This window comes from Enterobacter sp. NFIX59 (assembly GCF_900113755.1).
Classification (GTDB): Bacteria; Pseudomonadota; Gammaproteobacteria; order Enterobacterales; family Enterobacteriaceae; genus Enterobacter; species Enterobacter pseudoroggenkampii.
In genome coordinates this window covers 115,344-173,014 of the sequence record NZ_FOQN01000004.1, presented here as the reverse complement: position 1 = coordinate 173,014, position 57,671 = coordinate 115,344, and the positions used below count along the sequence as shown (strand labels likewise).

At 51.9% G+C, this 57,671-nt stretch carries 46 protein-coding genes (2 of these 46 cut by a window edge); 7 read left to right on the top strand and 39 right to left on the bottom strand.

What is annotated here, in order from left to right:
- On the top strand, nt 1-453 hold the 3' portion of the coding sequence (locus BM007_RS15235; RefSeq protein ID WP_061714810.1) for a GNAT family N-acetyltransferase. It extends 102 nt beyond the left edge of the window; the window shows 453 of its 555 coding nt (coding positions 103-555); its start codon lies beyond the left edge, outside the window; its stop codon occupies nt 451-453.
- Nucleotides 454-531: 78 nt separating this feature from the next.
- On the opposite strand, the gene ugd is transcribed toward BM007_RS15235, so the two are convergent.
- The 35 genes from ugd to BM007_RS15060 all read right to left on the bottom strand — a co-directional run bounded on the left by ugd (nt 532) and on the right by BM007_RS15060 (nt 39,480).
- Nucleotides 532-1,698: a UDP-glucose 6-dehydrogenase gene (ugd, locus tag BM007_RS15230; RefSeq protein ID WP_090419635.1), complete on the bottom strand. Its 1,167-nt coding sequence runs from the start codon at nt 1,696-1,698 to the stop codon at nt 532-534.
- Nucleotides 1,699-1,924: 226 nt separating this feature from the next.
- Entirely contained in the window at nt 1,925-3,331 is a 1,407-nt protein-coding gene (gene gndA / locus BM007_RS15225) for an NADP-dependent phosphogluconate dehydrogenase (protein ID WP_024908082.1), read from the bottom strand.
- A 109-nt stretch (nt 3,332-3,440) separates the two neighbouring features.
- Nucleotides 3,441-4,529 (bottom strand): acyltransferase family protein, encoded by a 1,089-nt coding sequence (locus BM007_RS15220; protein WP_061714808.1) that lies wholly within the window; start codon nt 4,527-4,529, stop codon nt 3,441-3,443.
- Nucleotides 4,530-4,550: 21 nt separating this feature from the next.
- Nucleotides 4,551-5,363, bottom strand: coding sequence for a glycosyltransferase (locus BM007_RS15215; protein ID WP_061714807.1), 813 nt, complete (start codon nt 5,361-5,363; stop codon nt 4,551-4,553).
- The gene (locus BM007_RS15210; protein WP_175557806.1) at nt 5,360-6,439 is read right to left on the bottom strand and encodes a glycosyltransferase family 4 protein; all 1,080 of its coding nucleotides are present in this window, start codon (nt 6,437-6,439) and stop codon (nt 5,360-5,362) included. The genes BM007_RS15215 and BM007_RS15210 overlap by 4 nt, the downstream gene beginning before the upstream one ends.
- Nucleotides 6,440-6,447: 8 nt before the next feature.
- Nucleotides 6,448-7,605: an EpsG family protein gene (locus BM007_RS15205; protein ID WP_073961499.1), complete on the bottom strand. Its 1,158-nt coding sequence runs from the start codon at nt 7,603-7,605 to the stop codon at nt 6,448-6,450.
- Complete coding sequence (locus tag BM007_RS15200; protein WP_073961498.1) at nt 7,605-8,474, bottom strand: glycosyltransferase; 870 nt, start codon at nt 8,472-8,474, stop codon at nt 7,605-7,607. Before BM007_RS15200 ends, BM007_RS15205 begins: the two co-directional genes overlap by 1 nt.
- Entirely contained in the window at nt 8,461-9,468 is a 1,008-nt protein-coding gene (locus BM007_RS15195; protein ID WP_090419629.1) for a glycosyltransferase family A protein, read from the bottom strand. Before BM007_RS15195 ends, BM007_RS15200 begins: the two co-directional genes overlap by 14 nt.
- Nucleotides 9,465-10,745 carry an O-antigen translocase gene (locus BM007_RS15190; protein ID WP_073961496.1) on the bottom strand — a complete coding sequence of 427 codons (1,281 nt, stop codon included), beginning with the start codon at nt 10,743-10,745 and terminating at the stop codon, nt 9,465-9,467. The genes BM007_RS15195 and BM007_RS15190 overlap by 4 nt, the downstream gene beginning before the upstream one ends.
- The gene (locus BM007_RS15185) at nt 10,733-11,839 is read right to left on the bottom strand and encodes a DegT/DnrJ/EryC1/StrS family aminotransferase (protein WP_090419626.1); all 1,107 of its coding nucleotides are present in this window, start codon (nt 11,837-11,839) and stop codon (nt 10,733-10,735) included. The genes BM007_RS15190 and BM007_RS15185 overlap by 13 nt, the downstream gene beginning before the upstream one ends.
- 81 nt (nt 11,840-11,920) lie before the next feature.
- On the bottom strand, nt 11,921-12,319 hold the full coding sequence (locus tag BM007_RS15180) for a sugar 3,4-ketoisomerase (protein ID WP_061714802.1): 399 nt from the start codon (nt 12,317-12,319) through the stop codon (nt 11,921-11,923).
- 6 nt (nt 12,320-12,325) lie between these two features.
- A complete protein-coding gene (gene rfbA, locus BM007_RS15175) occupies nt 12,326-13,195 on the bottom strand; it encodes a glucose-1-phosphate thymidylyltransferase RfbA (RefSeq protein ID WP_061714801.1) in 870 nt (289 codons plus the stop codon).
- Complete coding sequence (rfbB, locus tag BM007_RS15170; protein WP_061714800.1) at nt 13,192-14,277, bottom strand: dTDP-glucose 4,6-dehydratase; 1,086 nt, start codon at nt 14,275-14,277, stop codon at nt 13,192-13,194. The genes rfbA and rfbB overlap by 4 nt, the downstream gene beginning before the upstream one ends.
- Before the next feature lie 353 nt (nt 14,278-14,630).
- Entirely contained in the window at nt 14,631-15,530 is a 900-nt protein-coding gene (gene galF, locus BM007_RS15165; protein ID WP_046092891.1) for a GalU regulator GalF, read from the bottom strand.
- 215 nt (nt 15,531-15,745) lie between these two features.
- Nucleotides 15,746-16,741, bottom strand: a complete 996-nt coding sequence (locus BM007_RS15160; RefSeq protein ID WP_061714799.1) for an NAD-dependent epimerase/dehydratase family protein — start codon at nt 16,739-16,741, stop codon at nt 15,746-15,748.
- 179 nt (nt 16,742-16,920) lie between these two features.
- Entirely contained in the window at nt 16,921-18,318 is a 1,398-nt protein-coding gene (wcaM, locus tag BM007_RS15155) for a colanic acid biosynthesis protein WcaM (protein ID WP_090419624.1), read from the bottom strand.
- Nucleotides 18,319-18,330: 12 nt separating this feature from the next.
- Entirely contained in the window at nt 18,331-19,551 is a 1,221-nt protein-coding gene (wcaL, locus tag BM007_RS15150; RefSeq protein WP_032646470.1) for a colanic acid biosynthesis glycosyltransferase WcaL, read from the bottom strand.
- A complete protein-coding gene (gene wcaK, locus BM007_RS15145) occupies nt 19,548-20,828 on the bottom strand; it encodes a colanic acid biosynthesis pyruvyl transferase WcaK (protein ID WP_032658813.1) in 1,281 nt (426 codons plus the stop codon). Before wcaK ends, wcaL begins: the two co-directional genes overlap by 4 nt.
- A gap of 17 nt (nt 20,829-20,845) precedes the next feature.
- A complete protein-coding gene (wzxC, locus tag BM007_RS15140; protein WP_024908096.1) occupies nt 20,846-22,324 on the bottom strand; it encodes a colanic acid undecaprenyl disphosphate flippase WzxC in 1,479 nt (492 codons plus the stop codon).
- 1 nt (nt 22,325) lies between these two features.
- On the bottom strand, nt 22,326-23,720 hold the full coding sequence (gene wcaJ / locus BM007_RS15135) for an undecaprenyl-phosphate glucose phosphotransferase (RefSeq protein ID WP_032646472.1): 1,395 nt from the start codon (nt 23,718-23,720) through the stop codon (nt 22,326-22,328).
- A gap of 46 nt (nt 23,721-23,766) precedes the next feature.
- Entirely contained in the window at nt 23,767-25,137 is a 1,371-nt protein-coding gene (gene cpsG / locus BM007_RS15130) for a colanic acid biosynthesis phosphomannomutase CpsG (protein ID WP_061714795.1), read from the bottom strand.
- Nucleotides 25,138-25,248: 111 nt separating this feature from the next.
- Nucleotides 25,249-26,685: a mannose-1-phosphate guanyltransferase gene (gene cpsB / locus BM007_RS15125; protein WP_024908099.1), complete on the bottom strand. Its 1,437-nt coding sequence runs from the start codon at nt 26,683-26,685 to the stop codon at nt 25,249-25,251.
- A 3-nt stretch (nt 26,686-26,688) separates the two neighbouring features.
- Nucleotides 26,689-27,912, bottom strand: coding sequence for a colanic acid biosynthesis fucosyltransferase WcaI (gene wcaI / locus BM007_RS15120; RefSeq protein WP_024908100.1), 1,224 nt, complete (start codon nt 27,910-27,912; stop codon nt 26,689-26,691).
- Complete coding sequence (locus tag BM007_RS15115) at nt 27,909-28,388, bottom strand: GDP-mannose mannosyl hydrolase (RefSeq protein ID WP_024908101.1); 480 nt, start codon at nt 28,386-28,388, stop codon at nt 27,909-27,911. Before BM007_RS15115 ends, wcaI begins: the two co-directional genes overlap by 4 nt.
- A gap of 2 nt (nt 28,389-28,390) precedes the next feature.
- Nucleotides 28,391-29,356 carry a GDP-L-fucose synthase gene (locus BM007_RS15110; protein WP_024908102.1) on the bottom strand — a complete coding sequence of 322 codons (966 nt, stop codon included), beginning with the start codon at nt 29,354-29,356 and terminating at the stop codon, nt 28,391-28,393.
- Nucleotides 29,357-29,358: 2 nt separating this feature from the next.
- Nucleotides 29,359-30,480: a GDP-mannose 4,6-dehydratase gene (gene gmd / locus BM007_RS15105; RefSeq protein WP_014884502.1), complete on the bottom strand. Its 1,122-nt coding sequence runs from the start codon at nt 30,478-30,480 to the stop codon at nt 29,359-29,361.
- Between the two features lie 24 nt (nt 30,481-30,504).
- Nucleotides 30,505-31,053, bottom strand: coding sequence for a colanic acid biosynthesis acetyltransferase WcaF (gene wcaF / locus BM007_RS15100; RefSeq protein WP_048224018.1), 549 nt, complete (start codon nt 31,051-31,053; stop codon nt 30,505-30,507).
- A 15-nt stretch (nt 31,054-31,068) separates the two neighbouring features.
- A complete protein-coding gene (gene wcaE / locus BM007_RS15095; RefSeq protein ID WP_024908104.1) occupies nt 31,069-31,815 on the bottom strand; it encodes a colanic acid biosynthesis glycosyltransferase WcaE in 747 nt (248 codons plus the stop codon).
- 16 nt (nt 31,816-31,831) lie between these two features.
- Nucleotides 31,832-33,052 (bottom strand): colanic acid polymerase WcaD, encoded by a 1,221-nt coding sequence (wcaD, locus tag BM007_RS15090; protein WP_024908105.1) that lies wholly within the window; start codon nt 33,050-33,052, stop codon nt 31,832-31,834.
- On the bottom strand, nt 33,027-34,244 hold the full coding sequence (gene wcaC, locus BM007_RS15085; protein WP_090419621.1) for a colanic acid biosynthesis glycosyltransferase WcaC: 1,218 nt from the start codon (nt 34,242-34,244) through the stop codon (nt 33,027-33,029). Before wcaC ends, wcaD begins: the two co-directional genes overlap by 26 nt.
- Complete coding sequence (wcaB, locus tag BM007_RS15080) at nt 34,241-34,732, bottom strand: colanic acid biosynthesis acetyltransferase WcaB (RefSeq protein ID WP_023312402.1); 492 nt, start codon at nt 34,730-34,732, stop codon at nt 34,241-34,243. The genes wcaC and wcaB overlap by 4 nt, the downstream gene beginning before the upstream one ends.
- Nucleotides 34,732-35,574 (bottom strand): colanic acid biosynthesis glycosyltransferase WcaA, encoded by an 843-nt coding sequence (gene wcaA / locus BM007_RS15075; protein WP_023312403.1) that lies wholly within the window; start codon nt 35,572-35,574, stop codon nt 34,732-34,734. The genes wcaB and wcaA overlap by 1 nt, the downstream gene beginning before the upstream one ends.
- Before the next feature lie 151 nt (nt 35,575-35,725).
- Complete coding sequence (gene wzc, locus BM007_RS15070) at nt 35,726-37,888, bottom strand: tyrosine-protein kinase Wzc (protein WP_024908108.1); 2,163 nt, start codon at nt 37,886-37,888, stop codon at nt 35,726-35,728.
- 2 nt (nt 37,889-37,890) lie between these two features.
- The gene (wzb, locus tag BM007_RS15065) at nt 37,891-38,334 is read right to left on the bottom strand and encodes a low molecular weight protein-tyrosine-phosphatase Wzb (RefSeq protein WP_023312405.1); all 444 of its coding nucleotides are present in this window, start codon (nt 38,332-38,334) and stop codon (nt 37,891-37,893) included.
- A gap of 6 nt (nt 38,335-38,340) precedes the next feature.
- Nucleotides 38,341-39,480 carry a polysaccharide export protein gene (locus tag BM007_RS15060; RefSeq protein WP_014170829.1) on the bottom strand — a complete coding sequence of 380 codons (1,140 nt, stop codon included), beginning with the start codon at nt 39,478-39,480 and terminating at the stop codon, nt 38,341-38,343.
- Between the two features lie 692 nt (nt 39,481-40,172).
- On the opposite strand from BM007_RS15060, the gene BM007_RS15055 reads away from it, so the two are divergent.
- Entirely contained in the window at nt 40,173-41,756 is a 1,584-nt protein-coding gene (locus BM007_RS15055) for a TerC family protein (RefSeq protein ID WP_061714793.1), read from the top strand.
- Between the two features lie 90 nt (nt 41,757-41,846).
- Here the strand turns inward: BM007_RS15055 and asmA are convergent, their stop codons facing one another.
- The 3 genes from asmA to udk form a co-directional block, all read right to left on the bottom strand.
- Nucleotides 41,847-43,697, bottom strand: a complete 1,851-nt coding sequence (gene asmA / locus BM007_RS15050) for an outer membrane assembly protein AsmA (RefSeq protein ID WP_090419617.1) — start codon at nt 43,695-43,697, stop codon at nt 41,847-41,849.
- Between the two features lie 22 nt (nt 43,698-43,719).
- Nucleotides 43,720-44,301 carry a dCTP deaminase gene (gene dcd / locus BM007_RS15045; RefSeq protein ID WP_023312408.1) on the bottom strand — a complete coding sequence of 194 codons (582 nt, stop codon included), beginning with the start codon at nt 44,299-44,301 and terminating at the stop codon, nt 43,720-43,722.
- 91 nt (nt 44,302-44,392) lie between these two features.
- Nucleotides 44,393-45,034, bottom strand: a complete 642-nt coding sequence (udk, locus tag BM007_RS15040; RefSeq protein ID WP_008500855.1) for a uridine kinase — start codon at nt 45,032-45,034, stop codon at nt 44,393-44,395.
- 343 nt (nt 45,035-45,377) lie between these two features.
- Between udk and BM007_RS15035 the strand changes: the two genes are divergently transcribed.
- Complete coding sequence (locus BM007_RS15035) at nt 45,378-48,707, top strand: diguanylate cyclase (protein ID WP_090419614.1); 3,330 nt, start codon at nt 45,378-45,380, stop codon at nt 48,705-48,707.
- On the opposite strand, the gene alkA is transcribed toward BM007_RS15035, so the two are convergent.
- A complete protein-coding gene (gene alkA / locus BM007_RS15030; protein ID WP_090419612.1) occupies nt 48,672-49,544 on the bottom strand; it encodes a DNA-3-methyladenine glycosylase 2 in 873 nt (290 codons plus the stop codon). The two genes, BM007_RS15035 and alkA, sit on opposite strands and share 36 nt — an antisense overlap.
- A 130-nt stretch (nt 49,545-49,674) precedes the next feature.
- Here alkA and yegD point away from each other — a divergent pair, with 130 nt between their 5' ends.
- From yegD to mdtC, 4 genes are all read left to right on the top strand, one after another.
- Nucleotides 49,675-51,027 (top strand): molecular chaperone, encoded by a 1,353-nt coding sequence (gene yegD / locus BM007_RS15025; protein WP_090419609.1) that lies wholly within the window; start codon nt 49,675-49,677, stop codon nt 51,025-51,027.
- Nucleotides 51,028-51,239: 212 nt separating this feature from the next.
- Nucleotides 51,240-52,442 carry an MdtA/MuxA family multidrug efflux RND transporter periplasmic adaptor subunit gene (locus BM007_RS15020; RefSeq protein ID WP_090419606.1) on the top strand — a complete coding sequence of 401 codons (1,203 nt, stop codon included), beginning with the start codon at nt 51,240-51,242 and terminating at the stop codon, nt 52,440-52,442.
- Entirely contained in the window at nt 52,442-55,564 is a 3,123-nt protein-coding gene (locus BM007_RS15015) for an MdtB/MuxB family multidrug efflux RND transporter permease subunit (protein WP_090419602.1), read from the top strand. The genes BM007_RS15020 and BM007_RS15015 overlap by 1 nt, the downstream gene beginning before the upstream one ends.
- Nucleotides 55,565-57,671: the 5' portion of a multidrug efflux RND transporter permease subunit MdtC gene (gene mdtC / locus BM007_RS15010; protein ID WP_090419599.1), read on the top strand. Its footprint extends 971 nt past the window's final position; 2,107 of the gene's 3,078 nt are visible here — the first part of the coding sequence; the start codon lies at nt 55,565-55,567; the stop codon falls past the right edge of the window.

The window sequence follows — 57,671 nt, the reverse complement described above, 5'->3', positions numbered from 1 at the left end:
ACGAATGAGAAAAAGGGTCGATTTATAAGCACGACCTCTGATGATACTAAGGCACAAGAAAAATGGATCGAAGGTTATCTGAAAAGTGAGGGTCAAGCCTACTTTATCATTACCGATCTCGAAGATATACCTTTTGGTACGGTAAGAATTTATGATCAGCAACAAGATTCTTTCTGCTGGGGATCATGGGTCATTCATGAGGATGCACCTTCACATTTCGCAATTGAGTCGGCGCTTTTAGTCTACTACTACGCGTTGAAATTAGGTTTTACCCGCGCCCACTTCGATGTCCGTAAAGGTAATCTTTCTGTCATTAGGTTCCACGAGCGTTTCGGTGCTGTTCGTCAAAAAGAAACAGAAGATGATATTCTTTTCACTATTTCGAAAGACAGTATTCAGGACTCAATGAATAAATTTAAGAAATACCTTCCTCAGCATATTTTAATTAAATAAAAGACATTTTCCTCAATTAACATCAAATATAAAAAAGGACAGACCATTACTGTCTGTCCTTTTAAAGAACATTTTTTATTAATCACTACCAAACAGATCGCGGGTATACACTTTATCCGCCACGTCAGCCAACTCTTCCGCCATGCGGTTTGAAATGATGACATCGGCTTCTTTCTTAAATGCGTCCAGATCGCGGATCACCCGTGAATTGAAGAACTGATCCTCCGGCATGGCTGGCTCATAGATAACAACCTCAACCCCTTTCGCCTTAATGCGCTTCATGATCCCCTGAATAGAAGAAGCGCGGAAGTTATCGGAGCCACTCTTCATGATCAGACGGTATACGCCGACGACTTTCGGTTGACGCGCAAGGATGGAATCGGAGATAAAATCTTTACGTGTACGGTTAGCATCAACAATCGCCGATATCAGGTTGTTTGGCACAGCCTGGTAGTTTGCCAGCAGTTGCTTGGTGTCTTTTGGCAGACAGTAGCCACCGTAGCCAAATGAAGGGTTGTTGTAGTGATTACCAATGCGCGGATCGAGACACACCCCTTCAATAATCTGACGGGTGTTCAGTCCAAGACTCTCTGCGTAACTGTCGAGCTCATTGAAATAAGCCACTCGCATTGCCAGATAGGTATTCGCGAAGAGCTTAATCGCCTCAGCTTCAGTGGAGTCGGTAAACAACACCTGAATATCTTTCTTAAGCGCCCCTTCCTGAAGCAGCACGGCAAAGCGCTCAGCACGCTCAGAGCGTTCGCCAATAACAATACGCGAAGGATGCAGGTTATCGTAAAGTGCTCTCCCCTCGCGCAGGAACTCCGGCGAGAAGAAGATGTTATCAATCCCAAACTTCTCTTTGATGGATTTAGTGAAACCAACAGGAATCGTTGACTTAATGACCATCACCGCACGAGGGTTGATCGCGATAACGTCTTTGATCACCGCTTCGACGGTTGAGGTGTTGAAGTAGTTGGTTTTGGGATCGTAGTCAGTAGGCGTCGCAATGATGACGTAATCCGCATCGCGATATGCATCTTCTTTGTCAGTCGTGGCGCGGAAATTCAGCGGCTTATTGCTGAGATAGTCCTGGATTTCTTTATCGACAATCGGCGATTTTTTCTGATTGAGCATGTCCACTTTGGCCTGCACGATATCCAGTGCAACCACTTCGTGGTTTTGAGCAATCAGAATGCCGTTAGAGAGACCGACATACCCTGTTCCGGAAATTGTTATTTTCATTCGCTAATGACTTCTATGAGTTAATTGTACTGATGGTCACCTGACCATCGCGATAAACATAACTGTTGGGCTTTGTACCTCCTGGCAAACAGAACTGTCAAGGCAAACCAGGAGTAATCACTTCGAGTGGGATGAGATTCAGACTACTTCGAATATAAGGCAGCAGTTTTTGCATAAAAAAACCCGGAGACGAGCTCCGGGTTGCGATGACAGCGAGTGCGTTAACTCATTCCATCCACTCGGTATGGAATACGCCTTCTTTATCAGTGCGCTTGTAGGTATGCGCGCCAAAGTAGTCACGCTGCGCCTGAATCAGGTTAGCAGGCAGAACGGCCGCACGGTAGCTGTCGTAGTAGGCTACTGCAGCAGAGAAGGTTGGAACCGGAATACCGTTCTGAACAGCGTAGGCAACCACGTCACGCAGCGCCTGCTGGTATTCGTCCGCAATCTTCTTGAAGTACGGTGCCAGAAGCAGGTTGGCGATACCGGCATTTTCAGCATAGGCATCGGTGATTTTCTGCAGGAACTGGGCACGAATGATACAGCCCGCACGGAAGATCTTCGCAATCTCACCGTAATTCAGGTCCCAGTTGTTCTCGTCTGATGCCGCACGCAGCTGAGAGAAGCCCTGCGCGTAAGAAACGATTTTACCCAGGTAAAGTGCACGACGCACTTTTTCAACGAATTCTGCTTTATCGCCTGCTGGTTTAGCCTGTGGGCCAGACAGCACTTTAGACGCCGCGACGCGCTGCTCTTTCAGGGAAGAAATGTAACGCGCGAAGACAGATTCGGTGATCAGAGACAGCGGTTCGCCCAGATCCAGAGAGCTCTGGCTGGTCCATTTACCGGTACCTTTGTTCGCTGCTTCATCCAGAATCACATCAACCAGGTATTTACCCTCTTCATCTTTTTTCGTGAAGATATCTTTGGTGATGTCAATCAGGTAGCTGTTAAGCTCGCCTTTGTTCCACTCGGTAAAGGTTTCAGCCAGCTCTTCGTTAGAGAGGTTCAGACCGCCTTTCAGCAGGGAATAAGCTTCAGCGATCAGCTGCATGTCGCCGTATTCGATACCGTTGTGCACCATTTTCACATAGTGACCTGCACCGTCCGCACCGATATAGGTTACGCAAGGCTCACCATCTTCAGCCACGGCTGCGATTTTGGTCAGGATAGGTGCAACCAGTTCGTATGCGTCTTTCTGGCCGCCAGGCATGATGGATGGGCCTTTCAGCGCGCCCTCTTCACCACCGGAAACACCGGTACCGATGAAGTTGAAGCCTTCTGCGGACAGTTCACGGTTACGACGAATGGTGTCCTGGAAGAAGGTGTTACCGCCATCAATGATGATGTCACCTTTTTCGAGGTAAGGCTTCAGGGAGTCAATCGCTGCATCGGTACCTGCGCCCGCTTTCACCATTAACAGGATACGACGAGGCGTTTCCAGAGACTCAACGAACTCTTTCACCGTATAGAAAGGAACCAGTTTCTTGCCTGGATTCTCGGCAATCACTTCTTCGGTCTTATCACGGGAGCGGTTGAAAACGGAGACGGTATAACCACGGCTTTCGATGTTGAGCGCCAGGTTGCGCCCCATCACTGCCATACCGACAACGCCGATCTGTTGCTTGGACATTACATACTCCTGTCAGGTGTGAATAGTTGTAATTTCTAAATATGAGATATGGTGATTATACAGTTAAGATGTGAGTTTGGGAACAAAGTATAGCGATGACACTAAACCCTTATTTTTTGTATCTGAATTTTAACCATCGATTTCGCAGTGCTTTATTAACAGGAACCTCGAATAATTTAAATATAATAACAGATCCTAAAACAGACAAAATAAATGCAGTTAAAGCCGTCAACATTATAGCTAAGATATCATCAGCATGATTGTCATTTGTTATTTTAAAAATAACCCTTATGACAATTAAATGAATCATATAAAAAGAGAATGATGCCTCTCCTAAAAGAACAAAACAACGATGCGATAATAATTTAGAAATGACCCCGCCGTCATAAGAAAAAACAAACACCATAAATGCCATTGCGGGTATAAATAGCAAATCATAGCGTAAATTCATATCAGAAATAAAATTAGTAGAAAGATACAACGTCAACCCTAACAAAATAACTGATAATATCTCCATGAAACTAAACATACTTTCAGACAATACAGGCATTTTTGAAACATGCATGCGACATAAAAGCATACCAATAATGAATCCATTAATTCTAAAGAAAGGGTTTATGTAGAACAGCCAGTGATCAGATACTAGGTCTTGTGGGTGAATCAAGAAATAAAATTGAAGCACTAGTATCATTGCTAACAAAATTAGTAAAAAACGAGTTTTTAACACTACTAAAAACACAAAGCTACAATAAAAGAAAAGTTCGCAAGAAAGACTCCAACTCACTGGATTAAATGAAAAATAAACATCTTCCAATGGAATAAATGCATGCAGCAAAAAAAAGTTAAAAATAAGAGCAATGATGTGCAAAAAGTCAAAATTAGAGAAATGGCTAAAAACAAAAAAAGAAAACAACAATGTTAACCAATGGACAGGAAATATCCTAACGACTCTAAAGAAAATAAAATCCTTAGAATCAAAATACCCATCCGCTTTATGTTTCCTGAAGCTATACGATATTATAAAACCGGACAATATGTAAAAAAAAGTAACTCCAGCATAGCCAGAAAAAAAATATCTTGCGAAAGATTTTATTATTGGATTGTCAACTGAATTAAGAACGCCTAGATGATGCAGAAATACGCCAACTGCTGCAAAAAAACGTAGTGATGTTAAACTAAAGATATGTTTATTTAACATTAAAAAATAACCTATGAATTTTCATTGCTTCCGCATGACTGAATATATTTTTCTAAATAGGGTTATTGGCAACAATCTTGGAAGAGAGCGCAACAACAAGATGCACGAAGCGGATAAAAAATTTTGAAAACCAAGTTTATGTTTAAGTCTCGCCAGTATTAACTCGCTGTGGATATAAGACAAACCACGACGACGGTTTAACATAGCATTTCCAGTTCTTGCGTAGACTAATATATCAGCTATATTACCTACAGTTTTCCCTTTTGATAAAACTCTTAGCCATAAATTATAGTCCTCCATAAAATGGTGATGCATATAACCACCAACGCTCATAATTTCATCTTTTTTGAACATAACCGTCATATGATTAAAGGGGTTTTTTAAAACTGCATATTTCAAAATATCCACATGCGTTTCAGGTACTTTTCGAACGCCGGTAGAAATATTAATGTCGTTTTCAAATTCGCTGATTGCCCCTCCTAAAATACAAAGTTCAGGGGATTCACTAAACTTTCTTATCTGAAGCTCAAAGCGATTTGGCACACAAATATCATCGGTATCCATTCTCGCAATTAGAGCATGATTACAACTCTTCATTCCAATATTAAGCGCATTGCCTAAACCAACATTATTTGGTAGTGGAACAATATGTAGTGGTAAAATCTCCGCCCACTTATTTATGACGGAGTGTAATTGTTCGTTTATCGGCCCATCCAGCACTACAATAATTTCGTTAGCTTGATAGGTTTGATTAAAAAGACTTTCAAAGCATTGCTCCAAATTACCAGGGGTCTCTTTAGTATATAAGGACATTAGAACACTAAAATCGATCATTTCTTTATTAAATCCCTATAGCAAGCACGGTATTTTGATGCAACGACTGACATGTCATAATTTTGACTAACCATATTATATAAAGACGAAATCAATTCTTCATTGCAAGTATCCATGGAGTTAACTACTTTAACGAAATCTGAAACAGTACCATCAAAGAAACAGATATTGTCATTTTCCAGGAGTTCTCTATAAACTGGCAAATCACGACATATAATTGGAAGCTTAGCAATTATGGCTTCAAATAAACTTAGCCCAAAGGATTCACTTGAACTTGGCATTGCATAAATATCAAATGTCTTAAGATAAGGGAGTGGGTTTGCTCTAAACCCAGTAAATATGCAACGATCATAAACCTTCAAACTAATGGCTAGATCTATTAACTCTTTTTCCCTGGCACCACCGCCGACAAAAATAGCGGCATGATTCGGTAAAAAAGGTAGGGCATGGACGATGGTATCCAGATGCTTCCCTGATGTAATAATAGAAGTTGAACCAATAATTTTCAGATTTCGTTTTACTAAAGAGGCGGCGGCTTCAATATATTCATCTTCAAGAACTGAGCTTTCCTCAATTTTACTTTCAACTGCTAACACATCGATTCCACTGCTAACAATATAAACATCTCCATTTGAAAAAGAACTGTAATAATTTTTCGCTATCGATGTGAATACAAATTTATTAGGGATAAATGAGAGAACAAGCTTCCATAAAAAGACAGATATTCTTGCTTTCATTGGTTTATATCTTGAAAATATATCCTCTTTAAGAAAGTTATGCATTGTTGTTACAAATGCTGCTCTCATTCCAGAGCAGCGCAGCAATACAAGTAATAAATCAGGGAAAAAACCATGGCTGTGAACAATATCGAACCCACGAAATTTATTAATGGTACCTAAAGAAAAATCCACCCTATTTTTCTTTATCCCAACAAAATTGAGTTTGTTCTTTGTGTTTTCACGCAAATAAAATATTTCTACATAACAACCCTGTGCTGTAAGCAGCTTGCACAAAGCTTCCACTTGAATCCCAGGACCACTTTTTGCAAGGCTAGGTAATATCATTGCTATTTTCATAGGTATCATTACTTATCCGATATGAGCTCGCTTGTCACCAGAGCATTTTTGAAATAGGTTTCATATACTAATGAATCATAGTTGACATCATTTAATACAAACGGGATGAAATTAAATGTTAAGTTATCAAAGGAAATAGGAGCTATATCGTTTTTGAAATATGAAGCCATACTAAATAAGCTATAAAACAAAACCAACACAAACTTCAACACAACTTTCCTACCTATCTGAAAATATTTAAAGTAGTTATTAATCGCGACATCATAAAATAAAAATATAATAAAAAAAGTCGACATTCGTGACATGAAAGGTATAAAAATACCGACCAAGAAGACCAAGCCTCCAAAGAAAAGCTGTCTTTTTAAGAATACAACTGAATAATCTCCAGTATATTTTAGCTCTCCAATGTTTTTAAATTGATATAATAAGTAAATAATTGAGAAAATAAGAGAAGGCCCAACATGTAATGTTAAATCTGTGATTTCACGATAAACTTTAATCTTGAGAAAAATAACAGGCAGTAACTGCACACCTATATTCACCAGAGAGTCACTGGTCAGCAACAGCAAAAGAAAGGAGGCTATAGAGAGAGAAATAAATATAAAAGCTTTAGAATTCTTTATGCTCGCCAAAAGAAATGCACATCCGACAATAACTGCTGATGCATGAAATGCTATTGCAAGCAAAAGATAGAAATTAGACTTTTTTTTGTTTAAATTTAATCTAGTAGTTAATGCACATAGTGCTAATATTGCGGAAACAAACTGTCTTAACTGCTCTAAAATTAATGTATTACCAAAACAAATAATAAGCAATAGTAAAAAAAATGGTAAATTACAGTCTTTATTATCAAGGACAAACTTAGTAAGTATAGCAAATGACAACAGGAAAAACAGGAGCGTTGTGATGCCAAAGTTATAATGAGACAAGAATGACAAGCATGAATACAATAAATAAAATCCAGGCTCAAACCATGCAGTTCCTTCACGAGTGAAAAAGTTTACATAATAATTTACCCAATCTTCTCCATTAAGGTAAAAAGCGGTGTAAGCCACGCCCAATAAAAAAACCAAAGAATAAGCGACTATTCTTTTTAAAGAAGCCTTAAAGTTTGGCCAAAGTAATGACAAGAACAGAAGCGGCATACATTGCGATAAAATAAACATTATTTACATAACCTATTATATAAAGATATATACCATTGAAAAAGATCAATATATTTCAAGAACCTCAATCTTTTATTGGAATTAGCTATGATCTGAATTAAGTTATGAACATAAGGAGCTTTGTATCTTTTTCTTACTGAAACATTAAACTTTAATAAATCTTTTTTTAATAACTCGCTGATGCCCGAAGACGTTACCTGGTTTTGATGAATACGATACTTTACAGTTATTACTGAACAATATGAAATACATTCATTATTCGAAAATAATTTATACCAAAGAGGTAAATCTTCTAGCAAGTAATAACTTTCATCATACCCATGATACTTGTCAAATGTTTCTCTGGATATCATTACCCCTGGAGCAACATTTGAAAAACCAAGTAAGAAGAGCCAGTCTGAGTATTTAGAATTTTGTTCCGACTTATTCTTTATTAAATTCCATGTAAAGGAATATGGGAAAACTTCAGTTGAAACATTTTCTCCAAATGTTTCAAATCGGGAAAACACAATACCGGTATTACTTTTTCTTGAAGCCATTAGATCTTCAATTGCTGTAGCTTCTAACAGATCATCTGCACCTAAAAACTTAATCCAGCTACCAGATGAAGCCATCGCACCTCTATTACAATTAGCAGGTATCCCAGCTCGTAGTTCACTAGTGATCACTTTAAATTTAACTTGTGAATTATTTTTTTCATTCCATTGTTTACAACAATTGACAGTATTATCTGCCGAGTTATCATCAGAAACTATAATTTCAATGTTAGAATAAGTCTGTTTTAAACAACTATCTAGCGTTTCTTCAATAAAATCAGCAGAATTATATGTCACTATTACGATAGACACCATTTCTTCATGGTTTAACATTTCGAAATCCATATATAGCCTTAAGTACCATAAACTTGAAGAGAGACCAAGTTAGTAATTTTTTATTATGCTTAGTAATTTCTATTATATTTTTAAGCTTAACTTTCTGAATTAAACTGGAAACCGCCAGGTCCCATTCACTTTTATTATTTATTTTTTTTCGCCAGAGGGACCTTTTTATTGTTAAATTAGTAGCAACTCTGATCATATACAAATGAACGGCAGGAATTAACAAGCTTAATGATGGAGTATCGGTGATGATGTCTGCTAATCGTTGAGCTGTAAATGCCATTTTAAACAAATTTCTATTAACTCTTCTGGTTGTTGAAAGTGTGTTTTCTGCATAATAATACTTCCCTTCAGATAGAGTAATTTTTCGGGCATTTAACATAGCCATCCGAGCTATTAACTCATCATCATTGACATTATTAGCTAAACCTCCAGCAATATTTTTGATTGCATTATAGCCAGCCAGAATCGTCTCTTTCCGATATATACCAAACGCATGAATACCCCATAACGAAATTGTATTCTCGAATGCAGTATATCCAGAAATCGGCCAATTTTGAATTGTGTAGTTAAAACGTGTGGGCTCCTTTTGAGTAGAACACACATAATAATCAAATAAAGCCAGATCAATTTCTTTATTGTTCTCAAATTCGGCCAATGCTTTTTTTATAGAAAATTGATCAAGTTTGTCATCGCAATCACAAAAAACAATAAAATTACTTTCGGAGTTATTAATCCCTACAAGGCGCGCCTCTGCAGCACCTCCATTTTTTTTGCTAATAACCCTGATATTTTTATTATTACGTATAAAAGAGTCATTAGAGATGATCTCAAATGTTTTATCAGTAGAACCATCATCAATGAGTACGAACTGTATTTGAGGGTCATATATTTCACACAGCATGTTTAGAAAAGCATTAATATTTCGCTCTTCATTATATACTGGTGTTATGACTGAACATTTATATGGATATTCTTGACTCATGCTATATCACTAACCTTTTGTAGCCTCTTAATATGAGCAATATATATAAGTATAGAAACTATTAAATAACCTAAATAGGTTATACAGTATGCAATGCTTACCCCAGTAAATGAGAAATACTTTGTTAACCCCCACGTTAATAAGGGAAATAAGATTGAAAATGTGATCTCCAGTATAGCATTAATCTTAAAATATCCCTTAGCTAATAACACTGTTGCAAATAACCAGCTTGTTATTCTGAAAACATCACCCAAATTCTGAAATAAGAACAATTGTTTTGCTGCAATAAATTCCGAACTGAATAATATCTTCAATATATATTCTTTACCCCAAAATATACTCATAGCAAACATGCAGGCAAAGGGAATAACAATGAGACTGCCTGTTTTTAAAACAGAAATATGTTCTTTAACTGTCTTGGCGGCTGCTGTTTTGGGGAAATAATATACAGTTAGTGCGGTTGTCAGGACTGCCAGGTAAGCTTCAGATAACTTCGATACAGACTGCCAATAGCCAGCATATTCTGCTGAAAAATCTTTGGTTAAAATAGTCCTCACTAGAATGAGAGATACAGGGCCGGTCAGTGCGCCAATTATGCCCATGAAAAAATAATTTCTCATTTCAGATATATGAGACGAGGTGGTTTTACCAACCCAGAAATGATATTTGAACCAATCGCATTTCATGACTACAAATACAAGCCATAGGCCTGCAATTGCATTATTCAATGCCGCAGCAATCAATGCTCCCTTTAACCCAAAAAGATATACCAATAACATCATAGAGATGGCAGAAAAAACAACAGCACATCCATTAGCAACAAAAAACCTATAATGGTCTCCAAGACCATTGAGCACACCCAAGAATATATTATTTATAACATTTAGCGGTACAACAATCAAAGCAAGTATGACTATCCAATAATAAGCTTTCGTTGAAAATAAAAGCATTGATATATTACTTGATAGAATGCACCCCAGGCAAATGATAAACAGGCATGCTACTACAGAGAGCTTTAAGGCAGCTCTCCAGTAGTATTTTGCACTTTCATAATCATTTTTATTTTCTGCGGAATATCTGTTTATCCCCTGAGAAACCTGAGAGGATACAAAACCATTTATGAACGTCACCAGATTTTGTAATTGCCCTAATCCCGCAATCCCCACTGGACCTGTATATATTGCAACAACTTTTGATATCGCGAAACCGCATAATAGTCGCAGAAGTGTCAATATTCCGCTAAAAATAGTTACTTTTGCAAAATTCAAATTTGCCATCCATTTATTTTTTGAATGACAAAGTCGACCTCATCATCGGTCATAACTGGCGAAATTGGCAAAGAGAGTACGGAATTATGCAACATTTCTGAGACAGGTAAGGATAAATGTGAAATTTCTGAGTAAGCCTTTTGATGATGAGGAGGTATCGGATAGTGTACAAGGGTTTGTATTCCCTGATCATTCAAATAGTTAACAAGACTATCCCTATTTACTGTTTTAATAACATATAAATGCCATACGTGTGAAACATCATTGTCAGGATGAACTGGAAGAGTAATATTTTTGTTAGTAATATTCTCTTGATATTTCTTAGCTATATCTCTTCTGCGTTTATTTTCATTATCTAAATTTGGTAATTTGACGCTTAAAAGCGCTGCCTGTAATTCATCCAGTCGACTATTTACCCCTTTATAGAGATTTTGATATTTTACATGTGAGCCATAATTACGAAGAGCTTTTAGTGTATCTGCTAAGCCATCATCATTCGTTGTGATCGCACCAGCATCACCCAGAGCACCTAAATTTTTCCCCGGGTAGAAACTAAACGCACCTGCATCCCCCCAACTGCCTGCCTTGATTTTAAACTGCTCAGCTCCTTGTGATTGCGCACAATCCTCAAGAACTAATATATTGTTTGCAGCAGCATATTCCTGTATTTCTTTCATCGGTGAAATCTGACCGTAAAGATGAACAGGAAGGATCACTTTTGTTTTTGTCGTAACAGCTGCTTTTATATTTTCTAGAGATAAGTTAAAAGTATTTACATCAGGTTCTACAAGTATTGGAGTTAAATTATTTTCAGATATTGCAAGAATAGAAGCAATATATGTATTAGATGGTACGATAACCTCGTCACCTTCTTGCAATTTACCCATTTCTTTCCAGGCGCGTAAAACCAACACCAGGGCTTCTAAGCCGTTCGCTACACCAATACAGTGTTTAACACCACAGTAATTAGCAAATTCAGACTCAAACTTTTGGAGATGATTTCCCATTACATACCATCCCGAATCTAACACAGATTCGAATGCACTCATTAACTCCGCATGATAAACCTGATTTATTTTTTGAAGATCAAGAAATTTAATCATTTAATAACACACCCTATAATTTGTACTGTATATCAAAAAGTAAATTTTTTTAATGTTGGCTTTTCACTAACCCTAGTCGTTTTAATTTTTGAGGTCAGTGATCGCTTTGAAAGAAGCATAGTCTCGAATATAATCACTTTCATCATAATAATCATCGGCCAGAACCATTAAGACACAATCGTCGCTGAAATCATACATTTCATGCCAAACCATGGGTTCGATTATTAATCCAACCGTCGGTGAATCCAAAAGCACATGCTCAACTTGTTTTCCATCATCAAGCAAGAACTTACAAGATCCCTTAACAGGAACAGCTATTTGCGTTAGTTTTTTATGGGCATGAAAGCCTCTTCTGACGCCTGGTGTCGTATCAAACATGTAGTAGACCCGCTTGATATCAAGCGGTATGTCTTTTTCTTGCTCAATAACTACCAATGCACCCCTGTCATCACCTTTTTTGTTTAGCTGAATCAAATTCATTGTATTTTAATGCCCTTTTACTAATTTTAATAAATACTGTCCATAATGGTTTTTTGCTAATTTAGAACCAATAGCCGTAAGGGTCTCATCATTTAACCATCCATTTCGCCAGGCAATCTCTTCTGGACAAGCTACCATCATACCCTGACGTTTTTGAACTGTTTCGACAAAACTTCCGGCCTCAATTAAACTATCATGGGTGCCGGTATCAAGCCATGCAAAACCGCGACCTAACAATTCGACATTTAAATTATTATTGTTAAGGTAAATTTCATTGACTGTTGTTATTTCTAACTCGCCTCTTGCCGACGGTTTTATATTTTTTGCAATATCAATGACGTTATTGTCATAAAAATAGAGTCCCGTCACCGCCCAATTAGACTTAGGCTGAGCTGGTTTTTCCTCTATACTTATTGCCTTGAAATCACTATTAAATTCAACCACACCGAACCGCTGTGGATCCATGACTTGGTAGCCGAAGACTGTTGCCCCACTTATTCTACTACTCGCCAGCTGTAATTTAGGTGTGAATCCTTGTCCGAAGAAAATATTATCGCCTAATACTAAACAGACTGGCTCTTGCCCAATAAAATTCTCACCTATAATGAAGGCCTGTGCCAAACCATCAGGATTTGGTTGAATAGCGTAACTCAAATTAATACCAAATTGACTGCCATCCCCCAAAAGTCTTACAAAACCGCTCTGATCTTCAGGTGTTGTTATTATAAGTATATCTTTGATACCTGCCAGCATTAAAACGGACAAGGGATAATAAATCATTGGTTTATCATAAACGGGAAGAAGTTGTTTAGATACTCCCAAAGTTACAGGATACAGCCTGGTACCAGAGCCACCAGCGAGAATTATACCCTTCATTCATTATCTCCATATTGTTTTGATAACCAAGATGTGTAAGCACCACTTTTCACATTATTGATCCACCCTTGATTATTGAGATACCATTCAACCGTTTTACGAATGCCACTGTAAAAAGTCTCTTGTGGTTTCCAGCCTAATTCTTCAGCTATTTTGTGCGCATCGATTGCATATCTTCTGTCATGGCCTGGGCGATCAGCTACATAACGGATCTGACTGCGGTAAGATGTCCCTTTAGGTACAATTTCATCCAACAGATCGCAAATCGTATGGACCACGTCCAGGTTCTGCTTCTCGTTATGGCCGCCAATGTTGTATGTTTCACCCGGTTTCCCTTGAGTGACAACGGTGTAGAGTGCACGCGCATGATCTTCTACATACAGCCAGTCACGGATTTGATCGCCTTTACCGTAAATTGGCAGAGCTTTACCTTCCAGCGCATTCAGAATAACCAACGGGATCAGTTTTTCCGGGAAATGGTACGGGCCGTAGTTATTCGAACAGTTGGTGACGATAGTCGGGAAACCGTAGGTACGAAGCCAGGCACGCACGAGATGGTCACTGGAGGCTTTCGACGCTGAATACGGGCTGCTTGGTGCATACGCGGTGGTTTCTGTGAAGAGTGGCAGCTCAGTTGATTCCGGATGTTCATCAGGATGCGGTAAATCACCATACACTTCGTCGGTAGAGATGTGATGGAAACGAAACGTTTTCTTCGCCTGCTCATCCAACGTAGACCAGTACGCTCGAGCGGCTTCCAGAAGCACATAGGTGCCGACGATATTGGTTTCGATAAACGCAGCCGGGCCGGTAATTGAACGATCGACGTGACTTTCAGCTGCCAGGTGCATCACCGCATCAGGCTTGTGTTTTGCGAAAATGCGATCCATAGCGTCTTTGTCGCAAATATCTGCATGTTCAAAGGCATAGCGGTCGCTTTCGCTGACTTCACTAAGCGACTCAAGATTACCGGCATAGGTCAGCTTATCCACATTGACGACGTCGTCCTGGGTATTTTTAATAATATGTCGTACAACTGCTGAGCCGATAAAGCCGGCACCGCCCGTCACAAGAATTTTCACGTTATCTGTTCCGTCTGTTGGAAATGTCTGGATACTGACGCTCTGAAACCTGACCATTTAGAAACGTTTCAGAAATTGAGCACGCTACCGCCCCTGGCTTAACAGCTACCAGTGTACTGAGCGGTGTTTGATTAAATGATTTTTCTTGTCTGGATACAGACAAAAACTGGCGTTAATTGTCGTCCTAAACGACCTTAGAAACAAGCACAAATCGCTACAAACCTGCTCAGGCTTGAATCAGATAACTCAATGTTATCATTAGTATTAATAACGAAAAACGGCAGTCATCATTATGGATATGCTTCAACACACCTTAATGATGACTGCCGCTGGTTCAAGCCGTGGCAGGAATATCAGTCGTTATTAGCCAGCAACTTTTCAATACGGCTTCTGAACTTCGCCCCTTCTTTCAGGTTACGCAGCCCATAATTTACAAACGCCTGCATATACCCCATTTTCTTACCGCAGTCATAGCTATCGCCGGTCATCAGCATGGCGTCCACGGACTGCTTCTTCGCTAACTCAGCAATCGCGTCGGTCAGTTGGATGCGGTCCCAGGCGCCTGGCTCGGTTTTTTCAAGTTCCGCCCATATATCTGCGTTCAGAACATAACGGCCAACCGCCATCAGGTCCGAATCAAGCGTCTGTGGCTGATCCGGTTTTTCAATGAACTCGACGATGCGGCTCACCTGCCCTTCCGTCTCAAGCGCTTCTTTCGTCTGAATTACGGAGTACTCAGAGAGATCGCCTTTCATGCGTTTAGCCAGGACCTGGCTACGCCCTGTTTCATTGAAACGTGCCACCATTGCCGCCAGGTTGTAACGTAGCGGATCGGCAGAAGCGTTATCAATGATGATGTCCGGCAGCACAACGATGAACGGGTTATCGCCCACCACTGGACGGGCACACAAAATCGAGTGGCCGAGACCCAGCGGCTGCGCCTGGCGCACGTTCATAATAGTCACGCCTGGAGGACAAATAGACTGAACTTCCGCTAGCAGCTGGCGTTTGACTCGCTGCTCCAGCAACGCTTCGAGTTCGTAAGAGGTGTCGAAGTGGTTTTCAACCGCGTTCTTAGACGAGTGGGTAACCAGGACGATTTCTTTGATCCCTGCAGCAACAATCTCATCGACAATGTACTGAATCATTGGCTTATCGACGATCGGCAGCATCTCTTTTGGAATGGCTTTTGTGGCTGGCAGCATATGCATGCCCAGACCTGCTACCGGAATGACTGCTTTCAAATTGATCATTATCTCTTCCACCTTAAAATGGTTGACGAAGTATAAACCGTGTCAGGAAAAATGCCTGATAAAGAAAGTCTACTGCGTCGAATGCAAATCACGTTTAGTTCAGAACGCTGATTACTTAAGTTCATTACGCTATAAGTGTGACCCAGAATCGTCAAAAACCCTATCAATAAAGAAGCCGTAGAGTCTGTTTCCGACAAATCCCAGATCAGCAGCCGCTATTCAGAAACGAACGTGATGTCATCTTTCTTCTCATGAACGAACTCATACTTCAACGTACGGTCCAGCCCTTGAGATAAGGTATAAGGCGCTTTAAAACCTGATGTGTGTACTTTCGTGGCATCAAATTGAGTGGTGGCACAGAATTTTTTGACACGAACGGAACTGATCGCATACTTTTTACCAGTCACTTTGCTAAGAATATCAAAACAAAAGCCACCAAGCATACCTAAAGGATAAGGGAGATGAACTGATGGGATTTTTTTGCTAAGGCTCTTTTCCACCTCAGCAACCAGCTGATTCATATTCAGATCGGGCTTATCGACATAATTGTATACATCGTAGCCAGGTTTGACGTTGCTCAATCGGAATTTGATAAACTCCACAATATTGCCGACATAAGCCATGGACTTGTAGTTAGTTCCGGCCCCCACCATTGCGAATTTGCCACCCGCAATTTGCTTAAGAAGATTGAAGACATTGCCACGATTGCGTTCACCAAAAATGACCGTTGGACGAACAATTGTCAGAGATCGCTCTTCTGGAGCTTTGTTGAACCATTCACGCAGCACCTCTTCCGCCTGCCACTTACTTTTACCATAGTGGTTAAAAGGATCGTGCGGGTGAGATTCGTCAGGATTGACTTTATTGAGACCATAAACAGCAACTGAGCTGGTAAAAATAATGTTCTTAACATTATTTTTTTCCATCGCTGCCAGTACATTACGTGTACCCTGAACGTTTACATCATAGTAGAGCGACGTTGGGCTGACATCATCACGATGCTCGGCGGCGAGCAATACCACCGTGTCGAAACCGGCAAGCGCCTGATCGAGTTGCTCCTGATTACGTACATCTCCGGAAACAGTAATCTCAGGGTAGAAATGGCTTTGCTGTTTGTCGAAGTTGGTGACATCAAACTCAGCCTTAGAAATCTCGATCAAACGAGTCCCAACGAAGCCGGACGCGCCAATAAACAAAACTTTATCGTTCATAAACCACTCAGTGCATTTGTGTTTGGCAAACCTCCGGTAATCTCTGCATTCCCTGAGGTATCGCTAATGATAAGACAGAACTGACGAAAATGTGGCACGGATTATAAACCCTAAAATCGCTGAGTTCAGTAACAAATTTTAGGGGTTACCGCGCACTCAATGAGATATGATGTCAAGACTTACTTCCTGAAGGAAGGAAGCGCAAAGTTCAGCCTTTCCACATTCACCACCTGCTGGTCGACACGGTCAATATCCACCGAGCTTTGCCCCTTCTCATTAACGGCTTTTATGTTCGCCAGCGACAGCAGCGTCTCGTCTTTCGCCATAAATTTACCCCGCACATCCTTGCGCAGGTCGAAGTTGATCTTCAGGGCGGGCCCTACAGCGGCTTCCTGCATCACATTGATGTTGCGTAAAAAAAGATGTTGCGGCTTGTTGTGCAGTTCAAGCGTAGCACGCTGCATATCCACGTTGGTTATCGCCACAAACGAGGTCGCGTTACCGGATGAAATCTGTATTCCGCGCAATTTATAGGCAAGCTGGCGGTTATCGAGGTGAATATTATTGAGCTTGAAGTTCTGCGGGATGGACAAATAATCGCCTTTTATCACCCCATAGCCAATTAACATTCCGGCACTGTTCACCATATCGACATTATCAATAATGAAATTATCACAGCCATAAATGGCCACCGTGGCGTTGTCTATTCCCGCCTTTTTACTGAAGTCGGGAGTAATATTTTTGGCCTTAATATTGCGGATAACAAAGTGTTTGCCGTTTTCCACGTGCACCAGTTGGCGACAGTTGCTGCCGGTAATGTTGGCCACCACGAAGTTCTTGACGGTTTGCTTCTCCGGATAGTCATTATCGTAGGTGCTGCCGGCGAGGCCAATGCCAATGCCCCAGTTGATCTTGCCGTTGGTGCAGTTGATGTTGTCGATGACATGATCGGAGATCAGGATATTGCGATCGTTGATGGCGACGTTCCACTCGATCGCATCGCCCTGCAGATGACTAAATTTGCTGTTGGTGATGCGCGCTCCGTCCACCTGGTTATGGAAACCCTGACGCAGGATGGCGTAGTTGGCCTGGCTCACGCTGATGTTATCAATCAGCAAATTGCGCATCACGCTGGGTTTCTTGCCGCCGATGTAGATCTGCGTCACCGGGCCAAACCCGCTCATGGCCAGCCCTTTGATAACGCAGTCAGAGCCGCGAACGTCGAGCGTAATGTTCTCCGTGCGGCCCGCACCTTCACCTATCACTTTGCTGCCTTCCTGCAGAACAAAGCGGCCGCGCCCGTTACCGGTTAACGCCCCGCGGATCAGCAGCGTTTTACCGTCGGGAATGAAAATACCCGTGTTGATGTTTTCGCAGGTGAGCCCGGCAGGGACCACAACCGTGTCGCCATCAGTAAATGCCTGCTTAAAGGCGGCGATCCAGTCGTTGTTATTGTACTGATTAACAGAGACCGTTCTTCCGGTTGCCGCCCGCGCAATGCGTGACGACAGCAGCGGCGTGGCCGCCAGAACGGACAGAGAAGAGACAAATGTGCGTCGGGTAATCTTTTTCAGCATACATCCTCGGCGTTACAACGTTTGCAGCAGGCTCGCTAACTGGCGATTAATCACCTGCTGGTTAAAATCGGTTTCAACTTTTTGCCGTGCATTATGAAGCACGGGCTCCAGCGTCTGCTGGTCGATGTCGCTGAAGGCAGCTAATCGGTCCGCAAGGGCTATCGCGTTATTCTCCGGCACCAGCCAGCCGGAATGGTCAGACTTAATCAGCTCCGGGATCCCGCTGTGCAGGGTCGATACCACAGGAATACCTACGGCCATCGCCTCCATCAGCGCCACCGGAATGCCTTCCATATCGCCATCGGCGCCCGTCACCGAGGGCAGCAGGAACACATCCGCCTCGTCGAGCATGGCCTTGACCTCGTGGCTCGGCTTGAAGCCGGGCATCTCTACGACATCTTCCAGCTGATACTGTTCGATAAGCGTGCGCAGACGACGCTCCCACGGCCCAATCCCGAGAATGCGGTAGTGGAAATCCACCCCGCGCGCTTTCAGCTGGCGGCAGGCTTCAATCGCCACATGCAGCCCTTTCTTCTCGGTCAGACGCGCGACGGAGATGATCTGCAGCGGTGTTCCCGGCACCTTTACAGGACGACGCGTGAAGCGCGTTAAATCCACGCCCATACGCGAAACAGCAATTTTCTCTCCAGGACAGCCCATGTTTTTCAGCCGTCCGGCCCACAGGTCGCTGATAGGCAGCATCATGTCGCCGCGTCGGAAAAGCTGCTGATACTCCGGCGTGTAGTGGTTCAGCACTTCACGGCTGGAGATGTCGATACCGTGGAAGATGGTCGCAATTTTACCGTCAATCACCCCCAGTTCACGCAGCTTCGCGGCGGTGACGCCCGCCGGGCCAAAGTGGGCGATAAACACGTCGGCACGATACGGCTGCGCCGTTTGCCCGCAGATGGCCGACAGGATCAGATTGCGTGACTCCGCCCCATAGCGGGAAACATTCAGCGCCCGCCACGTCGATGCGCGGTGGATCCCGCGTAAGGTCTGGCTGGCCCGGTGGCGCAGCTTGCTCAGCTTCCCGGACGGCTCATCCTGCAGCCAGCGGGTTTTCGCCTCCAGCCCATACTGGGTATACGCCGCATGGGTGTTTTGGGTATCGCCCTTTTGCAGGGCGATAATCTCCACGTCATATCCCATATCGATAAACGCGGTGATTTGGTTCAGAACAAACGTTTCGGACGACAGCGGAAATTTCAGTAAGAAGAAACCAACCTTCATTTCCCCTCCCGTACGCGATCGAGTACCGATTTCACCATCCCAATGCCCTTCTCGCGCTCGGCTTTCACCGCCACCGCCAGACGTTCATTGATAGCAGGCAGTTGGCCGAGCGTGTCCCCCACCATCGCACCGAGCGATCCGTCCAGCAGATGACGAATATCCACCGCCATTTCCGGCATACCGAGCTGCTGCATAATCCCGGCGGACTTGTGCTCATAGTTAATGGCAATGGCCGGCGTGCCGAAGTTCATGGAGATAATGGCCGAGTGCAGACGGGTGCCCACCGTCAGGTCGCAGGCGGAGAGCAGCTTGCCCATCTCCAGGTCGTTCAGTTCATCCATCACCACGTGATAGCGGGACGGATCGTTCACCAGATTGCGCAGGTTCAGCGCCACCATACGGTCGTCTTTGTTGTAACTGTCGATACCGGTGCAGGTTGAGAGCGCCAGCACCTGGTAACCGCTGTCCAGCACGCGGTTTACCACGTCGGCGAAGGCTTTCTCATACGCCGCTTGCGTCGTGCCTAAACGTTTATCAAAGGGCGCCAGCTCGCGCAGGGTTATTGCGACGGTTTTCTGTTTCGCCGCTACGTCGAGCCAGTGCTGCACCGCGTAGCTCGGCTGGAAGCTGTCGTCCTGGTGATCCACCAGCCAGGCGGTATCCACGCCGTGCTCAACTTTTGAGGTGTCAATTTCGCTGCGCTTCATCATGTCGAGGCTGACCGACTCGCGTAGGATCAGCGCATCGCAGTGGCCAAACACATAGTTCGCCAGCTGGTTAAACTGCGGATCCTGGAATGGCCCGACGCTGTGGCCAATCATAAACAGCGGTTTTTTCGCCATGAACGTGCACAGCGCATGCTCAAACTGCGGCACGCCGTAGAGATCGACGAAGAACGAGCCGCCGACCTGGATAATGGCGTCATAGCCGGACAGCAGGCGAACAAAGTCGGTAAAGCCCTGCGCGATAGCGATGTTGCGCAGCTTGCCGGTATCGGTCACACGGGAAAGCAGCACCTGGTGCTGATAGCGACGACGCAGCACTTTCTTCACGCGGCCCATCACGCCCGCGGCGTTGTTATGCTGTTTCATCTGGCTGTAGAGCGGGTCGCCCATCACCGGGCGGTTCAGTAACCAGGATGAGCTGACCGGATAACGGCTCATCACGTCCACTTCGGTCTCAGGCTTAAGGGTGTTAATTGCATCCAGTAAACCGCGCAGGATGGCGCTGTCGCCACGGTTGCCGCAGGTGTGGTTGCCAAGAATTAATAATTTCATAATGGCCTCTTAAATAACTAGCCTGCGCGAAGCAGCGTTTTCATTTTTTCGTTACGGCAAAACTGGCGCTTCATCTCTACCACCAGCGCATTGCGAGAAAGTACGATCATCACGACGAAGGCCAGCGCCCCCGCGGCAACCTGCACCGCCAGCAGCGCGGCCAGCGGCAGATGGCCGCTGAGGATAATGCCCAGGCCGTAGCTCACCGCCAGGGTTGGCAATGAGAGATAGAACGGCAGCCACAGGCTCAGGATGTACTGACGGTAGCTGGAACCCAGCACCGGCTTGATCATGATGAAGTAGCTCAGAACGGTATTGACGATCTGCACCAGCAGGAAGCCCAGCGTCACGCCGATGGCGCCCGCCATATGCCCGCCGACGATAATCGCCGGAATAAACAGGAAGGTTTTGAACACGTTGAACTTAAAGCTGATGTCCACGCGCGCTTTTGCCATCAGCAGGGAACCAATCGGATTCCCCACGGAGCGCAGCAGCCCTACCACGCACAGCAGCTGCAGGATCGGAATGATGCCGTTCCACTTTTCACCAAACACCAGCGGCACGAAATTGCTGGACACCACCATCAGCCCCAGCAGCACCGGGAAGTTAATAATCCCCACCACGGAAAGCAGCTTGTAGAAGTTGACGCGCAGCTTCTCGGTGTCGTCCTGGATCTTGGCAAACGCCGGGAACAGGACGCGGGTGATAATCGGGTTCAGCTTCATCGGCGGCACCACCGCGACGTTGTAGGCCAGGTTGTAGCCCCCCGCCACGCTCGCGCCAAGAATACGCGCCAGCACCAGCGTCGACAGGTTGGTATTCACATAGTTGATGATGCTGTCCGCCGTCAGCCACGCGCCAAAGCGCAGGTTGGACGAGACGGACGCGAGAGAGAAATGCAGCCCCGGACGGTAGATCTTGCGGCCAAAGTAGCCGAACAGCAGCGTACGCACGGCCGAGTTAACCAGGTATCCCAGAATAGCGGTCATCGCCAGCGGCCAGAAATGGGCGCTCACCACGGTGAAGGTAAAGCCCGCCAGAACGGCGCTGGTCTCGATCATGCCGATCTTGTTGAACTCCAGCTCTTTCTGCATCAGCGCGCGGAACTGCTGTCCGTGCGGGATCACCACGAAAGCAAACGACAGCGTGCGCATCAGCGGAGCGAGATCCGGGTTGTGCAGCACGCTGGCGATGGTATCGCTCAGCAGAAACACCAGCACAAACACGAAAATCCCCAGCCCCACGTTCAGCCAGTAGAGCGTGGTCAGCTCCAGATGGCTAATCTCTTTGCGCTGGATAATCGAGTTGGCGATACCAAAATCAGACAGCGTATCGGCCAGCGCGATAATCACCAGCGAGACGGTCAGCAGGCCGAACTGGTGATTATCAATAATGCGCGCCAGCACGGTCATCTGCACCAGACCGAGGCCAATGATGACGATGGTCGCCATCGCTGACCACTTCGCCCCGCTGATGGTTTTTTCACGTAAGCTCATCTTAGTACGCCGCTTTGTTCACGAAACCTTTGAAGATGGTCAGAAAAACAATCTTGATATCGAACCAGATACTCCATTCACGGATGTACTCCAGATCGAATTCGATACGTTTTTCCATTTTTTCCAGCGTGTCGGTTTCGCCGCGCCAGCCATTGATCTGCGCCCAACCGGTGATGCCCGGCTTCACCTTATGGCGCAGCATGTAGCCCTCAATCAGCGAGCGATACTGCTCGTTGTGCGCCACCGCGTGCGGACGCGGGCCAACAATCGACATGCCGCCGGTAAAGACGTTGATAAACTGCGGCAGTTCATCCAGCGAGGTGCGGCGCAGGAAGTTCCCCACGCGGGTGACGCGCGGATCGTTCTGCGTTGCCTGGGTCACCACCTTGTCGTTTTCCATCACCTTCATGGAGCGGAATTTCCACACCATAATCGGCTTACCATCCATACCGTAGCGAGTCTGGCGGAAGATAACTGGGCCGGGAGAGCTCAGCTTCACCGCCAGGGCAATGCAGCACAGAACAGGCGAAATCAGCAGCAGGATCAGTGAAGAGAGCACGATATCTTCCACGCGCTTCAGCACGCGGTTAATGCCCGACAGCGGCGTGTCGTATAGCGGTACCACCGGCACGCCGTTCACCTCTTCAATACGGGAGTGAAGAATGTTGAAGGTAAACACGTCCGGGATCAGGATCACGGAGCAGGTGGTGTCCGCCAGCTCGCGCATCAGTTGCTTAATGCGGGATTCGTCTCTCATCTGCATGGCAATGTAGACGTTGTGAATTTTGCCGGCTTTCGCGTCTTCAATAAGCTGGTCGTAATTACCCGCCCAGTCCGCAGGGACGCCGCCCGGCTTCGCGTCGTGATAGATCCCCACCACTTCAAAACCTAACCACGGCTCTTTGCGGAAGCTGTCGAGCAGTACCTTCCCGACCGGCAGATCGCCCGCCACGGCAACGAAGCGACGGTTATAACCCCGGTTACGCAGCCAGCCCGCACCAAAGCGGATCAGGGAGCGGCACACCACCATGCCGACGCTGGTTAACAGATACCAGCAGAGATAGGTGACGAGGCGATTGTCAAAATCATGGCTGAACGCCACCAGGCCTGCGCTGAAGATCAGGCTAAGGGTCCAGTTCTGCAGCAGCAGCATCAGTTCGGTAGTCATTTTGACGCCGCGCCACGAGCGGTAGAAATCGGTCATTCCGCCGATCATTTGAAACACGACCAGCGCAATCAGGGCCATCAGCAGATGCATATATAAGAACGGCAGCCCGCTGATCCGACACACCGCCCACAATCCACCGACCATGATGGTGATATCAGAAAAACGCTGCACCATAGAGATTAACGATGCATTCGTTCTCGCTCGTTCGCGTTTTTTTAGATTCGTCATCGTTGTTCCTGTATTCGGTTCCCCCTCCCACCGGGAGGGGCAATTATTACTGATTCAACAGCGCCAGAATGTCCTTCGTTCGGGCTTCCATCAGCGCGGTGTCAGCACGGGACTCCACGTTCAGGCGCACCACCGGCTCGGTGTTGGACGAGCGCAGGTTAAAGCGCCACTGCGGGAACGCCATGCTGATGCCGTCCGTACGGTCAATTTCCAGCGCGTGAAGCGCAAAATGCTGCTCCACGCGGGCAATGGCCTCGGCCGGCTCCGCCAGCTTGCTGTTGATCTCCCCGCTCGCCGGGAACGCCGCCATGCGGTCACGCACCAGCTCGCCCAGCGTCTGCCCCTTCAGGCACAGCAGCTCGGTGACCAGCAGCCACGGGATCATCCCGCTGTCGCAGTAGGCAAAATCACGGAAGTAGTGGTGGGCGCTCATCTCGCCGCCGTAAATGGCGTCTTCTTCGCGCATGCGCTCTTTGATGAAGGCGTGGCCGGTTTTGGACATCACCGGCGTGCCGCCTGCCGCGGACACCACGTCGACGGTGTTCCATGACAGACGCGGGTCATGAATGATTTTCGCGCCCGGGTTTTTCTCAAGGAACGCTTCCGCCAGCAGGCCGACAATGTAGTAGCCCTCGATGAACTGCCCTTTCTCGTCGAACAGGAAGCAGCGGTCGAAGTCACCGTCAAAGGCGATACCCATGTCCGCACCGTGCTCAATCACCGCGTTGCGGGTGTCGTCGCGGCACTCCGGCAGCAGCGGGTTAGGAATACCGTTCGGGAAGTTGCCGTCCGGGGTGTTGTGCACTTTGACGAAGGTCACCGGCACGTTCAGCGCCTTAAAGCGCGCTTCAAGGGCATCGACAACCGGGCCGGCCGCGCCGTTACCGGAGTTGATCACCAGCTTCAGCGGCTTGAGGTTCGCCACGTTGATGTAGCCCAGCAGGTGGTCGATGTACTCTTTCTGCAGGTTGATTTTTTTGTAGCTGCCGCGCTTAGCCTCATTCACCGGCGGGAAATCGTTGGCTTCCGCCAGACGCTGCACGTCGCGCAGGCCGGTGTCGCCGCTGATAGGGCGTGCGCCCTTGCGCACCAGCTTCATGCCGTTATAGTCCATCGGGTTGTGGCTGGCCGTCACTTCGATACCGCCGTCCACGCCCAGGTGGAAGGTGGCAAAGTAAATCTCTTCGGTGCCGGAAAGACCGATGTCCAGCACGTCCACGCCCGCGTCCTGCAGCCCTTTCGCCAGGGCCAGCTTCAGGGATTCACTGGTCAGGCGCACGTCGCCGCCCAGCACGATGGTCTGCGGTTTTAAGTATTCGCCGTACGCGCGGCCAATGCGCCACGCAATGTCTTCATTCAGCTCTTCGCCCAGCTTGCCGCGAATATCGTAGGCTTTAAAACAGGTTAATTTTTCCATGATGACCCCTTTTTCAGGCAACAGTCGGCCCTGACCACTAAATGGCCAAATTAATTTTTTTGTCATTCGTAGGCCCGGTAAGCGCAGCGCCACCGGGCATAATGCAGAGTGCTACACCCGCCCGTAGCGGTCCTGGAAGCGCACGATATCGTCCTCTTCCAGATACGAGCCGGAACGCACCTCAATTAAGTCGAGAGGAATTTTCCCCGGGTTCTCCAGACAGTGCGTCGCCCCCAGCGGAATATAAATGGACTCGTTTTCACCCAGCAGTTTGACTTCACCGTCGATAGTGACTTTGGCGGTACCCGCCACCACCACCCAGTGCTCGGCGCGGTGATGGTGCATCTGTACCGACAGCCCCTCGCCCGGCTTCACGGTGATGCGTTTCACCTGATAGCGGTCACCGGAATCAATGGAGTCATATTTCCCCCACGGACGGTACACTTCGCGGTGAATATGGTGCTCGTGGCGACCATCCGCCTTAATTTTCTCCACCACTTTTTTAACGTCCTGCACGGCGTTACGGTCGGCAATCAGCACGGCGTCTTTGGTCTGGACAACCACCAGATCTTTCACCCCGACCGTGGTGACCAGGCCGGACTCGGCGTAGACGTAGCTATTTTCCGTTTTGTGGCTAATGACATCGCCGTGATGGACGTTACCCTCCGGGGTATGGGCGCTGATCTCCCACAGGGAGGACCAGGAGCCCACATCGCTCCAGCCCGCATCCATCGGCACCACAACTGCATCTGCCGTGCGCTCCATCACCGCGTAGTCAATGGACTCTTCCGGGCAGGCGAGGAACGCCTCTTCATCCACGCGGATGAAGTCGAGATCCGGGTCCACCACCGCCATCGCTTTCTCGCAGGCGTTCAGAATATCCGGGCGGTATTTGCGCAGCTCTTCCAGATAGCGTCCGGCGCGGAACAGGAACATCCCGCTGTTCCAGTAATACTCACCGCTGGCAACGTAGGCCTGCGCGGTTTCCAGATTCGGTTTTTCGACAAACTGCGCCACGTCAAACGCCACGCTGTCGCCTTCACCCGGCGCCACGCTGCCGCGACGGATGTAGCCGTAGCCGGTTTCCGGCAGATCCGGCACGATGCCGAAGGTCACCAGTTTGCCGCTTTCGGCGTAAGGAATGGCCGCACGGACCGCGTCGCGGAATGCGTCTTCCTGTTGGATAACGTGGTCTGCCGCCAGAACCAGCATCAGCGGGTCACAGTCCGGGCTGCTGCGTTTTGCCGCCAGCGCCGCCAGGGCGATCGCAGGCGCGGTGTTACGACCGGCAGGCTCCAGGATGATGTTTTCAGTAAGTTTGTTCAGCTGGCGCAGCTGCTCGGCAACAATAAAGCGGTGCTGTTCGTTACAAATTACCACCGGGCTTTCACACTCCACGCCGTGCAGACGGTTGACCGTCGTCTGCAGCATGGTGAGATCCCCTTTCAGACAGAGGAACTGTTTTGGATAGAGCACGCGGGACAGCGGCCACAACCGGCTACCAGAGCCACCAGCCATCACAACCGGATACAAAGTGGTTTGACTCATGATTTATCCCCGTATATCTGCAATAAATTGGCTCAGCACGTTCTCTTTCTCGAGCGTGCGTTCGGCATATTCACGTGCCACCGTGTTCACTTTTGGCATGGCAAGTGCCTGCTCAATTCCGGTGACCAGCGCCGGGACCGATTCCGGCTCCACGCACACGGCAATGCCCGGATAGCTGTCACACAGCTGGCCTAATTCTGTTTCGGCTTCTGCCGTAATCACCGCGTTGCCGCCCACTGCCAGAATGTTGGTCAGCTTGGACGGCAGCACCGCATCCGCGGCACCGCGTTTTTGCACCACCAGATGGCAGTCACCCATCTTCAGCAGCGCAGGCAGTGCCTCGTAAGACTGAAGCGGGAAAAATTTCACGTTGGTCAGGCCGCGTTCGCCGACCATTTTTTCCAGCCGCGCTTTTCCACCACCCTGCCCGACAATCACAAACGTCCACGGATGTTGGTTCAGCAGTTGGGCCGCTTCAATCACACTCTCCAGCCCCTGCTTTTCGCCGATGTTGCCTGAGTAAAGAATGATTTTTTGATCTTCAGGCAAGCCAAGCTGCGCGCGCAGCGCCTGAGCGTCTTGCTCAGTCACGTCGCGAAAACGCGCCACTTCGGACCAGTTCGGGAAGAAGATCACCTTTTCCGCCGGGACGCCCTTCTCCTGCGCCTTGTTCATCATCGAGCGCGAAATCGTTGAGACGTAATCCACGTTGTGTAAGCCACTGCGCTCAAACGCGCTGGCGAGCTTAGCCACCTTGCCGCCCTTGCTTTTGCCTGCCATCCCCAGGCCCAGCATGGCGTCAACTTCATAATCCTGAATGTGCAGCAGGGTGCGCGCGCCGGAGAGTTTGCCCAGCAGGCGCATGCCCGGCGTGCAAAACAGCGTTGGCACCACGCCGATGATGCGATCCGGCTTCCAGCGGCGCTGCGCCATCAGCGGGAAGAAACTGCTCAGGGCAAAGCTGCCGAGATGAATCAACCGTTTCAGCGTCGAGGGCTGCTTAGGCACATACAGCGGGCAGCGCCAGACGGTCGCTGCACCCTCTTCGCGACGGTAGCGCCAGCTTGAGTAGCGCTCCCCGACTTTCCATTCCGGGTAGTACGGCGGCGCGGTAATGACCCGCACGTCATGTCCCTGGCTCGCCATCCACTCGACCATCTCGCCGGTGTATTTCCCGATGCCGGTTAGCTCCGGCGAGTAGTTGATTCCGTACACTAAAATTTTCATAAGCCCGGCACTCCGGACTGACGATCGGCCAGGAAATAGGCACGGCTGTTGTCGTGCACATTGTCGCTGGCCAGCAGCGCCTCTGGCGTCTGCCAGCGGTAGTCGTCATGCTGAGAATCAGGCAGACGCAGGTCTGCCTCACTCACCTTCAGGCGGAACCCCAGCACGATGTAGTGCGTGGTGAACCCGGTGCCTGAAAAGTTATCGTCATAGAAGTGCTGCCAGACCCCGTAAAACTGGCCCGCCGCCATCGGCAACTGCAGGCCCAGTTCCGCCAGAGTGAGACGCTCAAACGCATCGCTCAACGTCTCATCCTTCTGCACGCGCCCGCCGGGCACGAACCAGAAGCCCTGTGCAGGACGGTTGGTTCGTTTCCCCAGCAAGAACTCGCCGCGTTCGTTCTCCACGATCAAATCAATTGAGATGAGCGGAGTGGAACGCACTACCGTGGCAAAATCTTCCTGACTTAAAAACATCGTTACCCCCGGAAGCGGTGCTGGTTTTCCAGGAACCACTGGTAGGTACTGGCCAGTCCCTGCTCCAGTGACACCTCGTGATACCAGCCCAGCTGATGCAGACGGGTCACGTCCAGCAGCTTGCGCGGCGTACCGTCCGGCTTGGTGGCGTCAAACACCACGCGACCTTTGTAACCCACTACCTGCGCGATGGTTTGCGCCAGCTCGCGAATGGTGCAGTCCACGCCGGTACCGACGTTGATATGCGACAGCATCGGCTCGGTGTTCTCCTGCCACACTTCGCGATCCAGCTCCATCACGTGAATGCTGGCGGCAGCCATGTCGTCCACGTGCAGGAATTCACGCATCGGCGTACCGCTGCCCCACACCACCACGTCCGGTGCGTTCTCGGCGGTCGCCTCGTGGAAGCGGCGCAGCAGCGCCGGGATCACGTGCGAGTTGCTCGGGTGGAAATTGTCGTGCGGTCCGTACAGGTTGGTCGGCATCACCGAACGATAGTCGCGGTTGTACTGACGGTTATAGGACTCGCACAGCTTGATCCCGGCAATCTTGGCAATCGCGTACGGCTCGTTGGTTGCTTCAAGCGTGCCCTGCAGCAGCTCGCTTTCGGCGATCGGCTGCTTCGCCATTTTCGGGTATATACAGGATGAGCCGAGGAACAGCAGCTTGTTCACGTTGTGCAGATGCGCCGCGTGAATGATGTTGCTCTCGATCATCATGTTCTCGTAGATGAAATCCGCCGGGTAGGTGTTGTTGGCAACAATGCCGCCCACCTTCGCCGCCGCCAGATACACCTGGTCAATGCGTTCGTTAGCAAAGAAGTCCTGTACCGCACGGCTGTCGAGCAGGTTCAGCTCGTCGCGGGTGCGGACAATCACTTCTACGTCACCGCGCTGCTCGAGCTGGCGCACAATCGCGGAACCCACCATTCCGCGATGACCGGCGACAAAAATACGTTGTTTTGTCATTCTCAGGACTCCAGCGCGATGGCAACCTCGTAGCCATGAGACTTGAGCAGGGAGTGTTTTTTCGCTGCTTCAAGATCTTTGGCAACCATCTCGGAAACCATCTCCTGCAGAGTGATTTCTGGTTTCCAGCCCAGCTTCTCGTGCGCTTTGGTTGGGTCGCCCAGCAGGGTTTCTACTTCAGCAGGACGGAAGTAGCGCGGGTCAACCTGCACAATCACGTCGCCTGGCTTCACGCCCGGTGCGTCGTGGCCGGTCACGGACACAACGATACCTTTCTCTTCCACGCCGGTACCTTCAAAGCGCAGTTTGATGCCCAGCTGTGCCGCGGCCATTTCAACGAACTGACGTACGGAGTACTGCACGCCGGTCGCAATTACGAAGTCTTCTGGCTGTTCCTGCTGCAGCATCATCCACTGCATTTTCACGTAGTCTTTGGCATGGCCCCAGTCACGCAGGGAATCCATGTTGCCGAGGTGCAGGCAAGACTCCAGACCCTGCGCGATGTTGGCGATAGCGCGGGTGATTTTGCGGGTCACGAAGGTTTCGCCACGACGTGGAGATTCGTGGTTGAACAGGATGCCGTTACAGGCGTACATGCCGTAGGATTCACGGTAGTTCACGGTGATCCAGTAGGCGTACAGTTTTGCAACCGCATACGGAGAGCGCGGGTAGAACGGCGTGGTCTCTTTCTGTGGGATTTCCTGCACCAGACCGTACAGCTCAGAGGTGGATGCCTGGTAGAAGCGAGTTTTCTTCTCAAGGCCGAGGAAGCGGATCGCTTCCAGCAGACGCAGCGTACCCATGGCATCAACGTCAGCGGTGTATTCCGGGGACTCGAAGGAGACCGCTACGTGGCTCATCGCGCCCAGGTTGTACACTTCATCCGGCTGCACTTCCTGCAGGATACGGGTCAGGTTGGAGGTATCGGTCAGGTCGCCGTAGTGCAGGTGGAATTTCGGGTTCGCCGCGTGAGGATCCTGATAGATATGATCCACACGTTCGGTGTTGAAAGAAGACGCACGACGTTTAATACCGTGCACTTCATAACCTTTTTCCAGCAGGAACTCTGCCAGGTAAGAACCATCCTGCCCGGTAACGCCGGTGATGAGAGCGACTTTAGACATGTTTATATTCCTCTACTTATGAATTTAATCAGTTTCAACGCGTTCGCGTATCACCACTGCGGGGTTGCCACGGCAAACTTTATTTGCCGGTAGCGATTTAAAAACGCTGCTGCGGGCACCGACTACCGTGCCATCGCCAACAGAAACACCCGGTGCAACAAAAACATCCGTTGCCAGCCAGCATTTTTCGCCAATCACAATAGGCGAAGCGGTAATATCAAAATGCTGACTCATAAAATCGTGGCTGCCGGTGCACAAATAACATTTCTGTGAAACCACCGAATTTGCGCCAATCGTAATCTCGCCCAGGGTATATAACACCGCGTCATCCCCTACCCAGGCGTAATCCCCAAGCGTTAATTTCCACGGATAGGTAATTTTTACCGAAGGTCTGATGACTACGTTTTTTCCTATTTTTGCGCCAAACAGGCGCAATAAAAATGCTCGCCAGCGGTACAGTATTTGTGGAGACCAGGCAAATAAGGTGGCCTGAACGGCCCACCACAGCTGCACTTTAATACCGCCCGCGCCCCGAAAACCTTTCGGTACGGAGAAACCTTTCAGATCCTGCATTACGTTTCCTTATATTCAGGCTTTGTTATATAAGGCTTTCGTTTTACCCGTGGTGCGCACGCGTAATAAATAAGACAATTCCGCCCAGAATGCCGGCACGCGTAATATTTTACGCTGTACGTTTTTGGCATCCTGGCACAATTCCAGATTATTAGACGTTGACACGCCGCCCATTGAGAATTCAGATACCAGCCCTTTAATTCGACGGAACGGGTAACCTGATTTGTACAGGCTGGCAGCCAGTGCATAATCGGAAGACACTTTATACTGCAAATCGTAAGGCTGTTTTTTCAGACCTTTTACCGGGAAGAAAATAGCCTGATGGCTGGCCGGTAAGCTGTGATAGATATACCAGCCTGGCTTCGCGCTACGGCACACTTTATGTCCGTCGCCAAAATCGAGCAGTGCATCGCCAATATACATGGCATCCTCTTTCTGGCGCGCCAGCTGACGGGCAAACAGCGCCACGTCATCATGGAAAATGTCACCCGAATTCAGGAAGATGGCATAACGGCCTTGTGCCATGTTGATGCCTTTATTCATCGCATCGTAGATGCCTTTATCTTTCTCGCTGATGTAGCGTAAGTTAAACTCACCGTTGAGTTTTTCCAGAAACTCCGCCGTGCCATCGTTCGAGCCGCCGTCGACCACAATCCACTCAAAGGTGAGGCTTGGATCGCGCGCCAGGTTGCGCAGCGAGCGCCAGGTTTTTACCACCCCTTCGTAATTACGAAAAGCGACAGTAATGACGCTAAGAAACATAAATCACCTCATTTCGTCATACGTTCGTAATATTAAGCGCCTTGCGCAGAATAAACGGACAGACAATCAAGAAAGCATATTCCGGGCTAAATATTGACCCGGTAAAAAACAGCGACACCGGAGTAAAAAGATAAAGCTGAACGCGAAAGTTCTGGTTATCACCAAACGCGTTAATCATCATTTTGAAAACTTTAAACAGATACCACAGGGTCAACAGTACGGCGAACCACGAAAAATAAATAATTAACAGATACAGACCATTGTCTATGGTTTTACCGACATCCGCACCGTTAAAGATTCCGAATGATGCAACATATTCGTAAAGTGAGCCGAATCTTACTACCCCATCAATATGGGTTAATGAATAACCCACCATCACCAGTGGTCCAATGATGCGATAATAGGACGAAGACCCTTCCGTTCCCAAATCACCCAGACGTTCTGAGATGTACGGGAAGGCAAATATCACGCCTACCATAAATACCGTCAGAGAGATAATCGCCAGCGGCAGTTTTTTCTTAATCGCATCTTTGTTCAGGTACTGGAACGCCCACTCCAGCAGGTAAAACAGGATAAATGTCATTACCCCTGAGAACGATCCAGACAGAACAATTCCTGCAAGAATCATAGCATCGGTCTTAGGCGTTTTGATACCAAACTGTTTGATGCTGAGCCAAATTGAGATTAACGCCAGAGCGAAAAACGCCGGTTCAAAATAGAGGGCTGTAGTACGCTTCCCGCCAAACTTGATGAAGTTCAATACATAGCTGTTACTGTAAATGAGATATTTCGAAATTATCTCCATCAGGCTGCTACCACCGGTCAGAATAATTTGCGCCATCTCCAGTGCGGCAAGCATAACAATTAACGCAACGGCAATATAAAAGAACCTAAGGATTTTCCGATAATTGTGTGGAGAAATAGTTTTAAACCGAATACTCCAGACCATACCGATAATAATGACGATATAAACAAACAGCATGGTTGACGTAACGTACTTACTGGCATCCAGCGACTGGCCAAAGATGTAGTTAAACAGCGTCAGTCCCGTGCCCAGCCCTAAGGCAATCATCAGCTTCTTCAGGTTGATTTTATCGACATACAGCAGAAGCAGAACGGGCAAGAAGGTCACGATGGTTATCGGGAAGCTTTCGCCGAGCTGGGCAATTTTGACGTTGACCAGCAGGTAGATCAGCGGCAGCAGCAGATAACTACAGACTCTGATAGAACGAGACATACTCCTCCAGCATCTGTTGTCCACTGTAGGCCTTGCGGCTGCGGTTGCGGAACGATTCCAGGTCAGTGCCAAAAACGATCTCAGCAATCTGCGCCTTCGGCAGCTGTACCAGGGGCAGGACCTCCTGCTCCGTGAAGGTTTTCCCGCCGGATTTTTCCAGCACTTCACGCGCCGCATCGCTGTGGGTGGCAATCACCGGCACGCCGATTGAGAGCGCTTCGCAGAGGATCAGCGGGTAGTTATCCACGCGGGAGCTGAACACCAGCGCGTCCATTTCATTCAGCGCGCTCATCAGCTTGCGCTTGTCGGTCTCAAACCCGTGGTTCACCACGTTGGCCCCTTCGAACGGTGAAAACTTGCCGAAGGTATGAAGCTCTATCTTGTCCCCCAGCGCCATCATGTCGCGCACCAGCTGCTGGTTGGTTTTACCGTCGTAGCGCAGGTCATGCGCTACTATAGCGATTTTCGGTTTGCCTGCGGTTTCCGCCACCGGGGTCAGCTCCGCAAGAATGGCTTCCGTCGCCACGTCGATGCCGTTGTTGATAATCTGACAGCGCCCTGCCCCGTACAGGCTGTTGAAGGCATCGGCCACGTGCTGGCTTGGAGAGATAAACGTACAGCCGAGCGAGAGCATGTCGCGGAACAGCTGACGCTTTCCGGCCACCAGCTGATGCGCGCGATCCACCTTCACCGGCGGATAGTTGCTTAACGTCGGGCACTTCTGGCAGTTATCTTTCCAGCCTTCGCAACCGTCGGTAAACGCGCAGCGCCCGGTTACGCTCCAGTGATCGTGCAGCGTCCAGACAAAGCGGGTGTCGGGCTTGTAGGCCTGCACCTTCTGACAAAACGCCACCACCTCTTCCAGATTCAGCCAGTAGCTGTGCAGCACGTGAAAATGCAGCACAACCGGGCCCGTGGTGCGGGTCACCGTGCGGTAAAGATTGTTCAGGTTGCCAAACAGATCGCGGTTAAACAGGCGGAACAGCGCGATGTTGGCAATCGAGGTCAGACGCGGCGTGTGCTTGTGCACCTGCGGGAAGTTATCGTGGCTGACGCTTTTCTTGCCGCCTTTGCCGTAGCCATAAATAAAACGCGACTGAAGTCCTTTTTGCAGCGCGCGCTGGTGCAGATCCAGGGCCACGCCTGCCGCTCCGCCTTCTGCGAGGCGTACGTTAAATTGCAGAATGTTCATTTAATCACCTTCACGCGGGCTTTTTCTCCCACCACCAGCGCGTTATCCGGAATGCTGTCCAGCACCACGCTGCCAGCACCAATCGTGACGTTATTACCAATCGTGATGTCACCGATGATCACCACATTCGCCCCCAGCTCGACGTTATTGCCGATGACCGGGCAGGCCAGGCTGTCAGGCCCACGGTTGCCAATGGTGACCGCATGACGAATGGTGAAATCATCCCCGGCGACCACGAACTTGTTGATCACCACCGCATAGCCGTGGTGGATGGTAAAGCGGCGGCCAATGGTGGCAGCGGCCTGGATTTCATAGCCAAAAAAGCATTCGGTGATGATGCGATACAGCACCAGCACGGGTGCCGCCCAGATGTTGTTCAGGACGTTTTTCTTACGCCACACCGAGCAAAAGTGCGCGATGCGGTACGCCAGAACCATGCAGCACGGACGCAGGCTCCAGCTGTTAGCGCGGCAATCTTCCAGAAACATTATTTCCCCCGAAGCCCGTCAGCCAGGCGCTTGCCGTTACGCACGGAAAGCAGCGTCAGCAGCGTGCGCCAGTTCATGCGCTTATTGCGGATCTGATAGAGGGTAAAGAGCTGATATTTACGGCTGGCACGGTCAAACTTGTCCTTGTGCTTGCGGTAAAAATGGAAGTAGCCGGAGAACTTTTTCGGCGAGGAGGTGATTTGCATCTCCCCGTGGTTGATGTGCAGGATCTGCGTGGCCTCTTCCACTTTCCACGGTTCACCGTATTCCACCACCATGCGCAGGAAGATATCGTAATCCTGCGCGGCCTTGAGTTCGGTATCGAACAGGCACTCTTTGAAACGCCACGCCCAGGTGAAGACCTGGTTACCAATAATGTTGCGCTTGTAGAACAGGCGGCGAGAGTACGGTGATTTCGGATATAGCGGCAGACTGGCGGGCTGCGAGTAAACTTCGCCCTGGCAGACATAGTCGTTGGCATACAGAAAAGCGTGCGTAACCAGCTGTTCTTTATGCGACAGGAAGATAGACAGGCGGTTCGGCGTCCATTCGTCATCGTCGTCGATACCGGTCAGATACTGCCCTTTGGCCTGCATAATCGCCTGATTACGCACCGCACATGCGCCGGAGTTAATGGCGTTATGCGTATAGACCACCCGCGGGTCGTTGAGGTCAGTCACAAACTTTTGCAGCTGTTCATACGAGGAAGAGCAGTCATCAACGATGATCAGCTCCCAGTTATCGTAATCCTGACGTAACACCGACTTGATTGCGCGGATCGCCAGCTGCTGACGATTCCATGTCGGCATATAGATTGAAACTAAAGGGCGTTGTGTGGTCATTTTTTCCCCTCACCCCGGCCCTCTCCCCAAAGGGGAGAGGGTGAAAGGCAGCCAGTGGTTATCATTACGTTCGTCCCCCAAATCCAGCACCGAACAGTCCCCTCTCCCCTTTGGGGAGAGGGTTAGGGTGAGGGGTGTGGGGTGTGTTTTTTTATTTACTGTCAGACTTATATTCGTACTCGTAATACCCGTAATCCTGGTACCCGGTCGCGCGGCGGAAGATGGAGTTCAGGATCACCCCTTTCACCTCAATTCCGTTCTGCTCGAAGCGGCTCAGGCTGGTTTCCACCTCTTTCAGGGTGTTCACCGCGTAACGCGCTACCATCAGCGTGGTGCCCGCATGGCGGCCAACAACGGCCGCGTCGGTCACGGCCAGAATTGGCGGCGTATCGATCAGCACCAGGTCGTAGTTTTTGCTCGCCCACTCCACCAGCTCGGTGAAGCGTTCGCTCATCAGCAGCTCGGACGGGTTAGGCGGCACCTGACCGCGTGGAATCAGGTCAAATTTCGGCACCGTTGTTGGTTTCGCGCTCTGGCTAATGTCGCCTTTGCCGAGCAGGATTTCCGACAGACCGTTAACGTTGTTGGTGCCCAGCAGTTCGTGGGTATAGCCCTTGCGCATATCACAGTCGATCAGCAGCACGCGCTTGTTGGTCTGGCTGACCACCGCCGCCAGGTTGGCGCAGACGAAGGTTTTACCGATTGACGGGCTAACGCCGGTTAACATCAGGACGTTGTTTTTGGCCTGCATCATGGCGAAGTGCAGACTGGTACGCAGGCTACGGATCGCTTCGATAGCGAGGTCGGTCGGGTTACCCACCGCCAGCAGCTGGCTCTGTTTGTAACGCTTAACGCCCTTGATGGTTTTGACGCTGTCACGGGATTTTTGCCACTCAGACAGCGGAATGCTGGCATAGACGTTGATACCGCTCTCTTCCAGCACCTGCGGGCTTTCGATACCGCGGTTGAACAGGGAACGCAACAGCACGCCCACGATGGAGAGCATCAGGCCGAGAATAATGCTGCCGAGAATGATCAGCGCTTTCTTCGGCTTCAGTACGCCAGGCTGGGTAATAGCCGGGTCGACGATGCGCACGTCACCCACGGTACTGGCTTCGGTGATTTTCAGCTCCTGCTGCTTGTTCAGCAGCTGCATGTAAACCTGCTGTCCGGACTCCACGTCGCGGGTCAGACGCACGATCTCCTGCTGCGTTTTCGGCATCGCGGTCACGCGGTCATTGAGCTTCGCTTTCTCTTCTTCCAGCGTACGGCGTTTCTCCAGCAGCGTGCGGTAGGCCGGGTGACGTTTGGTATAAAGCTTGGAAATCTCCGCCTCTTTGAAGGTCAGCTCGTTGAGCTGCGCATCAATGTTAACCATCGAATCGAGGACCGATTTCGCCTCCAGCGGCAGGTCAACGGAGTCTTTATCCTGACGGTAGGCGTTCAGCTTGTTTTCGGCATCATCCAGACGGCCGCGTACTTCCGGGAGCTGTTTCGCGAGGAAGGCCAGGCTTTTCGCCGCTTCCGCCGACTTACGCTCAACGTTCTGCTCAAGATAGTTGCGGGTAATGCTGTTCAGGATGTCGCGGATTTGATCCTTATCTTCACCGGTAAAGGTCATGCTCAGCACGCCGGTGTCCTTACCGTTTTCGGTGACGGTCAGGTTATTCTGCAGATTGTTGATCATCCCCAGCGTGGAGAATTTGGTGACGGTGAATTCACCGCCCTCCTGGGCATTAATCGCGCTGACCATCATGCTGACGCCGTCTTTGGTCAGCATCTGCCCCACTTCACCGCGTGCGCTAAAGCCCGCGTCGCTGGTTAGCTGGTACTGTTTCGGACCAAGCACCGTCAGGGTAAACGTCTGATCGGCAGCCCCTTTCGGCAGCACGAAGTCAGTCACTTTCACCGTGTCGTTGCTTCGCCCCATCAGACGATCCCAGCCGGCACCAAAGACCGGGAAGGTATTTTTGGTGACGGAGATATCGAGCCCGAGGTCGTGAACCGTTTTACCCAGCACCAGACGTGACTGGATGAGCTGAATTTCGGCGTCGGATGCCGGCGGCTTGTTCGCCAGCGCGGAACCGATGTCCTGCACCAGCGAGTTGCCGGTATTCTGCTCGATCTGCACCAGCGCGTCGGCGCTGTAGATAGGGGTGGCGAACAGCGTGTAGACGACGGCCGCCGCGGCAAATACGGCGGTAATGCCAAGCACCCACCACTTTGCCTCTACAACAGTGCCGACCAGGCGCCCAATATCAATCTCATCACTGCCCGAAATCGGGGCGGCAGAAGGTCTTGTTTTTTCTGTCATTGTTATCCCTGCTGAACTTTCAGTGCCTGCGCCCACTGTTGGGCAGACTGGTCAAGTAAGGTGTAAACCGCCTCAAAGGCCTCATGGCTTTTGCGATACGGATCGGGGATTTCACGTTCATTGTCCCAGTGACCAAACAGCATCACCTTGCCGCGCATCTCCGGAGCGATATCGCACAGCGCATGAATATGGCGTTTTTCCATCGTCAGGATCAGGTCATACTCCCGGCACATGCGGCCAGTGACCTGGCGGGCCACGTGGCCGTCGAGAGAGAGGTGATGATCCCGCGCCACGCTCGTAGCGCGCTCATCGGCACCTTTACCGACTAGTGCACCCAGCCCTGCCGAATCAACGGTCAGTTCGGGCTGGTAGTGTTTCAACAACCGTTCAGCCGTGGGGGAACGGCAAATGTTCCCCACGCATACCACCAGAATTTTGTTAAACATCGCGGATTACCAGGTATGAATGTCGCGCGCCGTATCCGTCATGTAGCGAACGCCACTGATGGTTGGCAGCAACTGGTTGATCAGACGGTTCCAGCGGGCAACCGGCGCAGTGGTGACGTACACCACATCGTATGGCTGAAGACGGAACTCCGTCGCCATCACCAGAGAGGTCGCATCGGACATATCCAGCTGGTAGATGTTGGCAATCTTGCCTTTCGCACTGCCCTCACCTTTCAGCGGACGGATCACGAAGATACCGGTCGCGTTAGAAGTCGTCAGATCGATACCTTCAGCATTGCCCAGCGCTTCGGTCAGGGTCATACCGCTGAAGTCCATTTTGAGGGTGCTCTGTTTCTTCACTTCACCCATCACGAAGACTTTCAGATCGTCATTGCGCGGCACGTAGAGAATGTCGCCCGGATAGAGCAGACGGTTCTGGGTCAGATCACCGTTTTGCATCAGCGCCTGCAGCGAAATGCGCTGCTCCTTCCCGTTGTGGGTGAGCACCACGTTGCGCCAGTCGGCGCCGTCGGTTAACCCGCCCGCGGCGTTAATGGCATCCAGTACGGTCAGGGGAACGTTGGTGATGGCCTGCTGGCCGGATTTGTTCACCTGGCCGGAGATATAGGCTTTTTGCGAGCGGAATGCGGCGATATTAACGTCCACCTGCGGATCGGCGATGTACTGCGCTAAGCGGCCGGTAATATCACTACGGATCTCGGCAAGCGTTTTCCCTGCAACATGGACTTTACCAATGTAGGGATAGAACATGGTGCCATCTGACTGCACCCAGTTACCGGTGTCGCTTGAGCTGCGGTACTGGCCCGCTGGCGTGGTCAGTTCCGGGTGGTCCCAGACGGTCACGTTGATCACGTCACCCGGCCCCACGCGGTACTGGTAGGACGCAATTTCCTGGTCCAGCGACATATTCGGCTGGGCAACATTCGGACGTGGACGTAATTGTTCGACCAGACGAGGCGTAAGTGGATAAACATTCACCATTTTGTCGAGATCAAAATCGGCATCCTGTTGCTTGATCACATCCTTACCCATTGTTGACATATTGCTGCCGGGAAAGACCGTGCAACCACTCATCAAGGTCACAGACACCAATAATGGCATCAATTTCATTTTGGATTTCATCATTGATTATTTATCACTTTGGCAGAGTAATTACCCTGTGCAATTTAAATAAGCTCGAGTCGTATTGGGTTTCAGCATGCAGTTAATCAAATAGAAATATAACTGGCATCAGTCCTAAAAAAAGCTTATTCATCCATTGGCTATTGACAGAATAATCGGGGCTGATTCACACGCTTTCAGGCACGCTACCGCCCTTGGCTTTCAGTTACCAATCCACTGACTAAACAATGTGTTATGGATAGACACCCTCTTGAGCAAGGTCTTCTGGAAATATATCAGCCGCTTGAGAAACCAGACGGATAATGAATAACCATCCCTGAAGACCTAACATTAATAGCAACACCGAGATTTAACATTTGATGCTGGGAGAATTGTTGCAGCTAACCTAATAGCAGGCAAGGAGACAACTGTCCTAATATCAGTTTTTAAGATTAATATTAAGAGCAAATTTTTGACCTTTTAGGAATTTCTTTATATTGACAAAAAGAGACTAAAAACCATTATCTGCGATATATCCTAAAATGCTTTCTTTGTAATTAAATATACGTATTTCGCTTATTTACACACTGTTGAGAATGCTCTCTTTTTTACCCCTCGTATTAAGAGAAATCTCAGCCCGGCATTGCAATTTCCCCCAGCTTTATCCATGATCGAAGTGTGACATTCGTCATATAACAGAAGGTATTGCTATTACTATGGAATGGATTGCCGATCCCTCAATCTGGGCCGGGCTGGTTACGCTGGTCGTCATCGAGTTAGTGCTCGGGATTGATAATCTGGTCTTTATCGCCATCCTCGCTGAAAAACTGCCCCCTTCCCAGCGCGACCGCGCGCGCGTGACGGGTCTGCTGCTGGCGATGGTGATGCGGTTACTGCTGCTGGCCTCTATCTCCTGGCTGGTCACGCTCACTCAGCCACTGTTCTCCATTCACGGTCTGAGTTTTAGCGCCCGCGATCTCATCATGCTCTTCGGCGGGTTGTTCCTGCTGTTCAAAGCCACCGTGGAACTCAACGAGCGGCTGGAAGGCAAAGACAGCGAGAACCCAACCCAGCGCCGCGGGGCGAAATTCTGGCCGGTGGTAGCGCAGATCGTGGTGCTGGATGCGGTCTTCTCCCTGGACTCGGTGATTACCGCCGTCGGGATGGTGGACCACCTTGCGGTGATGATGGCCGCGGTGATTATCGCCATCACCCTGATGGTGATGGCCAGCAAGGCGCTCACACGGTTTGTGAACAGTCACCCGACAATCGTCATCCTCTGTCTGAGCTTCCTGCTGATGATTGGCTTTAGCCTGGTGGCCGACGGTTTTGGCTTCCATATTCCGAAAGGCTACCTGTATGCCGCCATCGGGTTCTCCGTCATGATTGAAGCGCTTAACCAGCTGGCGATATTTAACCGCCGCCGCTTCCTGTCCGCGAATCAGACCCTGCGTCAGCGTACGGCCGACACGGTTATGCGCCTGTTAAGCGGTAAGAAAGAGGATGCGGAGCTGGACGCCGAATCCTCCGCCATGCTGGCCGACCACAGCGACGGGCTGATCTTTGATCCGCAGGAACGGCGGATGATCGAGCGGGTGCTCAATCTGAACCAGCGGACGGTCAGCAGCATCATGACCTCACGACATGACATTGAACATATCGACCTGACGGCACCGGAAGAGCACATTCGCGCCCTGCTGGATAAAAACCAGCACACCCGCGTGGTGGTGACCGGCGGTGAAGAGGAAGAGGAGCTGCTGGGCGTGGTGCACGTTATTGACCTGCTCCAGCAGCAGCTGCACGGCGAGCCGCTCAATCTCCGCATCCTGGTACGCCAGCCGCTGGTCTTCCCGGAGGGGCTACCGCTGCTCTCCGCCCTTGAGCAATTCCGTAACGCGCGCACGCACTTTGCCTTTGTGGTGGATGAGTTTGGTTCGGTGGAAGGACTGGTCACGCTCAGCGACGTAATGGAAACCATCGCCGGTAATCTGCCAAACGAGGTGGATGAGATTGATGCCCGCCACGACATTCAGAAAAACGCAGACGGTTCGTGGACGGCTAACGGCCATATGCCGCTGGAAGACCTGGTGCAATATGTGCCGCTGCCGCTGGATGAAAAGCGGGAATATCACACCATTGCCGGTCTGCTGATGGAGTATTTGCAGCGTATCCCACAGCCGGGGGAAGAGGTTCAGGTGGGCGACTATCTGCTGAAAACCCTGCAGATTGAAAACCATCGCGTGCAGAAGGTTCAGCTCATTCCGCTGCGGGATGAGGAAGAACTGGATTTTGAGGTATAAAAAAGCCGGGTGGCGCTTCGCTTACCCGGCCTACGATGTTCGGTTTTTGTAGGCCGGGTAAGGCGGAGCCGCCCCCCGGCGCAACAGGCATCACAGCTTATCCAGCAGCTTTTTCACATCCTTGCCGTCCTGTGAATCTTTATTACGATCCGCCCAGCCGCTAAGCCGACGTTTCGCTTCATCCTGCAGATGCTTACGCAGGATCTGATCCACCTGCAGGCTGTAATTCAGGGCCTGCCATTTACCATATACGGTCAGCGGAACCGGCGTCTCTTTCAGGAAGTCGATGAGCTTGCTCTCACCCTGCCAGCCGGAAAGTACCCGCACGTTAAAGCGCGTGTCCGCCGTCTCTTTCACCAGATCCAGCTTACCGTCACCCGTCATTGATAACAGTGAAGAGGTGCCCTGCATTCCGTCGAGAGAAAGTTGTCCGTTGTCCAGCGTCAGGTCCGCGGTGAAGCTGTCGAGGCGCGTGGCGCTGTCATAGTTATCCTGCGCTTTCACATCGCTGCTGCGCTCAACCGCCTGCTGCACCAGCTGCTGGAAGTTCAGCCCTTCCATACGGGAGTTTTTCAGATCAAGATGCGCCTGCCCCTGCCACTCGCGGCGGAAAGCATCGGCATCAATTTTCGTGCCTGAGAAGTCACCCGCTAGCGTCAACTGCCCCGTCAGGGATATCGGGTAGTTAAACGCTTTCAGGATGGTACCTATCTCAACGTTGTCGAGACGCGGCTGGAAATCGGCGCTGGCAATGTCTTTACGGACATCCAGCGTGCCGGGCAGCGAGAGGTTCCCTGCGCCCATCTTACCGCTCAGTTCGGAGATCACCAGCAAACCGTTATGGTTAAACATCTGGCTGCTCACGTCGGTAAAATCAATACCGCGCCAGCGCAGGCTATTGGCTTTCAGCAGAATATCCGCCGTGAATCCGCGCAGGGCGTTATAGTCAGGTTGATCAAGATTAGACGAGATAACCGGACGCGATACCGGTGCCTGGCTTTGCCCCGTCTGCGTGGCATCGCTGTCGGTGGCGCTGGCTGGCAGCGGCGGCAGCAGGTTTTCCAGATTGAGCTTGTCAAACTGCAGATTCAGCACCCACTTCGGCTTCTCTTCGAGCGTAACGCTCGCCTGCCCCTTCAGGCTACTGTCATTTGCCTGCAGGTTGAGATTATCCAGCTCCAGCTGCTTTTGTTCTTCGCGCCAGACGGCCTGCAGCGTTCCCTGCCCGGCGATCCCCTGGGTGGGAAGATCGGCCCCCGTCAGCTGCCAGTCCAGCTGCTGAATGTCGGCGGTGAGCTGGTGCGGATAGTCTGAGGCATTGACGCTGGCATTCAGCGAGAGGATCAAATCGCGCTGATCGCGATTCACGCGCCCGCTAAACGCCACCGACGCAAGATGGTGCGCATCCTGTTCCATCTGCAGGTTAATGTTGCGAACGGTCACCTGCTCCTGGTGCTCATGCTGGAAAACCAACACGCTATCGGCCACTTTCAGCTTGCCGATATCAAAGGACCAGCCTGTATCAGACGGCTCATCCGGCAGGGTATTTTCGCGCGGTGCAACCGGCGCATTTGCATCGCGCACGGCTTCGGATTGCGGGGTGAGCTGAATCACCGCGCCTTTCAGCATCACCTGTTTAACCTGCAGCTGATGGGAAATGAGCGGGAACAGCGCCACATCAAGGCGCATGTTGTCTGCGGACACCAGCGGCTGGGACGCCCCCGGAGCCGTAAGCGACATGCGGCCAGAGAGAATGCTGAGCTGCGGCCAGACGTGCCAGCGCAGCGGCCCGTCAAGCTTCAGTTGATAACCACTGCGTGCCTCGACCTGCCGCACCATGTAAGCGCGGAAATCGTTGGGGTTAACCAGCAGAACCAACGCCGAAAGGCCGGCCACCAGCACCACCAGCAAAATCATCAGCGTTGTCAGAACTCTTCTCATGGCATCCTCAATGGGCTAACGATCAGTCTTTATCAATACGGCTGGCAACCGCGCCCTGCTGGTCGCGATATTTTGCGTCCTGCCGACGGTTATAAGGACGATCTGCCGGGCCTGACAGCGGTTCAAAGCTCAACGCGCCGATCATCATCCCCGGGCGCAGCGCCAGCGGCAATTTACCGGCGTTGAAGAACTCCAGTACGATACGCCCCGACCAGCCTGGATCGATACGGTGCGCGGTCACGTGGACCATCAGTCCCAGTCGTGCCAGCGAAGAACGGCCATCAAGCCAGCCGACCAGGTCAGGAGGCAGGGTGACGGATTCAAACGTCACCGCCAGGGCCAGTTCACCTGGGTGCAGATAAAAGGCTTCGCCCTCGTCGATAACGATTTCGTCACTCATCACGCGATCGAGCGCGGCGCTGACTTCGTCCTTCGGCCCGCTAAGGTCAATGAACGGTGCGGTATGGCCGCTAAAGGTGCGGAATTTATTACCTAACCGTACATCAACGGTCACGCCATTGATACGCTCAACAGGTGGACGTGGGGTAATAGACAAACGGCCTTCATCCAGCCAGGCTTCTATATCGCGATCACAAAGACGCATGGCACTTTCTCCTTTCATGCATCGTACCCTGAAGCGGTAAGCGCTCAGGGTAAAACCAGGTTATCTCTGAACGGTACACAATTCACGCGGCTTATTCAAAAAACTGGCTGATTTTCGCTTTTAAGATATCAATAGCAATGCGGTTTTTACCCCCGCGCGGCACGATGATATCGGCGTATTGTTTGGATGGCTCAATAAACTGCAGGAACATCGGGCGGACCGTTTTCTGGTATTGCGCCATAACGGAGTCCATCGAACGCCCACGTTCATTCACGTCGCGCTTGATGCGGCGCATCAGGCAGATATCCAGCGGGGTATCAACGAAAATCGAGAAGTTCATGGATTCACGCAGGCGGGCGTCGGTCAGCAGCAGGATGCCTTCAAGGATAATGACCTTTTTCGGCTCGATGCGGATGGTTTCCTGAGTGCGGGTGTGTTCTACGTAGCTGTAAACGGGCAGCTCAATCGCCTGGCCGCTCTTAAGCGCTTCTAAATGCTGGAACAGCAGGCTGTGATCCATCGCATTGGGGTGGTCATAGTTGGTTTTGACGCGTTCTTCCATCGACAGATGGGATTGATCTTTGTAATAGCTGTCTTCGGGAATGACGCCGATATGCTCATCACCTACTTGTTCACGCAGTTCGCGATAAAGCGTACTGGCAATTAGACTTTTACCTGAAGCCGATGCGCCGGCGATGCCTATAATGACGCACTGATGAGACTTATCAGTCATAAATTTAGCGACCTGATTAACCTGGATGTTAAGGAAGGACGACGCCGGAGCGTCAAACGCGGCAATTATAGGGATTTCGCGGGCGTGATACCAGTCGAATGCACAGGTTCTGCGAGACTGGCCGAAAAGTGACGTTTTATTCCCTGAGTGAAATTTAAATGAACGTTTTTTCAGCGTTTAACCGTTTTTTTTAACGGAGTAAGTATTTAATAAGTCTATGGTGTCAAATTCTGAGCGGTCACCATATGAATTGTAAATTGTTTGTACTAGCATAAACCAAATTATCAAATTCACGCGTTCGGACATCTTCCCTGACGGCATGGCGTCTCTGGATAAAGCGGTAATGAATAAACAATACCAGCGGGTTTTGGTTACCACCCCACATCCTCTAATACGACTTGTCTGTCTGGGCCTGGTCACCTTTATCTTTACCTTATTTTCGCTGGAGCTCACCCGCTTCGGTACCCTGCTGGCCCCGCTCTGGTTCCCCACCGCCATTATGATGGTGGCGTTTTACCGCCATGCGGGAAAAATGTGGCCGGGAATCGCCCTGGCCTGTTCGTTCGGCAATGTTCTGGCCTCGTGGATGCTGTTTTCATGGGGGTCGGTCAGCTTCATCTACCCTTCTATCAACGTCATTGAGGCCGCTATCGGCGCGCTGTTTCTGCGCAAATGGCTCCCGTGGTACAACCCGCTGCAGAATCTGAACGACTGGATCCGCGTGGCCATCGGCAGCGCGCTGGTTCCGCCGCTGGTGGGCGGTATTCTGGTGTCTCTGCTGGCACCCGGCCCTGAACCCCTGCGCAATTTCTTCGTCTGGGTGTTGTCAGAAGCCATTGGCGCGCTGGCGCTGGTGCCGCTGGGCCTGCTGTTTAAACCCCATTATCTGCTGCGCCACCGTGACCCGAGATTGCTGCTGGAAACGCTGACCACGCTGGCCGTAACGTTAGCCCTCAGTTGGGCAGCCATCACCTGGCTGCCGTGGCCTTTCACCTGCGTGATTGTTCTGCTGATGTGGAGCGCCGTGCGCCTGCCACGGATGGAAGCGTTTATGGTGTTTCTGGTCACCGTGATGGTTGTGTCGCTGATGATTGCCCGTAACCCTCTGGCGCTGACCACCCAGCACGCCGGGCCGATGCTGAACGCCCCCTGGCTGCCGTTCCTGATGCTGCTCCTGCCCGCTAACGTGATGACCATGGTGATGTACGCCTTCCGCGCCGAGCGCAAACACATCACCGAAAGCGAGGAGCGCTTCCGCAATGCGATGGAGTATTCGGCCATCGGTATGGCGCTGGTCAGCATTGAGGGCAAATGGCTTCAGGCTAACAAGGCGCTGTGCAATTTCCTCGGTTACAGCCAGACGGAGCTCCAGTCGCTGACCTTCCAGCAGCTCACCTGGCCGGAAGATCTGCACACCGACCTGGAACAGCTTGAACAGCTGGTCAATGGCGATATCAATACCTATACCCTCGAGAAGCGCTATTACACCCGCGACGGGGAAGTGGTCTGGGCGCTGCTGGCCGTCTCCGTCGTGCGTCATGCCGACGGCTCGCCGCTCTATTTTATCGCCCAGATTGAAGACATTAACGACCTGAAGCAGACCGAATGGGTCAATAAGCGCCTGATGGAGCGCATTACGCTTGCTAACGAAGCGGGCGGCATCGGCATCTGGGAGTGGGATCTGGAGCCAGACATTATCAGCTGGGACAAGCGGATGTTTGAGCTGTATGAAATCCCGCCGCACATCAAGCCCACCTGGCAGCTCTGGCATGACACGATGCTGCCGGAAGATCGCGCCCACGCAGAGAAGGTGCTGCGGGACTCTCTGATTTCCCGTCTGCCGTTTAAGCTGGAATTTCGCATTCGCGTGAAGGAAGGCGTGCGCCATATTCGCTCCCTGGCGAACCGGGTGCTTAATAAGCAGGGTGAGGTCGAACGGCTGCTCGGCATCAACATGGACATGACCGAGGTTAAGCAGCTCAACGAAGCCCTCTTCCAGGAAAAAGAGCGTCTGCACATCACCCTCGATTCCATCGGTGAAGCGGTACTGTGTACCGATATCAACATGAACGTCACCTTTATGAACCCGGTGGCAGAGAAAATGAGCGGCTGGCTGCAGACCGAGGCTATCGGCCAGCCGATCCTGAAGGTGTTGCACATCACCTTTGGTGAAAAAGGGCCGCTGATGGAGAATATTCACAGCGGCGATATGTCCCGTTCCGATATCGATCAGGACGTGGTGCTGAACTGCCGTACCGGTGGAAATTTCGATATTCATTACAGCATTACGCCGCTCAGCACGCTGGATGGGCAGAATATTGGCTCGGTTATCGTGATTCAGGACGTGACCGAGTCGCGCAAAATGCTGCGCCAGCTCAGCTATAGCGCCTCCCACGATGCCCTGACCCATCTGGCAAACCGGGTCAGCTTCGAAAATCATCTCAAACGCCTCCTGCAGACCGTTCGCGAAACGCGCCAGCGTCATGCCCTGGTCTTTATCGATCTCGATCGCTTCAAAGCCGTCAACGATACGGCAGGCCACGCGGCGGGCGATGCCCTGCTGCGGGAACTCTCTTCCCTGATGTTGACCATGCTCCGCTCCAGCGACGTGCTGGCGCGTCTGGGCGGGGACGAGTTCGGCTTACTGTTACCGGACTGCAATATTGAAAGCGCGCGCTATATTGCCGGTCGCCTGATCCACACGATCAATGACTATCACTTTATGTGGGAAGGCCGCCTGCACCGGATCGGCGCCAGCGCCGGCATCACGCTGATTGATGAAAATAACCATCAGGCGTCGGAGATCATGTCGCAGGCGGATATTGCCTGTTATGCCTCAAAAAACAGCGGGCGCGGCATGGTGACGGTTTACGAACCCCAGCAGGAGCGGGATCACCACACGCGCAGCATGATGTCGCTTGATGAACAGTGGCACATGATTAAAGACAATCACCTGATGATGATTGCCCGCAGCGTCGCCTCCCCGCGCATCCCGGAAAGCAGTAATTTCTGGCTGCTGTCGTTACGCCTGTGGACCAGTCAGGGCGAAGTCCAGGAAGAGCATGCTTTCCGCTCGGGCCTGGCGGAACCTGAGCTTTTGCACGCCCTCGACAGACGTATTTTTAGCGAGTTTTTCCGCACCTATGCCGCCCAGATCGCCAGTAAAGGCATGGGTGTGGCACTGCCGCTTTCTGAGGCCGGTTTAGCCAGCGTGACGCTGGTCGATGAGCTTCTCGACCTGCTGGATAAAAGCCCCATGCCGGGCCGTCTGCTACATCTGGTTATCTCTGCCGATGTGGTGTGCAGCCCGGATAAGAACCTGCAACGGAGTCTGCAAAAGCTTCGCCAGGCGGGCTGCCGCGTGATCTTCAGCCAGGTGGGACGCGACATGAACGTCTTTACCCACCTGACCGCGAATATGGCCGACTATCTGATGCTGGACGCTGAGGTGGTAAGCAACGTGTATGGCAATCTGATGGATGAGATGATGGTGACCATTGTGCAGGGCCACGCCCAGCGTCTGGGAATGAAAACCATCGCGGGCCCCTGCAACCAGCCCATCATGATGGATACTCTCTCCGGCATCGGCATTGATTTTATCTTTGGTGACACCATCGCCGAGCCGCAGCCGCTGGATCTACTGCTCAACACCAGCTATTTCGCCATCAACTGACGGCGACCAGCCGTCGGTGTACCAGATGTGCAGCAGCGCGTAAGAGCGCCACGGCTGCCAGCGCTCGGCATAACGACGAATTTGCGCGGGCGTCATCCCGGCAAAGCGTTGTTTAATCAGGTAATCATCCGGAAGAAATACATCTTTCGCCTGCCAGCCGCGCAGGGCCAGATAATTTGCCGTCCAGCGCCCTATCCCCGGCCGCTGCTGTAGCGCTTTCATCCCCTCTTCTATATTCGCGGGTGGGAATAGCGGAAACGTCCCGTCGAGGACCGACTGCGCCAGATGAATCAGCGACTCCGCACGCTTTACCGGCATACCTAACGCTTTCAGCGCCAGAGGATCCGCTGCCGCCAGCGCCTGCGGCGTGGGGAAGCAGAGATAGCCCGGGCAATCCGCCACGGGTTCGCCGCATAACGCCACCACGCGCGACGCCAGCTTCGCCGCCATCGCCACGCTCACCAGCTGTCCGAGAATCGCCCGGACGCCCTGCTCGTACGCATCCATCGCTCCCGGCAAGCGTAAGCCTGGCCGGGCAGCACCGAGATCGCCCAGCGTATCCGTGATGTGTTGCGGATTGCAGGCAAGATCGAACAGGCGTTCGATGCGTTCAAGGCACGTCTGCGCAACCGGAATTAACCCCGGGCTGAGGGTCACGGTCAGCGTATGGGTGGCGATATCCGGCGTCACGCGGAAGATCCCCTGATTTCCTTCGCAGGCAAAACTGCGCTCGTAGTAGTCGTGTGTGACGGTTTCAATGCCCGTTACCGCACGCGCGCCAAGAAAGCCAAACATCCACTGCCAGTCATAAGGGGGAAGCCAGGTGAGGGTATACATCGTTACTCCTTTTTTAGTGTTATCAGCATAAACGGAAAGACCCTGTATTGCCTTGCTTTCATATTCCTGTTGTCGCCATGCAGACATTTCGTTAAAGTCTCGCCCCTTCTCACCGGCATGGGGATTCATCGTGTTTATTGGATTTGACTACGGTACGGCAAACTGCTCGGTTGCGATTATGCAAAACGGGCAGCCACGGCTCCTGAAAATGGAAAAAGAGAGCACGCTGCTGCCGTCTATGCTCTGCGCACCGACGCGTGAAGCGGTGAGCGAATGGCTGTTTCGTCACCATCAGGTTCCGGCCACGGCGGCGGAGACCCAGGCGCTGCTGCGCCGGGCGGTCAGCTTTAACCGCGAGGAAGACATCGACGTTACGCCGTCCAGCGTGCAGTTCGGTCTCTCTTCGCTCGGGCATTACATTGAAGACCCGGAAGAGGTCTACTTCGTTAAGTCACCAAAATCCTTCCTCGGTGCCAGCGGCCTGAAGCCGCAGCAGGTCGCGCTGTTCGAAGACCTGGTGTGCGCGATGATGCTGCATATTCGTCATCAGGCGCAGACGCAGGTCTCCGATGCGATTACCCAGGCGGTGATTGGCCGTCCGATCAACTTCCAGGGGCTGGGCGGCGACGAGGCCAACCAGCAGGCGCAGGGGATCCTTGAGCGTGCGGCGCACCGCGCGGGCTTCCGCGACGTGGTGTTCCAGTATGAGCCGGTTGCCGCGGGGCTGGACTTTGAAGCCACACTGACTGAAGAAAAACGCGTATTAGTCGTGGACATTGGCGGGGGCACGACGGACTGCTCGCTGCTGCTGATGGGCCCGCAGTGGCATAACCGTCGCGATCGTGAAAACAGCCTGCTCGGGCACAGCGGCTGCCGCGTAGGCGGTAACGATCTTGATATCGCGCTGGCATTCAAGAGCCTGATGCCGCTGCTCGGCATGGGTGGTCAGACGGAAAAAGGCATCGCTCTGCCGATCCTGCCGTGGTGGAACGCGATTGCCATCAACGACGTGCCTGCGCAAAGTGATTTTTACAGCACCGCCAACGGCCGCTTCCTGAACGATCTGGTGCGTGATGCGCAGGACTGTGAAAAAGTCGCCCTGCTCTATAAAGTGTGGCGCCAGCGTCTGAGCTACCGCGTGGTGCGTACCGCGGAAGAGAGCAAAATCGCCCTGTCCGACCGCGCTGAGCATGCGGTCTCCCTGCCGTTTATCAGCGACGAACTGGCCACCGCCATTTCGCAGGACGGGCTGGAGGCAGCGCTCGCGCAGCCGCTGCAGCGCATTCTGGAACAGGTGCAGCTGGCGCTGGAGAACGGCAAAGAGAAGCCGGACGTTATCTACCTGACCGGGGGTAGCGCCCGTTCGCCGCTGATTAAAAAAGCGCTGGCGGAACAGCTGCCGGGTATTCCGATTGCGGGTGGAGATGACTTTGGCTCCGTTACCGCAGGGCTGGCACGCTGGGCGCAGGTGATGTTTAGCTAGCGTTGTTGCGGTGCGGTCTGGTGCCCTCACCCCGGCCCTCTCCCACAGGGAGAGGGAGAAAACACCCAAAACGGCAACGGATGTTGCCGTTTTGCGTTTACCTCCATTCAGACCATTCCTGACAGTCTTCCATATTTCCTCCATTTTTCCGCTGTGTTGCCTGACTAAACTAGTATCATTCCCCGAAGTCTTCAGGATGAGAACGTATAACGATGAAAGGCAGTAATAAATCCCGCTGGGCAATCGCCGCTGGCATCATTGTGGTGGTCCTTGCCGCCGCCTGGTACTGGCACAGTCAATCCGCGAATTCCGCCGCACCCGCTGGTGCCACCAGCCAGGCTCAGCGCCCAACAGGCGGAGGGCGCCACGGCATGCGCGGCGGCGCGCTGGCGCCGGTCCAGGCGGCGACGGCGGTGAATAAAGCCGTTCCTCGCTATCTCACAGGTCTCGGGACCATTACCGCCGCCAACACCGCCACGGTGCGCAGCCGCGTCGACGGCCAGCTGATGGCTATTCACTTCCAGGAAGGACAGCAGGTTAAAGCGGGCGATCTGCTGGCCGAAATCGACCCGAGCCAGTTTAAGGTCGCCCTCGCCCAGGCGCAGGGGCAGCTCGCGAAAGACAACGCGACCCTCGCCAACGCCCGTCGCGATCTGGCCCGCTACCAGCAACTGGTGAAAACCAACCTCGTGTCTCGTCAGGAGCTGGATACCCAGCAGTCGCTGGTCAGCGAAACGCAGGGCACCATCAAAGCCGACGAAGCCGCGGTAGCCAGCGCCCAACTGCAACTGGACTGGAGCCGCATCACCGCGCCGATTGACGGACGCGTGGGCCTGAAACAGGTCGATATCGGCAACCAAATCTCCAGCGGCGACACCACGGGCATCGTGGTGATCACCCAGACCCACCCGATTGATTTAGTCTTTACCCTGCCGGAAAGCGACATTGCGACGGTGGTGCAGGCGCAAAAAGCCGGTAAAGGCCTGGTGGTGGAAGCCTGGGACCGCACCAACAAGCAGAAGCTGAGCGAAGGCTCTCTGCTCAGTCTGGATAACCAGATCGACACCACCACCGGCACCATCAAGCTGAAGGCGCGCTTTAATAACCAGGACGATGCCCTCTTCCCGAACCAGTTTGTCAACGCGCGCATGCTGGTCGCCACCGAAGAAAACGCGGTGGTGATCCCCACCGCTGCGCTGCAGATGGGTAACGAAGGCAACTTCGTCTGGGTGCTTAACAGCGACAATAAGGTCAGCAAACACCTGGTGAAAACCGGTATTCAGGACAGCCAGACGGTGGTTATCAGCGCTGGCCTTTCCGCAGGCGACCGCGTGGTTACCGACGGCATTGACCGTCTGACCGAAGGGGCCAAAGTGGAAGTGGTTGAACCTGCGAAACAGGGAGAGAAATCCTGATGCAGGTTATGCCCCCAGGCTCTACAGGTGGGCCGTCACGCCTGTTTATCCTCCGTCCAGTCGCCACCACGCTGCTGATGGTGGCGATCCTGCTCGCCGGGATTATCGGCTATCGCTTCCTGCCCGTGTCGGCGCTGCCGGAGGTGGATTACCCCACCATTCAGGTGGTGACGCTGTATCCCGGCGCCAGCCCGGACGTGGTGACGTCCGCCATTACCGCCCCGCTGGAGCGCCAGTTCGGCCAGATGTCGGGGCTAAAACAGATGTCCTCCCAGAGTTCAGGCGGGGCGTCCGTCGTGACGCTGCAGTTCCAGCTGTCGCTGTCGCTGGACGTCGCCGAGCAGGAGGTACAGGCCGCTATCAACGCCGCCACCAACCTGCTGCCGTCGGACCTGCCTAACCCGCCGGTCTACAGCAAGGTGAACCCGGCGGATCCGCCGATCATGACGCTTGCCGTCACCTCCTCCGCCATGCCGATGACCCAGGTCGAAGACATGGTCGAAACGCGCGTGGCGCAGAAAATTTCACAGGTCTCCGGCGTTGGCCTCGTCACCCTGGCGGGCGGCCAGCGCCCGGCAGTGCGCGTCAAGCTGAACGCGCAGGCCATCGCCGCGCTGGGGCTCACCAGCGAAACCATCCGCAGCGCCATCAGCAACGCCAACGTCAACTCTGCGAAGGGCTCGCTGGACGGCCCGACCCGCGCGGTCACACTTTCCGCCAACGACCAGATGCAGTCCGCCGATGAATACCGTCAGCTGATTATCGCGTACCAGAACGGTGCCCCGGTGCGTCTGGGCGACATCGCCACTGTAGAACAAGGCGCGGAAAACAGCTGGCTGGGGGCCTGGGCCAACAAACAGCAGGCGATCGTGATGAACGTGCAGCGCCAGCCGGGGGCGAACATTATCGAAACCGCCGACAGCATCCGCACCATGCTGCCGCAGCTGATCGAAAGCCTGCCGAAATCGGTCAGCGTGAAGGTGCTTTCCGACCGCACCACCAACATTCGTGCGTCGGTCACCGACACCCAGTTTGAGCTGATGCTGGCGATTGCGCTGGTGGTGATGATCATTTATCTGTTCCTGCGCAACGTTCCGGCAACCATTATTCCCGCCGTCGCCGTGCCGCTCTCGCTGGTCGGCACCTTTGCGGTGATGGTGTTCCTCGATTTTTCGATCAACAACCTGACGCTGATGGCGCTCACCATCGCCACCGGGTTCGTCGTGGATGACGCTATCGTGGTCATCGAGAACATCTCGCGCTATATCGAGAAAGGCGAAAAACCGCTGGCCGCCGCGCTGAAGGGCGCGGGCGAAATCGGCTTTACCATTATCTCGCTGACCTTCTCGCTGATTGCGGTGCTGATCCCGCTGCTGTTTATGGGCGATATCGTCGGGCGGTTGTTCCGCGAATTTGCCGTGACGCTGGCGGTCGCCATTTTGATCTCCGCCGTGGTGTCGCTGACCCTGACGCCGATGATGTGCGCCCGCATGCTGAGCCACGAGTCCCTGCGCAAGCAAAACCGCTTCTCTCGCGCCTCCGAGCGCATGTTCGAGCGCATTATTGCCGCCTACGGTCGCGTGCTGGCGAAAGTCCTTAACCATCCGTGGGCGACGCTCGGCGTGGCGCTCGGCACGCTGGCGCTCAGCGTGATGCTGTGGATTTTTATCCCGAAAGGCTTCTTCCCGATCCAGGACAACGGCATTATTCAGGGCACGCTTCAGGCCCCGCAGTCGGTCTCCTTCGCCAATATGGCGCAGCGCCAGCAGCAGGTGTCTGAGATTGTTATGAAAGATCCGGCGGTCGAGAGCCTGACCTCCTACGTCGGCGTCGACGGCACCAACCCGTCGCTCAACAGCGCGCGTCTGCAGATCAACCTTAAGCCGCTGGATGAGCGCGACGATCGCGTCAACGCCGTCATTGAGCGGCTGCAAAACGCCGTGGCCCGCGTGCCGGGCGTTGAGCTTTACCTGCAGCCGATTCAGGATTTGACCATCGATACCCAGGTCAGCCGCACGCAGTACCAGTTCACGCTGCAGGCCACCACGCTGGATGCCCTCAGCACCTGGGTACCGCAGCTGGTGAACAAGCTTAACACCCTGCCGCAGCTCTCCGACGTCAGCAGCGACTGGCAGGACAAAGGGCTGGCGGCGTACGTGAACGTCAACCGCGACACCGCCAGCCGCCTCGGTATTACCATGGCAGACGTAGACAACGCCCTGTACAACGCCTTCGGTCAGCGCCTGATCTCCACCATCTACACCCAGGCGAACCAGTACCGCGTGGTGCTGGAGCACAATACGGAGAACACGCCCGGCCTGGCGGGGCTGGACTCGGTGCGCCTGACCAGCAAAGACGGCGGCATTGTGCCGCTGAGCGCTATCGCCACGGTGGAAGAGCGCTATACCCCGCTGTCGATCAACCATCTGGATCAGTTCCCGTCCACCACCATCTCCTTCAACGTGCCGGACAATTACTCTCTCGGCGAAGCGGTGGAGGCCATTCAGGCGGCTGAAAAAGAGCTCAGCTTCCCGTCCGACATTCAGACCCAGTTCCAGGGCAGCACCCTGGCGTTCCAGGCTGCGCTGGGCAACACCATCTGGCTGATCGTCGCGGCGGTTGTGGCGATGTACATCGTGCTCGGCGTGCTATACGAAAGCTTTATCCACCCGATCACCATCCTCTCTACCCTGCCGACGGCGGGCGTGGGGGCGCTGCTGGCATTAATGCTGGCGGGCAGCGAGCTGGACGTGATTGCCATCATCGGCATCATCCTGCTTATCGGGATCGTGAAGAAAAACGCCATCATGATGATCGACTTCGCCCTCGCCGCCGAGCGCGAGCAGGGCATGTCGCCGCGTGATGCGATTTTCCAGGCCTGCCTGCTGCGTTTTCGCCCTATCCTGATGACCACGCTGGCCGCCCTGCTGGGCGCACTGCCGCTGATGCTCAGCACCGGCGTCGGTGCGGAGCTGCGCCGTCCGCTGGGTATCGGCATGGTCGGCGGTCTGCTGGTGAGCCAGGTGCTGACGCTGTTCACCACGCCGGTGATCTACCTGCTGTTTGACCGCCTGGCGCTGTGGACCAAAAGCCGCTTCCCGAAACGTGAAGAGGAGGCATAAGTGAAGTTTTTCGCCCTCTTCATTTATCGCCCGGTGGCGACGATCTTAATCTCGCTCGCCATTACCCTCTGCGGCGTGCTGGGCTTCCGGCTGCTGCCGGTGGCGCCCCTGCCGCAGGTGGATTTCCCGGTGATCATGGTCAGCGCCTCGCTGCCGGGCGCCTCGCCGGAAACCATGGCCTCGTCCGTTGCCACGCCGCTGGAGCGCTCGCTCGGGCGGATTGCGGGGATCAACGAGATGACCTCCAGCAGCTCGCTGGGCAGCACGCGCATTATTCTGGAGTTCAGCTTCGACCGGGATATCAACGGTGCGGCGCGCGACGTGCAGGCGGCCATCAACGCTGCACAAAGCCTGCTGCCGAGCGGGATGCCGAGCCGCCCAACCTACCGCAAGGCCAACCCGTCCGACGCGCCGATCATGATCCTGACGCTGACCTCGGATACGTACTCGCAGGGGCAGCTTTACGACTTTGCGTCTACCCAGCTGGCGCAGACCATCTCACAAATTAACGGCGTCGGTGACGTGAGCGTCGGCGGGAGCTCCCTGCCCGCCGTGCGCGTGGGGTTAAACCCGCAGGCGCTATTCAACCAGGGCGTGTCGCTGGACGACGTGCGCTCCGCCATCAGCAACGCCAACGTGCGTAAACCGCAGGGGGCGATTGAGGACAACAGCCACCGCTGGCAGATCCACACTAACGACGAGCTGAAAACCGCCGCGGAATACCAGCCGCTCATTATTCACTATAACAACGGCGCGGCAGTGCGCTTAAGCGACGTGGCCAGCGTCACCGACTCGGTGCAGGACGTGCGCAACGCCGGGATGACCAACGCCAAACCGGCGATTTTGCTGATGATCCGCAAGCTCCCGGAAGCCAATATTATTGAAACGGTGAACAGCATTCGCGCCCGTCTTCCGGACCTGCAGCAGACCATCCCGGCAGCAATCGATCTGCAAATTGCCCAGGATCGCTCCCCGACCATTCGCGCCTCGCTGGAAGAGGTGGAACAAACACTGGTGATCTCCGTCGCGCTGGTGATCCTGGTGGTCTTCCTGTTCCTGCGATCCGGCCGCGCGACGCTGATCCCGGCGGTGGCCGTGCCGGTATCGCTGATCGGTACCTTTGCCGCCATGTACCTGTGCGGCTTTAGCCTTAACAACCTGTCGCTGATGGCCCTGACGATTGCGACGGGCTTCGTGGTGGATGACGCCATCGTGGTGCTGGAGAACATTTCCCGCCATCTGGAAGCGGGCGTGAAGCCGCTGCAGGCTGCCCTGCAGGGCACGCGCGAGGTGGGCTTTACGGTGCTCTCCATGAGTCTGTCGCTGGTGGCGGTATTCCTGCCGCTGCTGCTGATGGGCGGTCTGCCGGGCCGGCTGCTGCGCGAGTTTGCCGTCACCCTCTCCGTCGCCATCGGCATTTCGCTGGTTATCTCCTTAACGCTGACGCCAATGATGTGCGGCTGGATGCTCAAGCGCAGCAAACCGCACTCGCAGCCGCGCCGCAAAGGCTTTGGCCGTTTCCTGATGGCGATGCAGGAGGGCTATGGCAAATCGCTGAAGTGGGTGCTGAACCATACCCGACTGGTTGGCCTGGTGCTGATTGGCACCATCGTGCTCAACGTCTGGATGTACATCACCATCCCGAAAACCTTCTTCCCGGAGCAGGACACCGGCGTGCTGATGGGCGGAATTCAGGCGGACCAGAGCATTTCGTTCCAGGCCATGCGCGGCAAGCTGCAGGACTTTATGAAGATCATTCGTGAAGACAAAGCCGTGGATAACGTGACCGGCTTTACCGGCGGGTCACGCGTTAACAGCGGGATGATGTTTATTACCCTGAAACCGCGCGGCGAGCGTAACGAAACCGCCCAGCAGGTGATTGACCGCCTGCGGGTGAAGCTCGCCAAAGAGCCGGGGGCAAACCTGTTTTTGATGGCCGTTCAGGATATCCGCGTCGGCGGGCGACAGGCGAACGCCAGCTATCAGTACACGTTGCTCTCGGACGATTTAGCCGCCCTGCGCGAGTGGGAGCCGAAGATCCGCAAGGCGCTGGCCGCCCTGCCGGAGCTGGCGGACGTCAACTCCGATCAGCAGGACAACGGCGCCG

Bases quoted from the DNA above. Each gene is read 5' to 3' on its own strand.
- ugd (WP_090419635.1), bottom strand. From the start codon at position 1,698: ATGAAAATAACAATTTCCGGAACAGGGTATGTCGGTCTCTCTAACGGC.
- gndA (WP_024908082.1), bottom strand. From the start codon at position 3,331: ATGTCCAAGCAACAGATCGGCGTTGTCGGTATGGCAGTGATGGGGCGC.
- BM007_RS15220 (WP_061714808.1), bottom strand. From the start codon at position 4,529: ATGTTAAATAAACATATCTTTAGTTTAACATCACTACGTTTTTTTGCA.
- BM007_RS15215 (WP_061714807.1), bottom strand. From the start codon at position 5,363: ATGATCGATTTTAGTGTTCTAATGTCCTTATATACTAAAGAGACCCCT.
- BM007_RS15210 (WP_175557806.1), bottom strand. From the start codon at position 6,439: ATGAAAATAGCAATGATATTACCTAGCCTTGCAAAAAGTGGTCCTGGG.
- BM007_RS15205 (WP_073961499.1), bottom strand. From the start codon at position 7,605: ATGTTTATTTTATCGCAATGTATGCCGCTTCTGTTCTTGTCATTACTT.
- BM007_RS15200 (WP_073961498.1), bottom strand. From the start codon at position 8,474: ATGTTAAACCATGAAGAAATGGTGTCTATCGTAATAGTGACATATAAT.
- BM007_RS15195 (WP_090419629.1), bottom strand. From the start codon at position 9,468: ATGAGTCAAGAATATCCATATAAATGTTCAGTCATAACACCAGTATAT.
- BM007_RS15190 (WP_073961496.1), bottom strand. From the start codon at position 10,745: ATGGCAAATTTGAATTTTGCAAAAGTAACTATTTTTAGCGGAATATTG.
- BM007_RS15185 (WP_090419626.1), bottom strand. From the start codon at position 11,839: ATGATTAAATTTCTTGATCTTCAAAAAATAAATCAGGTTTATCATGCG.
- BM007_RS15180 (WP_061714802.1), bottom strand. From the start codon at position 12,319: ATGAATTTGATTCAGCTAAACAAAAAAGGTGATGACAGGGGTGCATTG.
- rfbA (WP_061714801.1), bottom strand. From the start codon at position 13,195: ATGAAGGGTATAATTCTCGCTGGTGGCTCTGGTACCAGGCTGTATCCT.
- galF (WP_046092891.1), bottom strand. From the start codon at position 15,530: ATGATCAATTTGAAAGCAGTCATTCCGGTAGCAGGTCTGGGCATGCAT.
- BM007_RS15160 (WP_061714799.1), bottom strand. From the start codon at position 16,741: ATGAACGATAAAGTTTTGTTTATTGGCGCGTCCGGCTTCGTTGGGACT.
- wcaM (WP_090419624.1), bottom strand. From the start codon at position 18,318: ATGCTGAAAAAGATTACCCGACGCACATTTGTCTCTTCTCTGTCCGTT.
- wcaL (WP_032646470.1), bottom strand. From the start codon at position 19,551: ATGAAGGTTGGTTTCTTCTTACTGAAATTTCCGCTGTCGTCCGAAACG.
- wcaK (WP_032658813.1), bottom strand. From the start codon at position 20,828: ATGAAATTATTAATTCTTGGCAACCACACCTGCGGCAACCGTGGCGAC.
- wzxC (WP_024908096.1), bottom strand. From the start codon at position 22,324: ATGAGCTTACGTGAAAAAACCATCAGCGGGGCGAAGTGGTCAGCGATG.
- wcaJ (WP_032646472.1), bottom strand. From the start codon at position 23,720: ATGACGAATCTAAAAAAACGCGAACGAGCGAGAACGAATGCATCGTTA.
- cpsG (WP_061714795.1), bottom strand. From the start codon at position 25,137: ATGGAAAAATTAACCTGTTTTAAAGCCTACGATATTCGCGGCAAGCTG.
- cpsB (WP_024908099.1), bottom strand. From the start codon at position 26,685: ATGAGTCAAACCACTTTGTATCCGGTTGTGATGGCTGGTGGCTCTGGT.
- wcaI (WP_024908100.1), bottom strand. From the start codon at position 27,912: ATGAAAATTTTAGTGTACGGAATCAACTACTCGCCGGAGCTAACCGGC.
- BM007_RS15115 (WP_024908101.1), bottom strand. From the start codon at position 28,388: ATGTTTTTAAGTCAGGAAGATTTTGCCACGGTAGTGCGTTCCACTCCG.
- BM007_RS15110 (WP_024908102.1), bottom strand. From the start codon at position 29,356: ATGACAAAACAACGTATTTTTGTCGCCGGTCATCGCGGAATGGTGGGT.
- gmd (WP_014884502.1), bottom strand. From the start codon at position 30,480: ATGTCTAAAGTCGCTCTCATCACCGGCGTTACCGGGCAGGATGGTTCT.
- wcaF (WP_048224018.1), bottom strand. From the start codon at position 31,053: ATGCAGGATCTGAAAGGTTTCTCCGTACCGAAAGGTTTTCGGGGCGCG.
- wcaE (WP_024908104.1), bottom strand. From the start codon at position 31,815: ATGTTTCTTAGCGTCATTACTGTCGCTTTTCGTAATTACGAAGGGGTG.
- wcaD (WP_024908105.1), bottom strand. From the start codon at position 33,052: ATGTCTCGTTCTATCAGAGTCTGTAGTTATCTGCTGCTGCCGCTGATC.
- wcaC (WP_090419621.1), bottom strand. From the start codon at position 34,244: ATGAACATTCTGCAATTTAACGTACGCCTCGCAGAAGGCGGAGCGGCA.
- wcaB (WP_023312402.1), bottom strand. From the start codon at position 34,732: ATGTTTCTGGAAGATTGCCGCGCTAACAGCTGGAGCCTGCGTCCGTGC.
- wcaA (WP_023312403.1), bottom strand. From the start codon at position 35,574: ATGACCACACAACGCCCTTTAGTTTCAATCTATATGCCGACATGGAAT.
- wzc (WP_024908108.1), bottom strand. From the start codon at position 37,888: ATGACAGAAAAAACAAGACCTTCTGCCGCCCCGATTTCGGGCAGTGAT.
- wzb (WP_023312405.1), bottom strand. From the start codon at position 38,334: ATGTTTAACAAAATTCTGGTGGTATGCGTGGGGAACATTTGCCGTTCC.
- BM007_RS15060 (WP_014170829.1), bottom strand. From the start codon at position 39,480: ATGATGAAATCCAAAATGAAATTGATGCCATTATTGGTGTCTGTGACC.
- BM007_RS15055 (WP_061714793.1), top strand. From the start codon at position 40,173: ATGGAATGGATTGCCGATCCCTCAATCTGGGCCGGGCTGGTTACGCTG.
- asmA (WP_090419617.1), bottom strand. From the start codon at position 43,697: ATGAGAAGAGTTCTGACAACGCTGATGATTTTGCTGGTGGTGCTGGTG.
- dcd (WP_023312408.1), bottom strand. From the start codon at position 44,301: ATGCGTCTTTGTGATCGCGATATAGAAGCCTGGCTGGATGAAGGCCGT.
- udk (WP_008500855.1), bottom strand. From the start codon at position 45,034: ATGACTGATAAGTCTCATCAGTGCGTCATTATAGGCATCGCCGGCGCA.
- BM007_RS15035 (WP_090419614.1), top strand. From the start codon at position 45,378: ATGAATAAACAATACCAGCGGGTTTTGGTTACCACCCCACATCCTCTA.
- alkA (WP_090419612.1), bottom strand. From the start codon at position 49,544: ATGTATACCCTCACCTGGCTTCCCCCTTATGACTGGCAGTGGATGTTT.
- BM007_RS15020 (WP_090419606.1), top strand. From the start codon at position 51,240: ATGAAAGGCAGTAATAAATCCCGCTGGGCAATCGCCGCTGGCATCATT.
- BM007_RS15015 (WP_090419602.1), top strand. From the start codon at position 52,442: ATGCAGGTTATGCCCCCAGGCTCTACAGGTGGGCCGTCACGCCTGTTT.